The 55637-nt window shown below is 54.7% G+C and carries 53 protein-coding genes (1 of these 53 only partly in view); 28 read left to right on the top strand and 25 right to left on the bottom strand.

Going from position 1 to position 55637, the window contains the following annotated elements:
• The 12 genes from ACJ5NV_RS14945 to ACJ5NV_RS15000 form a co-directional block, all read left to right on the top strand.
• Nucleotides 1-1427, top strand: partial view of a VirB4 family type IV secretion/conjugal transfer ATPase gene (locus tag ACJ5NV_RS14945; protein WP_411644959.1) — the 3' portion only. The gene continues 937 nt to the left of window position 1, outside the view; only the last 1427 of its 2364 coding nucleotides appear in the window; the start codon falls outside the window, past its left edge; it ends in the stop codon at nucleotides 1425-1427.
• Entirely contained in the window at nucleotides 1424-1600 is a 177-nt protein-coding gene (locus ACJ5NV_RS14950; protein ID WP_411644961.1) for a hypothetical protein, read from the top strand. Before ACJ5NV_RS14945 ends, ACJ5NV_RS14950 begins: the two co-directional genes overlap by 4 nt.
• A 22-nt stretch (nucleotides 1601-1622) precedes the next feature.
• Nucleotides 1623-2753: a lytic transglycosylase domain-containing protein gene (locus ACJ5NV_RS14955; RefSeq protein ID WP_411645048.1), complete on the top strand. Its 1131-nt coding sequence runs from the start codon at nucleotides 1623-1625 to the stop codon at nucleotides 2751-2753.
• A complete protein-coding gene (locus ACJ5NV_RS14960; protein ID WP_411644963.1) occupies nucleotides 2753-3598 on the top strand; it encodes a type IV secretion system protein in 846 nt (281 codons plus the stop codon). Before ACJ5NV_RS14955 ends, ACJ5NV_RS14960 begins: the two co-directional genes overlap by 1 nt.
• Nucleotides 3599-3616: 18 nt before the next feature.
• Nucleotides 3617-4270 carry a VirB8 family type IV secretion system protein gene (locus ACJ5NV_RS14965; RefSeq protein WP_411644965.1) on the top strand — a complete coding sequence of 218 codons (654 nt, stop codon included), beginning with the start codon at nucleotides 3617-3619 and terminating at the stop codon, nucleotides 4268-4270.
• A 1-nt stretch (nucleotide 4271) separates the two neighbouring features.
• Complete coding sequence (locus tag ACJ5NV_RS14970; protein ID WP_411644966.1) at nucleotides 4272-4964, top strand: TrbG/VirB9 family P-type conjugative transfer protein; 693 nt, start codon at nucleotides 4272-4274, stop codon at nucleotides 4962-4964.
• The gene (locus ACJ5NV_RS14975) at nucleotides 4961-6355 is read left to right on the top strand and encodes a TraB/TrbI/VirB10 family type IV secretion system protein (protein WP_411644967.1); all 1395 of its coding nucleotides are present in this window, start codon (nucleotides 4961-4963) and stop codon (nucleotides 6353-6355) included. Before ACJ5NV_RS14970 ends, ACJ5NV_RS14975 begins: the two co-directional genes overlap by 4 nt.
• Before the next feature lie 4 nt (nucleotides 6356-6359).
• On the top strand, nucleotides 6360-7346 hold the full coding sequence (locus tag ACJ5NV_RS14980; protein WP_411644969.1) for an ATPase, T2SS/T4P/T4SS family: 987 nt from the start codon (nucleotides 6360-6362) through the stop codon (nucleotides 7344-7346).
• On the top strand, nucleotides 7343-7567 hold the full coding sequence (locus tag ACJ5NV_RS14985; protein WP_411644970.1) for a hypothetical protein: 225 nt from the start codon (nucleotides 7343-7345) through the stop codon (nucleotides 7565-7567). The genes ACJ5NV_RS14980 and ACJ5NV_RS14985 overlap by 4 nt, the downstream gene beginning before the upstream one ends.
• A complete protein-coding gene (locus tag ACJ5NV_RS14990) occupies nucleotides 7564-7965 on the top strand; it encodes a hypothetical protein (RefSeq protein WP_411644972.1) in 402 nt (133 codons plus the stop codon). Before ACJ5NV_RS14985 ends, ACJ5NV_RS14990 begins: the two co-directional genes overlap by 4 nt.
• A 14-nt stretch (nucleotides 7966-7979) precedes the next feature.
• Nucleotides 7980-9074, top strand: a complete 1095-nt coding sequence (locus ACJ5NV_RS14995) for a TrbL/VirB6 family protein (RefSeq protein WP_411644974.1) — start codon at nucleotides 7980-7982, stop codon at nucleotides 9072-9074.
• Nucleotides 9075-9137: 63 nt separating this feature from the next.
• The gene (locus tag ACJ5NV_RS15000) at nucleotides 9138-9413 is read left to right on the top strand and encodes a hypothetical protein (RefSeq protein WP_411644976.1); all 276 of its coding nucleotides are present in this window, start codon (nucleotides 9138-9140) and stop codon (nucleotides 9411-9413) included.
• Between the two features lie 17 nt (nucleotides 9414-9430).
• Here ACJ5NV_RS15000 and ACJ5NV_RS15005 read toward each other — a convergent pair whose 3' ends face one another.
• Genes ACJ5NV_RS15005 through ACJ5NV_RS15015 form a run of 3 tightly spaced genes read right to left on the bottom strand, consistent with a single transcriptional unit; the run spans nucleotide 9431 to nucleotide 15291 of the window.
• Complete coding sequence (locus tag ACJ5NV_RS15005) at nucleotides 9431-11557, bottom strand: type IV secretory system conjugative DNA transfer family protein (protein WP_411644978.1); 2127 nt, start codon at nucleotides 11555-11557, stop codon at nucleotides 9431-9433.
• Nucleotides 11550-14801, bottom strand: a complete 3252-nt coding sequence (locus tag ACJ5NV_RS15010; protein WP_411644979.1) for a relaxase/mobilization nuclease domain-containing protein — start codon at nucleotides 14799-14801, stop codon at nucleotides 11550-11552. The genes ACJ5NV_RS15005 and ACJ5NV_RS15010 overlap by 8 nt, the downstream gene beginning before the upstream one ends.
• On the bottom strand, nucleotides 14791-15291 hold the full coding sequence (locus tag ACJ5NV_RS15015; RefSeq protein WP_411644980.1) for a ribbon-helix-helix domain-containing protein: 501 nt from the start codon (nucleotides 15289-15291) through the stop codon (nucleotides 14791-14793). Before ACJ5NV_RS15015 ends, ACJ5NV_RS15010 begins: the two co-directional genes overlap by 11 nt.
• Nucleotides 15292-16000: 709 nt before the next feature.
• On the opposite strand from ACJ5NV_RS15015, the gene ACJ5NV_RS15020 reads away from it, so the two are divergent.
• From ACJ5NV_RS15020 to ACJ5NV_RS15030, 3 genes are all read left to right on the top strand, one after another.
• Nucleotides 16001-16714 carry an AAA family ATPase gene (locus ACJ5NV_RS15020; RefSeq protein ID WP_411644981.1) on the top strand — a complete coding sequence of 238 codons (714 nt, stop codon included), beginning with the start codon at nucleotides 16001-16003 and terminating at the stop codon, nucleotides 16712-16714.
• A complete protein-coding gene (locus tag ACJ5NV_RS15025; RefSeq protein WP_411644982.1) occupies nucleotides 16714-17403 on the top strand; it encodes a hypothetical protein in 690 nt (229 codons plus the stop codon). The genes ACJ5NV_RS15020 and ACJ5NV_RS15025 overlap by 1 nt, the downstream gene beginning before the upstream one ends.
• A gap of 337 nt (nucleotides 17404-17740) precedes the next feature.
• Nucleotides 17741-17908 carry a hypothetical protein gene (locus ACJ5NV_RS15030; protein ID WP_411644983.1) on the top strand — a complete coding sequence of 56 codons (168 nt, stop codon included), beginning with the start codon at nucleotides 17741-17743 and terminating at the stop codon, nucleotides 17906-17908.
• Nucleotides 17909-18023: 115 nt separating this feature from the next.
• Here ACJ5NV_RS15030 and ACJ5NV_RS15035 read toward each other — a convergent pair whose 3' ends face one another.
• A complete protein-coding gene (locus ACJ5NV_RS15035) occupies nucleotides 18024-18923 on the bottom strand; it encodes an ArdC family protein (RefSeq protein WP_411644984.1) in 900 nt (299 codons plus the stop codon).
• Nucleotides 18924-20159: 1236 nt separating this feature from the next.
• Entirely contained in the window at nucleotides 20160-20375 is a 216-nt protein-coding gene (locus ACJ5NV_RS15040; RefSeq protein WP_411644985.1) for a hypothetical protein, read from the bottom strand.
• An 885-nt stretch (nucleotides 20376-21260) separates the two neighbouring features.
• Here ACJ5NV_RS15040 and ACJ5NV_RS15045 point away from each other — a divergent pair.
• Both ACJ5NV_RS15045 and ACJ5NV_RS15050 read left to right on the top strand, forming a co-directional pair.
• Entirely contained in the window at nucleotides 21261-21947 is a 687-nt protein-coding gene (locus ACJ5NV_RS15045) for an SOS response-associated peptidase (RefSeq protein WP_411644987.1), read from the top strand.
• Entirely contained in the window at nucleotides 21944-22351 is a 408-nt protein-coding gene (locus ACJ5NV_RS15050) for a thermonuclease family protein (RefSeq protein WP_411644989.1), read from the top strand. The genes ACJ5NV_RS15045 and ACJ5NV_RS15050 overlap by 4 nt, the downstream gene beginning before the upstream one ends.
• A 503-nt stretch (nucleotides 22352-22854) precedes the next feature.
• Here ACJ5NV_RS15050 and ACJ5NV_RS15055 read toward each other — a convergent pair.
• Nucleotides 22855-23175 (bottom strand): DUF736 domain-containing protein, encoded by a 321-nt coding sequence (locus tag ACJ5NV_RS15055; protein WP_411644991.1) that lies wholly within the window; start codon nucleotides 23173-23175, stop codon nucleotides 22855-22857.
• Between the two features lie 592 nt (nucleotides 23176-23767).
• On the opposite strand from ACJ5NV_RS15055, the gene ACJ5NV_RS15060 reads away from it, so the two are divergent.
• On the top strand, nucleotides 23768-24433 hold the full coding sequence (locus ACJ5NV_RS15060) for a hypothetical protein (RefSeq protein WP_411644993.1): 666 nt from the start codon (nucleotides 23768-23770) through the stop codon (nucleotides 24431-24433).
• Here the strand turns inward: ACJ5NV_RS15060 and ACJ5NV_RS15065 are convergent.
• Together ACJ5NV_RS15065 and ACJ5NV_RS15070 are read right to left on the bottom strand one after the other, a co-directional pair.
• Nucleotides 24430-25095 carry a nucleotidyl transferase AbiEii/AbiGii toxin family protein gene (locus tag ACJ5NV_RS15065; protein ID WP_411644994.1) on the bottom strand — a complete coding sequence of 222 codons (666 nt, stop codon included), beginning with the start codon at nucleotides 25093-25095 and terminating at the stop codon, nucleotides 24430-24432. The two genes, ACJ5NV_RS15060 and ACJ5NV_RS15065, sit on opposite strands and share 4 nt — an antisense overlap.
• Nucleotides 25092-25325: a hypothetical protein gene (locus ACJ5NV_RS15070; protein ID WP_411644996.1), complete on the bottom strand. Its 234-nt coding sequence runs from the start codon at nucleotides 25323-25325 to the stop codon at nucleotides 25092-25094. The genes ACJ5NV_RS15065 and ACJ5NV_RS15070 overlap by 4 nt, the downstream gene beginning before the upstream one ends.
• A gap of 503 nt (nucleotides 25326-25828) precedes the next feature.
• On the opposite strand from ACJ5NV_RS15070, the gene ACJ5NV_RS15075 reads away from it, so the two are divergent.
• Together ACJ5NV_RS15075 and ACJ5NV_RS15080 are read left to right on the top strand one after the other, a co-directional pair.
• A complete protein-coding gene (locus tag ACJ5NV_RS15075; protein ID WP_411644998.1) occupies nucleotides 25829-26884 on the top strand; it encodes a replication initiator protein A in 1056 nt (351 codons plus the stop codon).
• A 405-nt stretch (nucleotides 26885-27289) separates the two neighbouring features.
• Nucleotides 27290-29566 (top strand): nSTAND3 domain-containing NTPase, encoded by a 2277-nt coding sequence (locus ACJ5NV_RS15080; RefSeq protein WP_411645000.1) that lies wholly within the window; start codon nucleotides 27290-27292, stop codon nucleotides 29564-29566.
• Nucleotides 29567-29996: 430 nt separating this feature from the next.
• Here ACJ5NV_RS15080 and ACJ5NV_RS15085 read toward each other — a convergent pair whose 3' ends face one another.
• Both ACJ5NV_RS15085 and ACJ5NV_RS15090 read right to left on the bottom strand, forming a co-directional pair.
• Nucleotides 29997-33077, bottom strand: coding sequence for an AAA family ATPase (locus tag ACJ5NV_RS15085; protein ID WP_411645002.1), 3081 nt, complete (start codon nucleotides 33075-33077; stop codon nucleotides 29997-29999).
• A complete protein-coding gene (locus tag ACJ5NV_RS15090; protein ID WP_411645003.1) occupies nucleotides 33074-34210 on the bottom strand; it encodes an exonuclease SbcCD subunit D in 1137 nt (378 codons plus the stop codon). Before ACJ5NV_RS15090 ends, ACJ5NV_RS15085 begins: the two co-directional genes overlap by 4 nt.
• A gap of 71 nt (nucleotides 34211-34281) precedes the next feature.
• On the opposite strand from ACJ5NV_RS15090, the gene ACJ5NV_RS15095 reads away from it, so the two are divergent.
• Genes ACJ5NV_RS15095 through ACJ5NV_RS15105 form a run of 3 tightly spaced genes read left to right on the top strand, consistent with a single transcriptional unit; the run spans nucleotide 34282 to nucleotide 35825 of the window.
• Nucleotides 34282-35100, top strand: a complete 819-nt coding sequence (locus ACJ5NV_RS15095) for a WYL domain-containing protein (RefSeq protein ID WP_411645004.1) — start codon at nucleotides 34282-34284, stop codon at nucleotides 35098-35100.
• On the top strand, nucleotides 35090-35344 hold the full coding sequence (locus tag ACJ5NV_RS15100; protein ID WP_411645005.1) for a WGR domain-containing protein: 255 nt from the start codon (nucleotides 35090-35092) through the stop codon (nucleotides 35342-35344). The genes ACJ5NV_RS15095 and ACJ5NV_RS15100 overlap by 11 nt, the downstream gene beginning before the upstream one ends.
• A 1-nt stretch (nucleotide 35345) precedes the next feature.
• Nucleotides 35346-35825, top strand: a complete 480-nt coding sequence (locus ACJ5NV_RS15105) for a hypothetical protein (RefSeq protein ID WP_411645007.1) — start codon at nucleotides 35346-35348, stop codon at nucleotides 35823-35825.
• Between the two features lie 57 nt (nucleotides 35826-35882).
• On the opposite strand, the gene ACJ5NV_RS15110 is transcribed toward ACJ5NV_RS15105, so the two are convergent.
• The 5 genes from ACJ5NV_RS15110 to ACJ5NV_RS15125 all read right to left on the bottom strand — a co-directional run bounded on the left by ACJ5NV_RS15110 (nucleotide 35883) and on the right by ACJ5NV_RS15125 (nucleotide 41261).
• Nucleotides 35883-37826: an ATP-dependent nuclease gene (locus tag ACJ5NV_RS15110; protein ID WP_411645008.1), complete on the bottom strand. Its 1944-nt coding sequence runs from the start codon at nucleotides 37824-37826 to the stop codon at nucleotides 35883-35885.
• A 607-nt stretch (nucleotides 37827-38433) separates the two neighbouring features.
• Nucleotides 38434-38715 carry a zinc finger domain-containing protein gene (locus ACJ5NV_RS20445; RefSeq protein WP_459167127.1) on the bottom strand — a complete coding sequence of 94 codons (282 nt, stop codon included), beginning with the start codon at nucleotides 38713-38715 and terminating at the stop codon, nucleotides 38434-38436.
• A gap of 60 nt (nucleotides 38716-38775) precedes the next feature.
• Nucleotides 38776-40587: a ParB/RepB/Spo0J family partition protein gene (locus tag ACJ5NV_RS15115; RefSeq protein WP_411645010.1), complete on the bottom strand. Its 1812-nt coding sequence runs from the start codon at nucleotides 40585-40587 to the stop codon at nucleotides 38776-38778.
• A 92-nt stretch (nucleotides 40588-40679) separates the two neighbouring features.
• On the bottom strand, nucleotides 40680-40808 hold the full coding sequence (locus ACJ5NV_RS15120) for a hypothetical protein (RefSeq protein WP_411645012.1): 129 nt from the start codon (nucleotides 40806-40808) through the stop codon (nucleotides 40680-40682).
• A gap of 66 nt (nucleotides 40809-40874) precedes the next feature.
• Complete coding sequence (locus ACJ5NV_RS15125; RefSeq protein WP_411645014.1) at nucleotides 40875-41261, bottom strand: DUF3768 domain-containing protein; 387 nt, start codon at nucleotides 41259-41261, stop codon at nucleotides 40875-40877.
• 607 nt (nucleotides 41262-41868) lie between these two features.
• Here ACJ5NV_RS15125 and ACJ5NV_RS15130 point away from each other — a divergent pair.
• Nucleotides 41869-42069 carry a hypothetical protein gene (locus ACJ5NV_RS15130; RefSeq protein WP_411645016.1) on the top strand — a complete coding sequence of 67 codons (201 nt, stop codon included), beginning with the start codon at nucleotides 41869-41871 and terminating at the stop codon, nucleotides 42067-42069.
• 157 nt (nucleotides 42070-42226) lie between these two features.
• Here ACJ5NV_RS15130 and ACJ5NV_RS15135 read toward each other — a convergent pair whose 3' ends face one another.
• Together ACJ5NV_RS15135 and ACJ5NV_RS15140 are read right to left on the bottom strand one after the other, a co-directional pair.
• A complete protein-coding gene (locus ACJ5NV_RS15135; RefSeq protein ID WP_411645018.1) occupies nucleotides 42227-44746 on the bottom strand; it encodes a S8 family serine peptidase in 2520 nt (839 codons plus the stop codon).
• A 58-nt stretch (nucleotides 44747-44804) separates the two neighbouring features.
• A complete protein-coding gene (locus ACJ5NV_RS15140) occupies nucleotides 44805-45749 on the bottom strand; it encodes an AAA family ATPase (protein ID WP_411645019.1) in 945 nt (314 codons plus the stop codon).
• Between the two features lie 402 nt (nucleotides 45750-46151).
• On the opposite strand from ACJ5NV_RS15140, the gene ACJ5NV_RS15145 reads away from it, so the two are divergent.
• Nucleotides 46152-46415 (top strand): hypothetical protein, encoded by a 264-nt coding sequence (locus ACJ5NV_RS15145; RefSeq protein WP_411645021.1) that lies wholly within the window; start codon nucleotides 46152-46154, stop codon nucleotides 46413-46415.
• Between the two features lie 170 nt (nucleotides 46416-46585).
• Here the strand turns inward: ACJ5NV_RS15145 and ACJ5NV_RS15150 are convergent, their stop codons facing one another.
• The 3 genes from ACJ5NV_RS15150 to ACJ5NV_RS15160 all read right to left on the bottom strand — a co-directional run bounded on the left by ACJ5NV_RS15150 (nucleotide 46586) and on the right by ACJ5NV_RS15160 (nucleotide 50202).
• The gene (locus tag ACJ5NV_RS15150; protein ID WP_411645022.1) at nucleotides 46586-47230 is read right to left on the bottom strand and encodes a hypothetical protein; all 645 of its coding nucleotides are present in this window, start codon (nucleotides 47228-47230) and stop codon (nucleotides 46586-46588) included.
• A gap of 142 nt (nucleotides 47231-47372) precedes the next feature.
• Nucleotides 47373-48566 carry a replication initiation protein RepC gene (gene repC, locus ACJ5NV_RS15155; protein WP_411645023.1) on the bottom strand — a complete coding sequence of 398 codons (1194 nt, stop codon included), beginning with the start codon at nucleotides 48564-48566 and terminating at the stop codon, nucleotides 47373-47375.
• 856 nt (nucleotides 48567-49422) lie between these two features.
• Nucleotides 49423-50202 (bottom strand): hypothetical protein, encoded by a 780-nt coding sequence (locus ACJ5NV_RS15160; protein WP_411645050.1) that lies wholly within the window; start codon nucleotides 50200-50202, stop codon nucleotides 49423-49425.
• 527 nt (nucleotides 50203-50729) lie between these two features.
• On the opposite strand from ACJ5NV_RS15160, the gene ACJ5NV_RS15165 reads away from it, so the two are divergent.
• Nucleotides 50730-51344: a hypothetical protein gene (locus tag ACJ5NV_RS15165; protein ID WP_411645025.1), complete on the top strand. Its 615-nt coding sequence runs from the start codon at nucleotides 50730-50732 to the stop codon at nucleotides 51342-51344.
• A gap of 427 nt (nucleotides 51345-51771) precedes the next feature.
• Here ACJ5NV_RS15165 and ACJ5NV_RS15170 read toward each other — a convergent pair whose 3' ends face one another.
• Complete coding sequence (locus tag ACJ5NV_RS15170; protein ID WP_411645027.1) at nucleotides 51772-52080, bottom strand: DUF2933 domain-containing protein; 309 nt, start codon at nucleotides 52078-52080, stop codon at nucleotides 51772-51774.
• 220 nt (nucleotides 52081-52300) lie between these two features.
• Between ACJ5NV_RS15170 and ACJ5NV_RS15175 the strand changes: the two genes are divergently transcribed.
• On the top strand, nucleotides 52301-53005 hold the full coding sequence (locus ACJ5NV_RS15175; protein WP_411645029.1) for a L,D-transpeptidase: 705 nt from the start codon (nucleotides 52301-52303) through the stop codon (nucleotides 53003-53005).
• Nucleotides 53006-53032: 27 nt separating this feature from the next.
• On the opposite strand, the gene ACJ5NV_RS15180 is transcribed toward ACJ5NV_RS15175, so the two are convergent.
• Together ACJ5NV_RS15180 and ACJ5NV_RS15185 are read right to left on the bottom strand one after the other, a co-directional pair.
• The gene (locus ACJ5NV_RS15180) at nucleotides 53033-53323 is read right to left on the bottom strand and encodes a hypothetical protein (protein WP_411645031.1); all 291 of its coding nucleotides are present in this window, start codon (nucleotides 53321-53323) and stop codon (nucleotides 53033-53035) included.
• 152 nt (nucleotides 53324-53475) lie between these two features.
• Entirely contained in the window at nucleotides 53476-54015 is a 540-nt protein-coding gene (locus ACJ5NV_RS15185) for a hypothetical protein (RefSeq protein ID WP_411645033.1), read from the bottom strand.
• Nucleotides 54016-54085: 70 nt separating this feature from the next.
• Between ACJ5NV_RS15185 and ACJ5NV_RS15190 the strand changes: the two genes are divergently transcribed.
• Entirely contained in the window at nucleotides 54086-54655 is a 570-nt protein-coding gene (locus tag ACJ5NV_RS15190) for a Crp/Fnr family transcriptional regulator (protein ID WP_411645035.1), read from the top strand.
• Nucleotides 54656-54662: 7 nt separating this feature from the next.
• Here the strand turns inward: ACJ5NV_RS15190 and ACJ5NV_RS15195 are convergent, their stop codons facing one another.
• Together ACJ5NV_RS15195 and ACJ5NV_RS15200 are read right to left on the bottom strand one after the other, a co-directional pair.
• Nucleotides 54663-55193 (bottom strand): hypothetical protein, encoded by a 531-nt coding sequence (locus ACJ5NV_RS15195; protein WP_411645037.1) that lies wholly within the window; start codon nucleotides 55191-55193, stop codon nucleotides 54663-54665.
• A gap of 118 nt (nucleotides 55194-55311) precedes the next feature.
• Nucleotides 55312-55637: DUF411 domain-containing protein (locus ACJ5NV_RS15200; protein WP_411645039.1), on the bottom strand; the 326-nt coding region annotated here is incomplete at its 5' end.

Consider the following 55637-nt stretch of genomic DNA (forward strand, 5'->3'; position numbering starts at 1 on the left):
CCTCAAAACGGGCGAGCATGGGTGACCACCATATGGTCGTCACCGTGTTTTCGGACACCCTAGAAGGGCTCGAAACTCTGGGTGCTGAGATTGTGAACGCCGCAGCCTCCGAAGGTGTGACAATGATCAGCGATCGGTTGGGCGCAAACACACATTACTTCAGCCAGCATCCCGGCAATCAACCCAAGAGGTTACGCGCCAGCACCGTGACGAACGTCAATTTCGCGGATTTTGCACCGTTTCACCGGACCCAACTTGGAAAGCAGGCTCAAGAAGTCCCTTGGGGAAGCATTATCTCTATGTTCCCAACCCCTGAAAGAAGCGCTTATCGCTTCTCTTATCACGAGGCGGGATCGCCCGAGAAAGAACCCACCAGCGGCCACACCTTGATTATGGGCCGTCCCGGGTCTGGTAAGTCGGTTTTCTCAGCCTTCCTAATGACACAAGCGGTTCGCGCGAACGCCCGCGTTTTCGTCTTCGACTATCGGCAGGGTATGGAAATGGCCGTGCGGGCCAATGGAGGCAGCTACACTACGATACAAGGCGGGATGCCCACAGGGCTCAATCCGCTGTGGACCGAAGTGGACAAGCGCGGGATCGCATGGCTCTCCGACTGGTTCGGTTCCTTGCTTTACCGCGAAGACAAGCCGCTCACACCTGCACAGACCAACAGGATCGTTCAATGCGTTCGTCAGAACGCTCAGGCCACCGATCCGGGCCTACGGGATTGGCAGAACTTCGCATCACTCTTCATGTCGATGGATGATGACGGTGACTTGAACCAGCGCGTTCTTGAATGGGCTGACAAAGGCCGTTTCGGCTGGATTTTCGGCCATAGCCTTGAAGATACCTTTTCGCTGGATGGGGATTTGGTTGGCTTCGATCTGACCGGAATCCTAGACAGCGAAAGCGACAAGGAACGGATGGCTGTTCTCAGCTATTTGTTCCGCCGAATTGAGCGAAAGATCGAGGACCGCCGCCCCACAATCATCATCATTGATGAGGCATGGAAGGCGCTCGACAACGAGTATTTTGCTGAACGCTTATCACAATGGCTGGTGACAGCTCGGAAGCAGAACACCGTGGCTGTAATGATGACGCAGTATGCGAGCCAGCTTGAACGGACGCGTACCGGCAAAACCATAGTTGAGGCGGTGCCGACGCAGGTTCTTCTCCCGAACATTCGTGCCAATGCATCGGACTATCAGATGCTCAATCTCTACGGAAAAGAGCTGGATACCCTTCTCAGCACAGGCACAAACTCGCGCTTGGCACTCATTCGAGATGACCAAGGCTCGGTCGTCGTAGACGCAGACCTTAGCGCGCTTGGCGACAACCTTACCATCCTTGGCGGGATGGAAGCTGGTGAAAAACTCGTCGGTTCCGATTACCGGGATCGGCCTGACTTTTGGAGGCTCCAACAATGAAGAAATTGATCTGTTTCCTGATGCTGTGTGTGATCGCGGGTTGCTCGAACTATCAAGAGCCGCAAGCCAACTGCTTTAGCTTCGTGTCGCGCGGTCCTGCGCCCATGGACTGCAATTTCGAAGCACTTGGCGGTGATGATCTGCTCGATTTGGAAGACATTGCCAATGAGTAAGCACACCGTCGCAACACTGTTGATGCTCGGCGTCTCGACCAGCGCGTTTGCCCAGGGCGTGCCGGTTGTCGATTCTGGGCTGACAGCACGCGACATCATCGAAACAGCGGATCGGGAAACCGATCTGGCCGTCCAGGGTGACACACTCGCGGTTGAAGAGGCCATATCCGAGATTCAGCGCGAACAGCTTTCAGTTCTGGACGCCATTCTGGACGCACAAACGAGTTTTGAAGCTGGTGGCGTTGCAATTTCCGGAATGGTCACTGGCCTAGAAGATGGCGTTGGAGATGGCGACAGAACAGTCGAAGCCGTCTATGGGACCGCCGATTTCGACCCCAATCCCGCTAGTGATCAGATGTTTGGCGATGCGGCAGAGAACATCGAACAGCTCATCATTCGCGTGGCGCAAGAAACCCATAGTCGCCTTGGCGTCTCGGCGGCTGGTCTTTCAGTGGTCCAGTGGCGAGCGTTGATCCAAGCACTGATTTGGCAAGAAAGCCGATTCGTGATCCGCGCAGAGAGCCCTATCGGTGCCTATGGTCTGACACAGATCATGCCCGGAACCGCTGGGGATCTCGGCATCAATCCCGCATACCGAACCAGCCCGTATCTACAGGTAGAGGGCGGCGCACGTTATCTGGCACAACAGCTCAACCGGTTTGATGGCAACATCATCTTTGCGCTGGCCGCCTACAATGCAGGTCCGGGCCGCGTGATCGAATATAGCGGTGTGCCACCTTTCATAGAAACACAGCACTACGTCACCGTCATTCCGCAGAAATACAACGAGTATCTGGCGCGGATCGGCGGGATCGAGGCTCTCGGCACGATCGACCCTGCCCTACTGGCGAACTCGAACCTGTCGATGATGGGTACGGGTGCAGCCATCTATGGAAGCAGTTCCCCTACTGCGATTCGTCAGGCCGCCCTTCGCGTGCGGGATATCGTGACCCGCATTGGCTCCACCGCCGATGTACAGGAGTCCATAGCGTTGAACACCTACGCAAGAGCCGAACTGGTCCGCCTCATTGCAGCAAGAACAAGATTGCAAGCCGCTCGGACCCAACCCCTAAGCGCTGAGCAACTGCGTCTCGCGGCAGCTCGGATGCAAGAACAAGAATTCATGAACTTCACTATAGAGGACCTAGACTAATGCGCGCACTAACGCTTCACATCACCTACGTCCGCAACACCGTTCGGGCATTCGCTATTACCGCCCTTCTATCGTTCGGTCTGGCTGCACCAACAACCTTGATCACTACCCCTGCCTTTGCGCAAGGCGTGCCCGTCGTAGACACTCAGAACATCGCCCAGAACATCCAGCAACTACGCCAGATGATCGAAGATGAGTTGCTCCAAAATGAGCAGCTTTTGCAGCTTCGAGAACAACTCTCCACACTCACAGATCAATTGGCGCAGCTCCAAGAAACCTATGCTGCACTCACCCGATTGGCTGAACTCCCAGAAGTGGTCGCGACCGAGATGGAAGCCGAGTTGAACGGCATTCTCGATCAAGAGTTTGGTGATATCCAAGCGACGATCCAAGCAATTCGAACAGGTGACTTTTCAGGCCTCAGCGGTTCCGGCGCAGGCCAAATCCAAACCCAGATGGGTCGCGTTCTTGCAGACCTCGGTTTTGATGAAGACACGCTCAACGAAATGGCAACGAGCGGTAACGCTGGAGCTGAACGTATCGCAACGCAAGCGACCACCGGCGCCCTCGTCTCGTCTGCAGCGCAGAACAGCTACGAGGATGCGGGCCAATCGCTTGAGCGCGTCGACCGCCTTGTTGGCCTGATTGATGACATGGACGAACTCAAAGAAAGCGTCGACCTGAATACGCGTGTAACGGCTGAACTGGCCATTGCACTCGTCGCGATGTGGCAGCTCGAAGCCGTTCAAACCGTAGGCGACGGCACCGGTGGTGTCATCGATGCAGCCACCATCGCTGAAGAGCAAAACTTCATGGAATTTACCATTCCAGACCTCGGCGATTAACATTGAGGGATTGAGATATTGCACAACGAGAAAGAGATAATTGAGGAAGAGCTGGTCTACGGTGCGCTGCGCCGTGAACGCCTCTGGCAGAAGCTCGGGCTAGCCGGACTAACCTTTGGTCTTCTCGGATGCCTGGGTGCCGTCGCTGTCGCCATCCTCGATGTGGACCCACCCCCGGTGGTCGTGCCCTACGATCCCGAAACGGGGTTTGCGTTGCCTGAAGTCTCTGTTGGCGCAAGCGCGGTCACTGGCAATCAGGCAGTGATCGAAGCTGAAATCTTCCGCTATGTAACTGATCGTGAGGTCTACAATCAGCTGGACAACGACGTCCGGATCAACAGTGTTTTGCAGCGTTCAGATGGCCGCGCCGAAGCCTCTGTGCGCGCCCAATGGAACAGCGCGAACGCCCAGTACCCGCCAACCGTCTACGGCAGCAACTCTACGCTGGACGTCGAAATTCTCAGCGTAAACTTGATTGGAGAGAACCGCGCGACCGTCCGGTTGCGAAAGCGGCTCACCTCCATTCAAGGCGTACAAGCTGGCCTGTTCACTGCGACCATGCTTTTCGAGTTCCGGCCCGAAGAAGCCCGTACGATTGATCAGGTTTGGACGAACCCCTTTGGCTTCACAGTGATCGAATACTCGATCCGTTCAGACAGATTGGAGAACTGATATGCGCAGTCTCGGAATAGCCCTGCTGGCATTGATGTTCACGGCATCGACAGCTCTTGCTGAAGCCACGCCGCGCCGCGGCCCCAACGACGCGCGAGTGCGAATTGCCACCTATCAAGACGGCCAGGTTTTCCGCCTGAATGTCTCGCTCACGCATGTGACCACTGTTGAATTTGGAGACGGTGAAACTATTCGCTCGATCCTATCCGGTGACACCGAGGGATTTGAACTTGATGGCGTACCTGGCGGGCAGGCATTCGCGATTAAGCCGGTGGCGCGCGGCGTCCACACCAATGTGACCGTCTACACCAACCGCCGCAGTTACTATTTCAACGTGAAAGAAGTGTCCTCACCCACCTTCTATGTGGTCCAGTTCCGCTATCCTGATGAACAAAGACGACCTCAGAATGCCGTCGCTGCACAGGCACCGAACTACAACTACGGCGCCAGCTCACGATCAGAGATCACACCAACGCGTATCTGGGATGACGGTACGTTCACATACTTCCAATTCGCTCGGAATGCGCCTGTTCCCGCAATCTTCCGTTACTCAATCGGCCGTGAGCGCACCGTCAACTCACAACAGACAGATCCTCGCGTGATCCGCGTATCTGGCGTGAACTCTCAATGGGTGCTGCGCCTTGGCGAAACCGTGGTCTGCATTCAAGCAAATGCAACGGGGGGCACATCATGAGCGATGATCCGAACCAAGCAGAAGTTAACCAACGTCTTGCGCGTCTCGAAGCCGGTGCTGCGGGCGCGCCAATTGCATCGCAACGCCGCTCGCCTGTAATTGCTATTCTCGTTGCCGCTTTGATCGGAATGGCGGGTGCATTCTTCTACATGTTGAACCAGCCCGAGGAAGAAGTCGTGTTGACGACCGCGACACCTGACGAATTCCAACCAGAGGGCGATGGCTTCGGTGCAATCGAGCCATTCGTGCCCCCTGCCCCACCCGAACCTGAAATTGTCGAGGTCCCAGCAACCAATCCTGAGTCCAATGCCGAACTCCTTGCTCAGATCGCATCACTTCAAGCTCAGATTGAGGCGATACAAAATGCCCCTGAACCTGTTGTGGAAGAGGACACATCAGCTGCAGACGCGATGAATGCGCTGACCGCACAATTGGCAGAGTTGCAGGCTGCTTCGGAAGCGGCACAGGAACAGTTTGCCGCCTCAATGGCGGAGCGCGATCGTGAGCTTCAGGAGCTCCGCATGGACCTCGATCTAGCGCGATTGGAAGCAAATGCCCCCGCCCCTGCACCTGCTGGCCCAACCGAAGACGAACAGCGTTTCCGGGAAGAAGAGCGACTGCGCCGCGAAGAAGAAGCTCGGCGTTTGGCGGAATTACAGCGCCGCGCGGACGAGGAACGCGCTTTCCAAGAAGCCCGCATACAATCACCAACCATCGCCTTTGGCGGAGCAACAAGTGGCAGTCCAGGGACCGAACTGGCAGAACGGACATTCGGAGATGTCACTGACTTCGTTCTCAACGGTGCCCTCCCATCTCAAGTGACCCAATCCGAAGTTATCGCAAATCCCTCAAATACGGTCATTCAGGGCACAGTCATTCAGGCAGCTTTGGAAACCGCTATTTCTAGCGAGCTTGCGGGCCAAGTAAGAGCGATCACATCTGAGAACGTCTACAGCTATGACGGGTCACGCCTCCTTATCCCAGCTGGATCACGGCTCATTGGCCGTTATCGTTCCGGTGCGGAGATTGCTCAAAGCCGTGTAACCGTTGCCTGGGACCGCATCATCCTACCGACCAATCAATCCGTTCAGATCAGCTCCTTTGGAGCCGATGAACTTGGACGCTCTGGAACAACTGGTTTCGTTGACTCACGCTTTACCGAGCGCTTCGGCTCCGCAGCGCTAATCTCTCTGATATCCGCGACGCCAACCGTTGCCGCAAACCAAACCGAAGATGAACTTGCCGAAGATGTGCTTGCAGACGTTGGCGACGACCTCGCCGACGCAGCAGGCAGTATCATCGGTGAATACCTTTCAATCAAACCTGTGATCTACGTCGACCAAGGAGCGCGTATCACCGTCATGGTTGATCGTGACTTGGAGATTTTCTGATCCTATGTCGCTGAGTTACCTTCAATCCTCGATTGATCGGCTAGAGGACGCCAAACGGGAAGATGTGATCGAAGTCTGCATCAACCCGGATGGCTCTTGCTGGGGAGAGTTCCAAGGCGACCATTTCATGTCTCGCCTTTCACAAACTCTGACAGAGGATCAAGTCAAAGACCTCGGCAACCAGATCGCGTCTGACGCCGGAACGCCACTTTCCAAGGACAAGCCCATCGTCTCGGTCTCAATCAGCTATCGTGACCGCCCGATCCGCGCACAGGTCATCACACCTCCCGCCGTAAATCGGGGCATGTCGATCAGTTTGAGGTTCTTTTCCAGCTTGCCCCTCGATTCAATCAAATTGGGCTTCCTCTATGGAAAAGAACGTAAGCTGGAAGAGCGGCGCCAAGAAAAGAACCGACAGCTTCGCCAAGTCGTGGCTAGCGGTGACATCGACGCGGCCATCCGTCATTGCGTTGAAAACAAGCTCAACATGATCGTCTCTGGCGGAACGTCTACAGGGAAGACAGTGGCGGCACGGAAAATCCTTTCTTACGTCGATGACCTTGAAAGGATTTTGACCATTGAAGAAGCGGCAGAGCTGCTGCCAACGCAACCGAATTCGGTCACGTTGATTTCAAACCGCGACGCGCCACACCAGACGGCCGATATCTTGCTGACTTCCACCCTCCGGATGCGCCCTGACAGGATTATTCTGGGTGAGGTACGCGGTAAAGAGGCCATGACGTTCCTTGAGGCCATCAACACTGGCCACGGCGGATCGATGACCACCCTACACGCGGAAACGCCTCAACTGGCAGTCCAGCGCCTAGCAATCGCAGCGTTAAAGACAGAAGTCCCAATACCTTATAGGGATATGGTAGACTACATCGAAAGCTCAATTGACGTGATCATTCAGGCGGGCCGTGAAGACGGCAAGCGTGGGATTACCGAATTCTATTTGCCTGGCACAGAACTAGGAAAGGAGGCCCCATGATGAGCAATGGAAAAAGCTTCATACCGAAAATTCTTACATTTGTTCAGGACAAAAAATTCAAACATGAAGACATGGAACAAGCAATTGCCTCGTACACAATCAATGGTTGGAAGATCATCTCGATGACGCACATGCAAGGGATGCAGGGGCTCTACACCGTGTTGCTCCAATACGAGTTTTCGGAAGAAGAGATGCAAGGTGAAAAGGAGAAACGAGCATGAAGACATTCAGCCTACTGCTCGCGGCTGCCGTCTGCTTGTCGCCGTCGCTCACATCAGCTGAGGGATTAGTGCCAACGATGGAGCGCAATTACGAGTTTTGTCAGGAACGTCCGCCTGAACCAGAATGGATGCGAAACTTGCATGTCCGCGAAAGTAGCAAGCGACTCTTGATACAGTCGATCTACCGGTTGGAAGGATATGAGCGCGTTTCGGAAGCAGGAGATTGTGAATGCGAAACCCTGTATCCTTCGTGGGACAACGCCGTTCAGCGATTCAACGACAATTATCTACACGTCGAAGGGTTTGAATTGATGCAAACCCGGCGTGAATTCCAAGACCAGGGCACTGCTGTGCGCATTTCCGTCAAAGCGCTGTGTGAAGCCGTCGGCAACTGGTAATGTAGGAGAAAAACATGAGTGTCGTTTCGTACCTTGTCGATACGTCTCAGGGCTTTCTGGACGACGCCGCAGAAACGCAATTTGGTGCAGTGGCAGCAACAGTCGGCACAATGACGACCGTCGGCGTGACCTTCGTTCTGATCCTCGTTTGCATCAATATGGTTTTCCAATACCGAGCTATGGACGGGAAATCAGCATTTTGGCTGGGTGCGAAGATCGTCTTAATAGGGATATTTGCTCAAAACTGGACACAGTTTAACTTGTTGAGCTCGGCCATCTTGAGCGGCATTGACAGTATCGCCGGATCACTGATTGCAGCCGTTGGCGGCGGCACACCAGGTCCTTCGGGCACCTACGCAGAACAATTTGACCTAATGATCGCCGATTTTGGCAACTACCTTAACGCCGCAGGAGAAGAACTGAACTGGATGGCTGGGGCCATCCTTTCCAACCTTGGTGTATTCCTGCTCTCTCTCTTGGGCGCACTCGCTGCGTTTCTTATGGTCGCGTCCCGCCTCATGATCTCCCTTCTCCTTGGCCTTGCGCCTATTATGATTTTTCTTACTCTTTTCGATGTTACAAAAGACTACTTCGCGAGATGGCTAACAGCAGCTGTGTCTTTTGCCATATACCCCATCATAATCGCAGGTGTCTTTTCAACGATCACAGGTGTCTCAACTTCTCTACTTGGCGAACTTGGTGACCCTACAGCAGCACCAAACATTGGTGCTCTTGTCCCGTTTTTCATGATGGTACTCATGGCTAAGGGCTTCATCATAGCGACGCCGTTCATTGTGCGTGCTATATCAGGCAACATAATGATGCCTGCGATGACTGGCGGGCTCGGCGGCGGCTATGACTTTGGTCGCGGTTTCTTTGGTTCGCAACAAGCTCGCAACGCATATCTCATGGGCAATGCCTCAGGTTCTACAGCAGCAGGTCTTCAGACAAGAGCCATGATGGGAAGGGAACCAATGCCCACTCGACCAGGATACGGTCTTCCTTTGCAACAACAACCCGCAAACACACAGCCGTCGACCAACCCCAACGCAGGGCAAGCGCCAAACTACCAAGCGCAAATAGACCGCAACAAGCGTATTGGGCGCTAGCATTCAACATCCCCTAGACGGCTCGCATCGCGGGCCGTCTTCGCATTAACAAGTCGGATGCCCATGGAACAAATCGTTGTTGATCAAAAGCTCATCATGCTCGATGGGACACCGCTCTCTCTGATCACTTTATCAGGTATCTCGGAATGGGAGAGCGCCGGGATTACTTACACCTGTCGCTACGATGAAATTACCGACGAAGGCGATCACAAGGGTAAGTATCGCTGCCTATATGAGAAAGAGGGATCACACGAAATATTCCTGCTCGTTACACCGCCTTCCGATCCAGAAGGATTCCGCGTAATCCTATTCGATCATCCTCCGCGGACGCTGCATTGAAGCGCCCCACTGCCCTCTTAAACAGCTTTCGCAGTTAGCCCCCGCGTAACGTCCGCCTCCTCAGGCAAGCTATCTCTGAAGTCTTCCAGATCACCCATGGCCTTTTGCAGCTCGGCTACATCCGCATCAGTCGGCACTTCTAAGATCAACTCGGTTTGCATCGCTAGGTTCAATTCGATTTGACGCTGCTGATCCGCATCAACTGCCACCACACCCTTGGCCTTCTTTCTCTTAGACGTGCGCAGTGTCTCACGTTGTTTGGTAGCCATAGCCATTTGAATAGACTCGCGCCGCGGAGCTGGACGATCAACAGGTTCAATTGGCAACTTGCCTTGCGCTGGCGGTGGTGTCGGCGTCGCCGCAGGCAACTGGGCCGCCGCGTCAGTCGGTGGACTTACTGTTGGCTCTGGTGAAGGCGTTTCAACCCCGGCCTCGACTGTCAAATCCTCTTCCTCGACTTCTTCTTCGGCTGTGGCGATAGAAGTGGAAACCTCATTATCTGGGAAAGGAAGATCCCCTTTTTGCGCAGCATGGATGCCCGTGAAGAATGGATCGTTGAAGTACTCGATACGCTTTGCTCGGATAGGCATTTGCGCGTCGATCACCATAACGATTTCATCAAGCGGCAAGCGCCTGGCTTCGTCCTCCGGAAGCAATGAGACTTCCTCCGTCCTCACCGACTGACTGCGACCCTCAAAAGGCATTTTGCCGATTGCCCGCGACTGCGTGACAACCTTTTTTGTCGTCTTTCCGACAGCCTTAGTCAGCTCTTCGACCGTCTTTTCATCCGATGGGGTAAGGTAGAGCTTTACCCCAGCGTTCCCTTGTAAAGCGCGTCGGGTGTTTTCCCCATAGATTTCATCAAGCGCCGGGATCGTTTGGGTGACGATTGCCAGATGCCCGCGATACGCTCGCAGCGTCTCGATGCTTTTCGTCACAATGGGCATTTTTCCAAGCCGGTTGAACTCATCGAGCATAATCATGACCGGCCAAGGCTCGTCCGGACCTGGTTCCTTGTCCTGCATCGACGCCAGAAGGTCAGAAAAGAACAGCCGGATCAGTGGCGCCATTGGTTCGACCATCAGAGGCTGAACAATTAGGTAGACGCTGAATGGCTCCTTTCGAATTTTCCGGAAATCGAAGTCTGACTCCTGTGTTGCAGCGTCAATGGCCGGGTTCTGCCATTGGTCCAAGCCCGAAGTCATTAACAGCGACACATAGGAAGTCAGCGTTTCGTTGTTGGTCGAGGCGAGCCGCGTGAAAATCAGCTTCGCAGCTTCGTTCTCCACCTCCACGCCGCGCGCCATATATTCCTTCTGCTTGTTCCCGCCAGATGCCGCGATGCGGTAGATTTCTCCAAGCGTGGGCTTCTTGCGCTCGAATGCCAAGAGACCTGCGGCGACGAATAGATCGATCCCACCTTTCAAGAGACCTTGAACGCGGTCGTTCTCATTCTGCAGAAACAGTGTTGCGAGTAGTTGCAGCTCCATCTGTTGCTGCGCCGGGTCCTTCAATTCGGAAATGCGAAGCAAAGGGTTATAGCGATGCGTTCTGCGATCCTCAAAATCGGTCGGCGCAAAGCGGAAGATCTTATCTCCCTGTTTGCAACGATGTCGTGCGGTCGCCTCAAAGTTCTCCCCCTTCACATCCAGGACAACGGCAGAGCCTTCCCACGTTAGAAGATTGGGTATGACGAAACCGGTCGTCTTGCCTCGACCGGTCGGCGCAACAATGAGCGCGTGCGGGAAGGTCTTAGCAACCAGGTATTTGCCTTTGCGTTTTGGCTTCGCCAGCTTACCGAGAATGAAACCTGTTCCGGGCTTTCCAAAAAACCCATTCTTCGCCAGCTCCCCGCTCTTCTGCCAATGCGTGAGGCCGAACTTGGTCAGCGCCGAACCGGACACGGCAACGCTCATCATCAAACCAGCAATGCCGATCCCAGCCATGATGAGGTTCACAAGCCGGTAGTCTTCAGGCCTGTACTGGCGAAGATATAAGTAGTTCTCCGCGAGATAGAAAAAGTCGATATCGGCCTGAAAACCTAAGTCCTTGAACGTTAAGACAGCAGAAGAAACGACATAGCCGATGGCGAGTGCCAACAGCGTAAGAATGAGGACGCCAAATGCAATGCGACCCTTACCCATGGACCGGCCCTCCTTCGCGTTCAGAGTCGACTAGCCGGTCTCGTTGCAACTCATACTGCTCTTCGGCGATCTGTTCCACGACCTCGCGATAGGCTTCAGAGTTCGCCGTTGCTGCATCCGATTGTAGATAGGCTTTCGCAGCGTAGAGACGGTCTAGCCTGTCGTTAGACATGTTCTCCAAGGCGTCGCTGTCACCTTCCCGCAACCGCTCGATCTGCTCATCGTCAAGCTCTTTCTCGACCTGCTCGCGATAGCTGAGACGCTGCTCGTCCGTTGCCAGCGACGGCGACACGTCGTCAGACCTCTCATGCTCAACCACGCGCCGGATTTCTTCGTTCTCGATGCGGGTTTCTTCATAATCACGAATAGCTTCCCTATCGCGCGCCTCACTTGCGACCTCATACGTCCGGCCAAGGCCACGGGCCAAATGGTTCGGCATGTCTGGATAACGGGCGCGGAAATCATCGGCGACGGCTGTTGAAACCTCTCCGCGATTGTCACGATCAGCCATAACCCGGTCCACTTCGCGACTGATCTGATCGACGCGCTCGCGGTCCTCGATCTTCGCGCCAAAAGGAAGATCCGAGTATGGAAGGACCCGCTCTGCGGCAAGCTCCGGTCTTTGACTGAGGTATTCTTCACGCTCTTGCAGAATGCGGGCCCGAGCCGTATGTTCGATGGCCCCGCTCGCAGCCATGGCTTCCGCACGCTCATAGCGTTGATCGAAACTCTCGGTTTCAGCATTTTCAGCCATGATTTCATCACGCACCCGCGAACTCATACGATCAAGACTGGTTTGGTCTATCTCCATCGCGCGAATGTTGCGGATCTCTTGAGCGGCTATGCCTTCTTGCTCGGCACGTTCAATTCCCGAATTTTGCAGCCACTCCAATTGGATGTCATCATTTCGATCATCTTCAATCGCACGCTCCATCTCCTCCAGAGTGATTGGTCTTCCCATCAACTCCCATTCTTCAGCGCGTTCCAGAATTGGCTCTCGGTTCTCCTGCCTCAGATATCCCTCTGGCCCTCGCATAATATCCGTTGCGCGATCCCATGCACTCGAAGCCATAGCTGCGTGTAGTGGCGACCTCGCCGCAAACGAGCGAAATGCATCTGACGCCCGTTGCGTTTGTTCGCGCCCTACATCACGCGCGTTCGGGTCATCCGAATAGGGATAATTGAAATCTGTGAGCGCAAACTGACGTTCGAGTTCATCGAACTCACGCCTATCAGCTGACGAGATACCATCGGCTTCAGTCTGCGCGATCCCATTGTCATTCCGGTTCGCTTCAAGCGCGGCTTCTCGTGCAGTCTCAACATCGGCGGCTTCAAGCTCTGCCTCGCGCAACTCCTGCTCATTATTCAAACGGAAGCTCGTCTCGTAGGTATCGCCCAAGCCTCGTGCAACGTGATCGGGCATGTCGGGGTAGCGATCCTTGAAATCGGATGCGACGGCCTCGGAAATGCTCTGATTGGCGGGCGAACGGTCAAGGATGACGTCAATCTCCCGATCAAGCCGATCCGCTAGCTCCCGATCTGTGATCCGCCCCCTACCCTCTTCGTCTGTGCGGTAGACAGCCCCTGGATCAGAAAGAATTTCAGGCCGCGTTGCGAGATAGTCCCGCTGCTCTGCCTCAACCCGGTCAAACGCCCGGTTTTCAATCTCAATGGCACGGGCGTCAAGCTGCGCTTCATTGACCCCCTGCCCTCTCAATTCTTGGCGCACCGCCCGCGTGGTATCGTCCAGACGCTCCTGATCAAAGTGGAAGCGAATTTCGCGAGTTTCTTCAATCACGCCGTCATCGCGCAGCACCTCTGCCCGCTCAAGGGCCGTGCCCAACTCTACATGCACTTGGTTCAAGCGCTCTCGTGCAACCTCAAGATCGTCCTTGCGCTCCAGGTCTAAACCCTGTGCCTCGGCAACTTTTGCAAGATCGTCAGCAACCCATTGACGCTCTAGCGCCGCGTTTGGTGCGCCGGTCGCGATGCGGTTGACGACGGTATCAGCGCTGATCCCGGTCCCTCGCAAAGCGTAGTCAATCTGGGCGCGCGTGCTTGCATCCTGCAATCGCCCAACAAGTTCGCTGTTGATATTCGTCTCAGAATAAATCCCGCCCTCTGAAGGCTTTTGCTCAAGCGTCACAGATCGCAGACCAAGCGGCTGCATCCGACGGAGGCCGACTTGGATGTCGTTCAGCCTTCGTTCATTGGCCGCCCGTTCACCTTCAGGAAGCCGTGCGATGCGGGCCTGCACTTCCTCAACAGTATCGGCATACTGCCCCTTTAGATCGTCAAAGTCCTCGGCGGCTCCCATGTAAATGTCTCCATCATGCTGAATGGTTGTTCCCTTGCCCAAAAGCTCTGCCGCTTTCAGAAGGGCCTCGGATATTTCTTCTCGGCTGTCGGCTGAGGCCTCCGCAGCGAGCGAGTGATAAACGAGTCTCGTGCTGGCAATTTCAGCCAGCGTCCGTGCAAGATCGCGCCCTACCCGCTCTCTCTGCTCGGGTTCACGCACCACACCGTTTTCAGCGTCTTGCTTGACCGCGTAGATTTCTCGGGTCCTAGGCGGATAGTGAACAACGCCGCGATCAACCCGGCGCGTCGCTTCCAACTTCACGCCGTATTTCTCGGCCTCTTCCACCATCGCGAGCCGGAAATCGTCATAATTGAATCGATGATCACGACCCAGATAAAAGAACTCTCCCTCCTGGGACCGTCTATTCAAGACGATATGAGCATGCGGGTGATCCCTATCCTTGTGAACGGCAATCACATAGTCAAAGTGCCCTTTATCGGTTTCAAAGAACCGCTCGCATACGTCAGATGCGATGTCTCTCACGTCCTCCGACTTCGTACCTTTCGGGAATGACATGAGCATGTGCGTGGTATTGCCCATCTTTGGGCGAAATCCACTGTCCCAACGCTCGGCAAACCGATCCGTGATCTTCTTAATGTCTTTGTCTTCGAACTTGGTCTTCCCATCGAAGGTCCCGCGACTATCCACGAAATGCGCCAGCTTATGATCGCGCGTGATATAGGAAAGCTGATTGCTGAGTTGGCCCTTCGTGTGCGTCCCGCCGTTCTTGATGGCCTTGAACACCGCCGAACGATGACCGCGTGCGGCGCGATAGAGTTGTCCGTGCTTCTTACTGTTGAGACCTTGCATAGAACCGCGAACACGGTCCCATCCCTCCCGGAACACCTCACCTGTGACAGCCTCGACGGCGCTATTACGTGCCAAGAGCAAACTCCCTCAACACCTCGTTCACCGTCACCGTCATGGCATCCTTGCGCCGTTTGATGAGTAAATCAGCTTGATCCCCCATCTCCAAAATCAGACCTGCGAGCGCCCTGATTTCCTCGTACTGCCTGTCCGACCACGGCGCAGGCATACCGCGCTTTTTTGCTTCGTTCATCCGCCTCGCAATCTGGGTGATGTTGTTACCAACACGATTTAGGGCGGCACGGAACCCGGCCAGCTCGCCAGACAGGTGATCATCGGGGACGAAAATGCCATTCGTCGCCTGTATCAGCGCCCGCAATGCGTCTGCCCGACTGCCAAATCCATGTTTTGAAATCGCCAGATCAAACGCGTCCATCTCGTCTGGTGTCACCGTTACGCTTGCGGCGGCAGTTCTTATCCCAGTGTCCCGACGCCGATCTTTTTCGCGCTTGATTGTATAGTGGATCGTTCGCCGCGTGACCCCAAATCGCAGGGCAAGCCCTTTCACGTCAGCACCTTTCGACGCCTCACGCACTATCACCAGGCGCTCGTTTGGTGTTAGAATTCGTCCTTTAGGCATACGAACAAAGAACCCCTATTTCCTGCCATCCTCATACATACCGAAAGAATACAAAAATGCAGTATTGTGTCAATACTGCTGTTTTGGGTCAATTGAGGTATGTATTCCGTTTCGCGCCGAAGTTTGCAAAACCGAGGTCACAGATGTAAAAACTCGCAAGCTATGTCAGCTCGTGTGATCCTCAGCTTTGAAAATCGCCCCCTGCAGGGCCAAAACAGCCCGAGCGCTACCCGGACTACATATTTTCGCGAAGTGGCGCTGTAGCCCCCCTCTCCGTGGCGCTACGCGGTCGTTTGAGTCCGCACGGTTGGCCCATCTCCACCCGACTGATCTTAAATGCACCTTCTGGACCCTGTTCGACAACAAACACGCGACACGCGACACGCGGCCTTGATCACGCGTTAAGCGTACACAGACACGCGATAATGTGCACGCGTAACGCGAAACGTATTTTTATCCACGCAACACGCAATGCGTGACGCGCGACACGCGCCGAGCGAAACTGAAAACGGACACGCGATAGGCGACAAGCGATAATTGACACGCGACACGCTGCATGAGACAAGCAGAATGCGAATAAGTACAAATCCCAAGCGACACGCGAAAAGCGACACGCAACACGCGAGAGAGCAGAAGAATGCAGAATGATGATATGAAAGTCGTCACAGTGATGACGCGAAAAGGCGGCGCAGGAAAAACAACGCTAATGCAGGCAATCACCAGCGCTGCCGTCAAAGACGGCAAACGCTGTCTCGTGCTCGACGCCGACCCACAGCAAGCATTGTACCGGTGGTTTCACCGAGTCGAGATCGATGACCCATTGGTAAAAGTACAGCAACTTGAATTTTCCAGTGACCTAGAAAAGGTGATTGAAGAAGCCTGGCAATCTGGCGAAACCGACATAGTTTTCGTCGACACACAGGGCGCAGCCGGAGCCTGGGCAGATGATCTGGCAGCAAGTAGCGATTTCCTCGTCGTGCCTATGAAGCTCTCAGAGAAAGACCTCTCAATTACGAAAGACACTTTCAATTGGTATGTCGGGCTTCGTGAACGCACTGACGACCCGACAGCACTGCCTAGCTTACGTATCATCTTCGCCGACGTGCCCAACAAACCCACTATGGCCCAAAAGAAGATAGAGGACGAAGCTCTACGTCTTTTCCCCATCATGGAAAACTACTTCATGCACCGCAACCAGCACATGGATGCCGACGCAGACGGCTTCCTCCATGACATCGCCGAAAAAAGACGCACTTCACGGTATGCTCTTCTTCGGACACACGCCAAGCACTTTGACGAAGCCGTCGAAGAGGCCCAAGACATTCTCTCAGAAATCTTGGGGGCTGAATAATGGTACGCCGCAAGAAACCGAAGATTACTGGTGCCGATCCAAACTATTCACATACGTTCGAGCGCTTCCGCGCGGTTGAAAGCGACATGCCGCCAGACGTCAAAATCCCCGGGGTTAACGAACAATCGGCAAATCCCAGCAAAGACGCGACAACCACCAATGAGGAAGCTGCTGTTGTTGAGCCAAAAGTATCTGCAGCAGAGACCAAAACTCCAGCACCAAAGGCAAAGAAACCTGTCGCCAAGCCCAAAGCACCAAAGGCAAAGAAGATTGCAGCAAGACCGAAACCAAAACCGGCAGAAGAACCGAATGCTTCCAATTCACCACGCGATGACAGGCAAATCACTCTAGATGCTGCTGTTAGGATCGACCAAGCTCATGCCATGCAGCCGTTGATTGAAAAGGGGCTGCAGCAGCGAGACATAGTGATGCTTGCTGGGCGACGTGCAACGGAGAAATTCGTTCTTTCACCGACGTTTGTCCCCAAACCCGATGCAGACCGACTTCCGATGCAAGACGGATATCACACATCAAAACGCCTCGACGGCGCGATCCTAGATGCCATGCGCGATGAACATGACCCACTGCGAGTGCGCTCCGATCCCGCCATGGTACGGGGACAGTTCGAAACGCTCTTTTGGGAAATGCTGGATGATGTGATCGCTGAGCTGATCAAAAAGTACACCTAGCTGAACTCCGACGCATTGAGACCAGAGAAATCCCGCAACAGGCGGGATTGATTGGAGCAAGGGACGACGCCCCCTCCGCTTCGCTCTAGGCGCGTCGGCATTGATCTGCTTTACGATCCGCCTGCCATCCAGCCACGGCTTTCAACAGGGGTTGTGATGCCGCGCGAACGCGCCAGCCTCCACGCAGAAAATCGGCACCCCCACGCTGCGCGCGGTCCCCCCAATTTTCAGCCCTCCGGCCCCCTGTCTTCAATCCGGTTCCGGCCGCAGGACGGGCTGCGCCCTCGCTGCTGGCGGAGTCAGGGCCCCTCTGAGACGCCTCGTAGAGGGACACAGGATGGCACGAAAACGAAAGAAAGAAGGGAAAGCAATTGCCCGCATCCGCGATGCCGAGACCGGCGAGATTGTTGGCTATCTTTTTGAATGGAACACCGGAGAAATCGACCCAAAGTGGTACGATGATATCCCACGCGACGAAATGGACGTAGTTTATGAATATGCCTGATCTCTACTCGATGCAGAGCGAAGACGAAAAACTTGATCTGGGCATCGTATTTGCCTCAGTCGCCTTTTCTTGCATCTAAATTGCAAATTGCATCCAACGACAGTGGGGCAGGGGCCTACGCGGCCTCTGCAACCTCTCCTGATTTCGACATGAGATAATCGGCTGAGCGCTGTGCAGCTGCTGCCGCTTTAACAATGGCACGCTTGTCATCCCGCAAGACCGTCAGCCATGATTGAACATAGGACGCGCTGTCTTCAATGTGACCGGGTTGAAAACCAAGCTGCGCCCCCATCATTGCTGCCGATATCTCGGCCACAAGCTCTTCCATCGCGTAGACGGCGTTCCCAAACTTCGACCCAGCTTTTTCCTTCGTCCGATCGCATCGACGCTTGTGACCAGTCGCATGGGACAACTCGTGAAACAGGGTTGAATAGAACAACTCCGCGCCCTTGAATTTCGACAACTCAGGCATGTGAACCTTATCCAAAGACGGAACATAGCACGCGCGGTCCCCGCCTTCCTCGTAGCCGACACCCATATTCTCGATCACGTCCGCCGCGATGTGCGAAAGCTGTTCGATAGGCCGCGTTGCCAAAGGCTTGGCCTCATCAGGCGTCGGAAACTGTTCCTTTAGTCCGTCAATTTGCTGCACGTTGAACACGCGATAGGCTTTCAGATATCCCCGCATCTTGGCGTCGGCCTCACCTTCCGGTGCTTCCTCCTTTGCTTCGAACGTGCCATACTTCACGACAAGCGATGACTTCTCGCCTTTGCGTACCATCCCGCCCAAATCCTTTGCTTGTTTGAACGTCATCCACACTGGATTCCGATACCCTTGCGCCCATGCTTTGAGGTTCAGAAGAATATGATTGATCCCCCGATAGCTTTCTCCTGTGACACGCAATGGAAGGGCTGCCGCGTTTCTCTGCCACGGGCATTCCCACGGTTTCACGCCTTGTTCTAGTGCTGCGATGATCTGATTTGTCACTTCTTCATAGACATCAATTTTTGCCATGACGGGTCTCCTTTGTGGTGTCGCTTGGGTCTGCCACCCAATGGGTCGGGGTTGAGGGACAGCGCGAATGCGCCTGATCCTGAAACCTCGAATGCGATGAAAGACAGGATTGGGAGACGGCGAGCCAAATCGACATGACTGGCGCGGGCAGGCGGAGTAACCGCCAACACGGGAATGTCTATTTTGCTGGCTGTCGGCGGCATCCCTGCCGCAAACGTCCCGTAGTGGCGTTCGGCTTGTCCGAATCCCAAGGGACCAGGAAATTACTGATCGCAGATGGCCTCACCCTCTGGATCAGCCAGATGTGTTCTGCTTATGTTCTCATTCATGGGCAGCAAGTCACCACATCGCTACGAAATCATGGACCGGGAATTCCCGGTTCGTATCAGTGTGCGCGCTGACCCCGCTACAAACGAGCTGACCCGACAGTGGCTGCAACGGCATGTCGGCACGGGCAACTATGCCAGCAGGCCACATACTCTTTGGTCCACGAACAAAGCACACTGCATCTACTTTCGCTCACTTCATGCAGCGACGAGTTTCGTTTTGGGGTGCCCACACATACAGCTTGTCGGGGAACCGTACCGCGGGCCGCATAGGTAGCAGGGGGCTGTCGGCCCCCACGCCCTACGGGCGTTCCCCCGAGGATGTTTTTGGCAAGATGAATGACGGATGCGATCTTGATCGTCATGAGGCGGACTCCTCGATCCGGAGGCCGAGGCAAGCTACCGTCTGGCCAAACTTCCGCGCGAACAGCGCAACGTCTGTCCTGGGTTAGGCCACAGCGCCGAAGCCAGGACGGACTACCAAAGAGGGCAGGGGACACGCACGGACCCTCCGCCGATGGGCTACGCCTCGGCTCTTTTTTCGTCCGAATACGCATGTATTCGGCGGAACAAGTGGTGAGGGCGAAGCCCGACCCACGGCCTGAACGGGGACTGTCACGGGGGCGCAAGCGTCTCTGGCGCGGCCCGCAGCCGCAGCCGAGGACACGGGAGACGCCAAAGCCGACGCGCTTGTCGCGGCGCTTGCCCCTTGACCGGCCACGGACGGGATGTTGGTCGGATATAGAAACTGGATAGTGCCGGGCGGGCGGGAGCGCTGCGGACGCCGGCCCGACCGTCTCTCAATCGTGAAAGGCCCCTGAGGAGGCCTTTCTCAATGCTGTCTTGGCGCAGCCATTCTTGGAACAAGAAAAGGGGCGGCATTGCTGCCGCCCCAAGGTCTGGGAGGACCTTATTCTGTGACGTCGCCATCATCGCCATCTGCTTTTGGTGGGAAGGCGACCAGCTCAGTGACCGCTACTGGGAAGTCGAGCTTGATGGAGAGGAACGGTTCGCCGTTGTCGCGGGTGTTTTCGAAGACGGCGCCGACGCGGCGGAAGCTGGTTTGGTCTTTGCCATCTTTTTTGAAAGTGACGGGAACGGTGAGGGTAAACATTTTGTTAGACATTTTCGATCTCCTTGTTTCGATGAGGGTTACTCAGCGGATCGGTTAAGGAGGATCGCGCAAGTGGAAATGCGGAGGGTCCGCCCTTGGGTGGAAACCGTATTTCTGCTTGCCGAAGCGAAGCGCAGGGAACGTGATCGGCCGAGATCTGCAACCCATTCATCGACAAGAAACAAGGCGGCTCGAAACGGCGACGACCAAATCATCCACACCGGAACCTCCTGTCAGTTTTTCAAAACGGCAAAGACATGACAGCTCGCGCGATCGGTGAAGCGATCACATCGCAACGATCCAACGGACCGCACCTCTTCAGTCAACCCACTGCCGATTATTCACTGCGTTCGATGGGCCTGGCCACAGCCGGCGCAAGTGTTGGCTGTCCATGACATGAGCCGCCCAAAATGGCGGAGGCAGTGCTGTTCCAATCCAATGGAGAAGATGGCAACGCCTGTTCGGCCCGCTGCAAGCGGACATGCCCAAAGGATCGTGACCCGTATGGGCGAAGACAGCAAAGCTGGCTTCGGGCGCAGCCTAGAGCCTGATCAGCTTAGCTGAAGGGCCAAACACCATTTGAACGAATGTTCTTATTATGTTCTGTATTGCGAATGTCGCCGAACCCTAAAATCAAAGCCTGTCCCCGTGTTTGCGACTTGTCGCAAAAGACCATCGTGTTGGTTTGCTGGGACTGTCAGCGCATCGGTGTCTACTCACACAAGCGGTATTGCGACCTCGTTGGTTGGGACAGCTACGCACCTGATGCCAGAACTGTAATTGCCAGGGAAGTGTGCCCAAAGGCAGCTGATCCCAATGCCATGCTGTTCGACATGTGCAAAATTCAGTATTATCGGCCAAATTTCCAAAGTACGCCGCATAGCAGGACTGACATCGATGTGTAACTTGTACTCAAATACAACCGCGGTCGAAGCCATGCGACAGCTGTTCAAAGTCCAGCCGTTGCAAGATCGGCTAGGAAATGCGGAACCGCTCAGCGCGATCTATCCCAAGTATGACGCTCCGGTCGTTCGCCTTGATGAAGACGGCGCGCGCGAACTGGTCAGCTTAAGCTGGGGATTCCGGAGCACCAAGAAATCAAAGAAGACGGGAAATATCATCTCACCAAGTGTCTGGAACAACGCCCGATCAGACAAGGTAGCCACGTCGGGGTTCTGGAAGTTCGCATTCAAAGACAGACGCTGCCTTGTGCCTGCCAGCTCGTATTGTGAATGGCCTCCGGGCGGCAATCCACAGGTCTTTCATTGGTTTGCGCTCCATGGCGATGAGCCGCGCCCCCCCTTTGCTTTCGCAGGCCTTTGGCAAACATCGAAATATGAGACAAAAGATGGGCCCGAGAGCTGTGAAACGCACACGTTTCTGACAACAACCGGGAACGCCCTGACGGAAACAGTCCATCCAGAGCGAATGCCGGTCATTTTGCGACCTGAACACTACGATCAGTGGCTGCATGGCAGCACTGACGACGCGCTTGCGTTACTGGAGCCGTTTTCAGCTGAAGAGATGCTGATTGTAAGGAAGGGCACCGAACATGGTTCAGACGCAATTGAGCCATCAGCTTGAGAGCTCAGAATGTCATCGTGCTGTTCGCCCTTGTGCTGGGTGGGATCTACTGGCTGAGCGAACAGCCACAGCCCAAGATGCTCTCCGCAAGCCAGATTTATGTCATCGACGGCGATACCATTGATGTAGACGGGGAACGCTACCGATTGACCGGGTTTGATACGCCGGAAACTTACCGCGCCGAATGCGAAAGCGAAAAGCTGCGCGGGGATCAGGCGACAGCACGGATGCGCGCCCTGGTGCGTGCTGCAACAGAGATCAGCTTCGCCGCACAGCCTAGCCGCGACAAATACGGGCGTGGCCTCGGCACACTTTCTGTCGATGGCCAGAATGTCGGCGATATTCTGATCCGTGAGGATCTCGTGCGACGGTATTCAGGCGGACAGCGATCCTCTTGGTGCTGAAGGGTAGGGTCCCAAAAGGTGTCCACTAAAAGCAAAAAAAGCGGTGCCTCGGGAGGGAGGACACCGCTCGTTTGTGAAAGGGCCGCCGCGGGAGGAGATGCAACAACCAATTCTGGACGCAATGGCCTCTCGGGAGGAGGATGAAAGTCCATTGCTGCGATGTCAGGTTCTCTGGGAGGAGAAAGAGCTGACATCAATTTCTGGACCTATCTTACGCAAAATGCTGCGCTGCAACAAATGATAATGCTGCATTGCAGCTATGTGTGACTTGCAAGCACAAAAAACTGCCAGTCCTATTCGCTCTGCACACAACTTGGGCGTCTCATGAAAAGACAATGCACCGCTGTTCAGACAACCGCTGCATCTTGGCAGCACGGTTTGAACTGAGGGGGTGCCTTCGTCGGTGATTGAAGGCGGAAATTGTCGGGATGACTTCAGGCTTGATGAACCTACCGCTCTCTGCCGGATGCAAGGGGCGACTGTCGCCGCCCCTTGCTTTGCCGTTAGCCTGCCAGCGGAACCAGGCGATATTCGCCATCGTCACTGCCTTCGCCTTGCAGGGCGTTGACGCGAACCTTGGTGCCGTTCACATCAAAGGCCAGCGAGAGATAGTCGTTGCCCGCTTGGCTGGTCTGCTCCCAGGCCGATCCGATACGGATCAGGCGGTTGCGAGGGGTGCGCGTGGTGATCTCGAAGTCTGGGTGCGTTTCTTTTTTCTTGTGAGGGTTCTTCGTAAGAACGATGTCTACGTCGAAGGTGAGTGATGCGATCCAGCCAGTGAATGCGTCGTCGTCAGTGCGAGTGATTTTTCCATCGATTGCCATTGGTCTATCTCCTTGTTTCGATGGGGATAAGCAGGAAGGGTGCGCGGGACGTTTGCAGGCTGAAAAACGGAGGGTCCTCCGGAAACCGTTTTTCTGCTTGCTGAAGCTCCAAAGGGAAAGATTGATCCGCGCCAGAGGCGGGGATCACGATAGACGAGCTGAAGGTACATGCGTTCGGCGTTCCTTTCATCCCCATCTAAGAGAAACCAGGTGGTAGGCCAGTGGTGATCTGACAAATCATGCTGACGGACCAGCGCTTTCACGGAGATCGCAGACCCGCCGCTACGACTTTGAGATCGATCGTTGATCCCCCCATGAAAAATGACTTTGCACACTCTTTGGACACCACGGCCCAGGTGACCTGCAGTCTGTGTCAGGCTAAGACCGGAGCTGACGGCCAAACTGGTGATCGGCAAGAGCATGGCTTTGATCAAACAGGTCCAGTAGCAAGTAACTGCAATGGAGCAGAAAAGACGAGGACAGCGTTTTTGGACCCTTCGGCAAGGTGATATGAAGCTTGGGTCGTCACATCAGCCAATGCTGAACTGGAAGATGTGTCAGTTCCCTGTGCAGGGGTCAGTGAGCAGGTAAGATGACAAAACAGCAGGTTCTATGGGAAGATGATGAGTTCGTTTACGTGCCCGAAGAGCTCTTTCAGCATTTGCCGAAAGAGTATCGGGAGGCCGCGGAAGCCCGTAAGCAGCAAGGTGAAGACGTTCTGAGGATAGTGGATAAGGACATTCAAGGCCTTGTGCGCTTGATGAATGCAATCCCAACCTCATCGAGCCTAAGCTATATCTATCACCGTCCGCGCACCACGAAGTTCGAACTGACTGCCGATGCAATGATGGAGCAAGAGGTTCTCACGACAGCGTTTATCGTGACCTATGCCCGACTGTTCGCAAGTGGGAAGGGCGCTAGCAACGTCCAAAGAACAAGCATTCCGATGCATCTCAGATCTGTTCACGACGACATCATCAGTCTTCGAAACAAAAGATATGCACATAATGACGGTCATGAGACTGTCGAGAGTGGTGTTACAGTAGATTTTGACGACGGCGGGTTCCGCGTTGGCGTGCAACTGAGCATGGGGTTTTTCGTCGGTGGCCGAGACGAGTGGGAAGAGCTGATCAGGTTCATTGACGCCCATATGCATGAGCGTTTGACTAAAATTCTCGCCCGTCTAGCTGAGAAATCTGGCTATGAATGGTCATTTCCAGTCGGACCGGCACCGGATTGGGTGGGCAAATACGACTAGACCTTCTTGAGCAGAGCCAAGGTTGTGTCAAAAGCCGTCTCCACCAGATCACGGGTCTCGTCTCTGAGGACCAGTTGAGAAATGTTGGTCGATACAAATTCCGTGGAAAGCCCTTCGATGCGCTGGATTGTGGCTGCGACATATTCAGGGATTTCTGAAAGAACAGCGATGATCTCGGCTTCTTGGTCAGCTTTGACTGCAGCCGCGATATCGAAAATGTCGCGCGGCTGGATACGCGACCCGCGATAGCGGATCTTTTTGCCTATGATCTCTGGAACAGTTTCGAGGTGAACCGACCGACCCTGGATCTCATGTAGGCTCGTAGGGTGGTCCGAGACGTGACCAGTCACAATAAAATCGATTTCCCCAATCCCGTCGAAAGCGACCTTGAGATGGCCGGTCCCATCACCGTTGTACGTGGCTTCACCAAGAGCGAATTGCATCTCTGCAACGGCGGCTTCGACATAGGGGAGGAGTTGAGGATCATCGAGAAACAAATCGACATCGTGACTTTCACGATGGTCGATTTGGATCATCATTGCTGTTCCGCCACCAAAGGTCCATTCGGTTAGAAGGTCATGGTCCGTGTTGACGTGATCGATGATGTCGAACGCCGCCTCCAGCAGCTCCTGCCACCGCGATGCAATTTGTGGGGCGCTCACGCCGCTAGGGCAACAGACTGGCCGGACCAGTTTGAAAAGTTGGTCGCAGTTTCGACCAAGGTTGCAGTAGAAATCCCATGCGCCGCAGCAAATGCCTGCTGAGATTCAACAGCTGTCTCTGTGTAAAATGACGAAACTTGGCCAAGTGTGATCTCACCAGCGCAAATTGCGCACGCGAGAGCTTCCGCATCCAGATAAGTCTGGAACGGTGCGTTCACTGTGGTCAGCATGGCTGTTTGCATCGTGTGGGTCATAGCTGGATCAATATACGGAATCGGCCGTTAATTTCAAGTTCTGCGTATCTTATCCATCGTACTGTGGCTTAACTATGGACAATTCCAGATCACATTCTCAGCAAAATTCAAAGCACTGCCATCTTAAGACTGACGTCTGCCGTCATAGGTGCCGAAGCAGTGTGTGTTATATATGAGTTAAAATAATGGGTTACGATTCAAAAAGTTGGGATTCAGCCCACAATATCAGACCCTTACGAATTGGCTGGTGGGTGATAAGCCAGAAAGCGGTGTGCAATAAGCCACCCATTGGTGTGTCGCAAGCCAGTGTGCTAAATTTATTGAGTTTCTTGATTCACTCATAATTCGAGTGGGTGATAAGCCAGCAAAACTTGACCAAAAGGTGGGTGATAAGCCAACGGATTGACTCGGTGTGTGATAAGCCAGTAGTGTGTGATAAGCCAGTAAGGAAGAGAATCGGTGGGTAATAGGCCAGCAACATGACGATGGTGGGTGATAAGCCAGTGAAGCGACTAGCGAACCCGCTTCTGCCAGATCGGTTTCAACAACCGGATCTGTTTATCTGCGACATCTTTGATGCCGCTCCCAAAAGTGACATGGCCGGGATGGAGCATCCTGTGTTCTCGATCTCAAAGAAGCCCGACCATCAGACACGGCGATACGAGAACGGCGACAACTACATCGAAATCTCACCATCTGCGAAGGGCATGGCGACGGTCTTCGACCGCGACATTCTGATCTTTTGCATCTCTCAGCTGATTGCAGCCCTGAACGAGAAAAAAGACATCTCAAAGACGGTGAGCTTCAAGATCAGCGACTACATCGTTGCAACTGGTAAGCCCGCAGGCGGCAGTGCCTATAATCGTGCCGAAGATGCACTGGAACGCCTACGCGGGACATCGATCAAAACAAACATCCACACAGGTGAGGAACGCCAGTGGCAGGTCTTTGGCCTTGTTGAAAGCGCCAAGACGATCCGCCGAGACAATGACGGTGTGCTTCAGGAAGTGCAGGTTACCCTGTCGGACTGGGTGTTTAACGCGATCCAAGCCAAGGAAGTCCTGACGATCAGCCGCGATTACTTCCGCTTAAAAAAGCCGCTTGAGCGACGGATGTATGAGATTGCACGCAAACATTGCGGCAAGTCTTCAGAATGGCGCATCGGGCTTGAGAAGCTGCGTTTGAAATGCGGTTCACATTCTTCGCCAAAAGAGTTCAAGCGTCTGATCGGCAACATCATCGCAGACAGTGACCAGCATGATCACTTTCCAGACTACGACCCGTCCCTGGAGGGCAACATTGTTGTCTTCCGCAGCAAAGGCACTGTGCCAATGCCAGTCGTCGAGGTCTATGAGGGCAGGCTCGATCCCGAGGCTTACCATGATGCCCGAACCGCTGCCCCCGGATGGGATGTGCGCATGATCGAGCAAGAATGGCGCGCATGGTGCGGCAAGGAAGAAATTGAACCCAAGCACCCAGAGAGGCATTTCATCAAGTTCTGCCAAAGCTGGTTTGAAAAGCGCGGCAAACCGTAAGCGGTTGGCAGATGCTCTACATGCTGGGACGTCCGTAGTTGATCGGCCCTTCGCTGCTGGCTATCCTCTGGTCTTCAGCGCAGAGTCAAACATGTAGAATTCATGATCTGCGGATTTGAATGGCATTCCATCTTCCAAGAAGAGCAATAGTTCCGGCCGTCGGGTAAGCTTCTAGGAGCCAACATTACGCGCTTTGCGACAGCAGCGAAAAACAGAAGGGGCGGAAAGCCGTCATTCGCTGCGATGGCAGAATCCCGGTCTATTCTTTGCTAGAGCAGACGTTCGCGAGAAGTTGAAATGATGTTCGGAAATGCTCACCAGCCCAATGGACTACGGCGAACTTTTCGTACAAATGCTCGACTGATAATGTGAACTCTTTGGTGAGTTTGTAGGCAGGAGAGTTAAATGAAGAGGCTTGGCAATCTGTCACCTCCGGACTTTGAGGACTTGTGTCGTGATATCCTGCAAGCTGAAACCGGTCAGCGGTTTTCTGCGTTTGGCGCGGGAGCTGATGGCGGTGTTGATGGCAGGCATTCCAAGGGTCCTAAGTCGACCATTATTCAGTGCAAGCATTATCTGAATTCAACGTTTTCTCAGTTGAAGTCGGCTTTGAAAAAGGAAGTGCCGAAGATCGATCTTCTGAAACCAAGTCGTTACATTTTCTTGACGTCTCAATCGTTGACACGTGCACGCAGCGACGAACTGGCAGATGTGCTAGGTGATCGCCTCAAACATCCGGAAGACATTTGGGGTGCGGAAGATATTGAGGCCGCGCTGAAGCGTCACCCCGACGTCGAAAAGGCAAATCTGAAACTCTGGATGACCAGTACGGCAGTTTTGGAGAAGGTGCTGCAGTCAGGCCTCGAGGCCCACACCGCAGCGACCAAAGCCGAAATTTTGGACGAGTTGCGAGTTTATGTTCGTAACCCAAGTTTTGAGGCCGCGTTTGAAAAGCTCGAACGACATCGCGTCCTCGTTGTGTCTGGCCCGCCAGGGGTGGGGAAGACCACGTTGGCCAAAATGCTCACCTATCACTATCTCAATGACGATTGGCAATTTTGCGCGATAAGATCTCTCGACGATGGCTTTGCCAGACTCGATGAGGAAAAACGAACCATCTTCTTCTTTGACGATTTTCTCGGTCAGATTGAGCTCGATCGGCAAGCGCTTGTTCAACGGGATGGGCAACTTGCGAGATTTGTGAAACGCGTTAGAGCTTCCCAAAACTCTCGTTTCATTCTTACCACGCGCGCACACATTTTTGAGGAAGCACGACGGCTTTCGGATCATATGGATGAGGGCCGCTTCCAGCTTTCAAAGTTTTTACTGGATGTCGGCCAATATACTCGCTCAATCAAAGCGCGTATCTTGTTCAACCACCTTGCCGCATCAGATTTGAATCGTGACCATATAGAAGCTCTGCTTCAGGATGATTGGCTCAAGAAGATCGTTGACCACCCAAACTACAATCCGCGCTTGATTGCGCATGTTGCAGCGGAATTTCCTGAGGACTTGGAACCATCCGCCTATCCAAAATTTGCCTTTAGGACCCTAGAAAATCCTGCGCTGATCTGGGCCAAGGCATACCGCAGTCTCAGTATGCGCTGCCAGAATCTGCTTGTGGCTCTCTACTTTGGCAATCAGTATCGCCAATCCATCAAGGTTCTGCGGGAAAACTTCAACGCGATACACAATAAGATCTGCGAACACTATTCACAGCCGTCAAAGCCAGACGACTTCGAAGAGGCTCTAAAATCACTCGAGTCTGGTTTTGTTGCTATCTCCGGGAACCAGGTACGGTTTGTGAACCCATCAGTCCGCGACTTTCTAAAAGAGCATCTATCTGATGGAGACTTTCTGGGCCTGCTCCCGCCTCTTTGTGTTCGAGCGGAATGGGCTCAGAGCCTGTGGAGCCACCTTAAACAAACGTTCCAGACCGATCCCGAAAAACTGAAAGAGCTGGCGCAAAAATTCTGCGAGTTCGCGAACAATCTGGACCAAATCCCCAACTTCGCAAAGGTGAAGTCGGAGCAATACCATTATTGGTACAGCGAACTCGATGATCTTTCTATCGCTGAGCGCAGTTCGCTTCTACTTGACCTGTTTGAGCACTCTGGCGACCGTGGCTTTCTAGATGCAGCAATTTCAGTATTGAAGAGCGATATCCTTTGGGTGGATGCGTCACGAGATTCCAGAGAGTTACCAGAACTTCATTGGAGAATCTCCAGCTTTGTCGATGATGATGTTGACGGGAAAAAAGACCTGCAAGTGTCCGTTGAAACTGCCCTGGTAAGGTCAATCGAAGCTGGCGTTCCAATGGATGAGTTGGTTGCCGTGAAAGACGCCATAGATGAGTACCTAAACGAAGCTATTGATCTCGAGCCCATCGAACAGGCGATCAACTCTGCGATTGACTATGAGTTTGATGAGGTTTCACAGGCAATCTCTGATCTTTCATCCGAAAGCGAGCTGAACGAGCACTTAGAGCTGCTGGATTTCATTGCAAAGCACACCGGGCGCAGCGCCGAAGCTGCGAGAAACGTGGTGCTTGAGAAGATCAGCGAAATAGAGGTTCCTGACTATGATGACTACCGGCCAAGCTCTCGAGGACGAAGTAGTCACGCCGATTCAGAGTTTTCTGACAATGACCTCGTGAGCTTGTTCTCGACACTTTCAAAATAGTTTCTTTTTAGAAAAGTCTGGTAGTTTCAAAAGGGGACGGGTCACGACCTCGTTGGCGTTGTAACAGACCTGAGTTCCAAGCGCTGACATTTCGAGCACCACGTCAACAAACTATAAGCCTGGTGGCTCTTTCAGGACGGGCCAAAAAGATCTGGCGTGTTCTCATCACGCCGCGCGCTCAAGCCTTCGCCAAGATGTAGACATGGATGTTTAACGCGTGTGAGCCCATTACGTCCCTCGAAGTGGACCCACCCACCTCTTGGCATGCCAACGCTTAGGATCGGGGCACCGCAGATTGGACAAGCCCGCTTAAATGATGCGCCCTTGCTGCTTCTTTGGCTGCCCCGGAGCACCCAACCGCCACGGACAGAGATCGTACGCCCCGTCGACAGCCGCCGAGTGTGAGACTTTCGAAAGTACCACCGTTCCGTCACCCTAGTCCCCTTCTTTCCTCGACCCGGCTGCCGCTTGGTGTCGAGCGCACGTAGAAGCCTTGTGGAATAGCCTCCTGCACTAGCCCGACGTGCGAGATCAGGCCCACAGCCCGGCTGCCCTCTGTCAGCGCAGCAAGAACTTGGATCACTTGATCCAGCGTGCCCGCCCCATTCTCGGTGTCGAGGCTCCCGAAGCCTTCGTCGATAAAGATTGTGTCCATCCGAATCTTGCCCGAAAGGCTCTCGACCACATCAGCTAGCCCAAGCGCGAGGGCCAGTGCCGCGATAAAGGTCTCGCCACCTGACAGCGTGGCTGTCGGGCGCGCCTTGCCGGTGTTGATGTCGAAGACTTCGATTTCGAGCCCACGCTTGCCGCGACCGCCAGATGCCTCGAGCCCGCGCGTCAGCCGGTAGCGACCACGCGTCATAGGGCCGAGCCTCATATTCGCCGCCTCGAGAACCTGGTCGAACATTGCACCTATCGCGAAGGTCTCAAGTGTCATCTTGAAATCGTTCTTGCCGTTGGCCAAATCAGCCAGCCCCCGGAGCGGACCGGTCTCGGTTTCAAGCCGCTCGGTTTCGGCCATGGCCGCGGCAAGCGATTTCTTGAATTCGGTCAGTGACGATGCATTCGTTCTCGCCGTGGCGAGTGCAGCGTTGGCCGCGTTCAAGTTCTGAGTGGCTTCTGCCAACGCCAGCTGAAGCGGGGAAAGGTCCGGGCGTTCACGATCTGCGCAAGCGGCGGTGGCGTTCTGCAATGTCGTGCGAGCAGCGATCAAGCCATCGCGGTGATCGGTTATCTTCTTGCGGTCGGCGTCGAGAGTCAGGAAATGCGCCTTGCAAGCATCATATCCTGCTTTGTCCAGCCCGACCTCGGCAAGCCGAGCAGCAAAATCACCTTGCGCCTTTATTTCGCGCTGCTTCTGCGTGCCGTGCGCCCGCTTCGCTGCGTCAAGTTGCTCTTGCGCACGGGTTAGCGCTTCACTGGCGGCTCGGTCCTGCTGCGTCGCCACTTCCAGTGCCTCGGACAGTTGCTTTTGCTCTCTCTGCGATGCCTCCCGTCGAGCGACAACCGCCCCGGGCGAGCGCAGACCTTCCGGCAGGGCCTCGATCACTGCATCCAGCTTGGCGCGCGCGCCGGCAAGAGCGGTCCCGGCCTTGCCCGCAGCGGTTCGCGCTGTAGCCTCCGCAGTTTCTGCCTCGGTCACTTTCCGCTTGAGTTCGGCCAACTGCTCCACCATCGCGTCTAGATCGACTGCTTCTCCAAGCGCGGCGACATCGCCTTCAAGCCGTACGATTTCAGCTTCGAGTTCCGCCATCGTGCGCTCGGGTCGTTCCTGTTCGTCCAGCGTCTGCTTCTTTTCATCCAGCCACGTTCGGCAATTGCCGAGTTCGGTTTCCGCCCGCACCCGGGCTTCGGCTGCAGTTCTCGCTTCAGACTGTGCTTTGCGAAACGCTTCGGTCAAACCAGATTGCTCGGGCGTGCCATGAGCCGGCGCAGGATGATCGTGGGAACCGCAGACAGGGCAGGGCGCTCCTTCAGTCAACTTTTCGGCCAGAATGATCGCCTGCGTGCGCGAAAGCCGTACCTCGGCATCGCTCAAGGTCTCCTCGGCGGCCTGTGCCGCATGGGCTCTAGTGGTCAGTTCACTCGTTGCCGCTTCGACCTTTCGTGCGGCATCGGCGACAGCTCCCTGCGCCTTTGCATACGCCGCTGCCTTCACCCGTTCCCGGTTGACCTCGGCGATCTCACCGTTCAGCTTGCCTCGCATCGCTCCGGTCTTTCGCGCCTGTTCAAGCACCATATCGGTCGCATCACGCTGAGACTGGAGCCTTTCGCGGGCCTCTATGGCCTCAGTCAGCGCCTTCTTTGCTGAGGCTTCGTCCGTGACAGCCTTATCAAATGTATTCTGTAACTCTGAAGCCTGCTCGACCTGTTTCTCAATGGCCTCCAACTTCGTCAGGTCGGCCTGAACCTGCTTCCGTCGCTCCCCGTCAGATTGCGCCTCGACCATCTTTTGCGCGGCATCTTCCTTCGCCCCATTGGCGGTATTGAGCTCCGCTTCAGCGTTGGAAACGGCATCCACCGCAAGTCGTGCGTCGTGCTCCGCATTGTGCCAAGCCGTCTCAAGATCACGGGCTTTCAAGGCATTGCTGACAGCCTCTACCCGCCTAGCCAGAGCATCAACCTCATCATTATTCGCTTCAAGGCCGTCAAGCGCCTGCTGCGCAGTGTCGACGGCAGCAAAAGCCTTCTCGATCTGTTCGCCTTCGACCAGCGTCTTGCGCGCGGCTTCGTTCACTGCCTCTGTGATCTGCTGATCTCGCTGTTTTTCCTCGACCTTGGCTTCCGCTGCAGAAATTCCTAGCTCCAGTGCCTCAGCGCTCTCGAAGCCGCGTTCCTCAAGCCGCGCTACATAGAGTGCACGTTGGTCGCGCAGCGCTCGCTCTGCCTCCGAGGCTTCTTCCTTCAGCCGAGCGGCGAGATTGCGATAGATCTTCACGTCGAAGAGATCTCGTAATATGTCGACTCGCGCATCGGTTTTTGCGGTAAGGAACGTTTCGAACTTGCCTTGAGGTAGGAGTACGATCTGCCGAAACTGATCCGCTCCGTAGCCAAGCAGAGCCTCGACCTCTCTCCCAACTACCGAGACCTTCTTTTCTTCAATTACGCGACCGGATTGGCTCGGGCCAAGCGTATCCACCGGGATCCCGGTTACGTCGAATAGGGAGGCTTCCGCTGCGTCATCTGTTGTCCCTTCGCCGCGCGCCTTCGGACGCTCTTGCGCCGGACGACGACGGATCAGGTAGGTTTTAGTGCCGAGCTCAAAAACAAATTCGACTTCAGTAGGTAAATCAGGCGCAGAGTGATCCGAACGCAGCGACCGTGGCTCCTGATCGGTCTTGGTTGGTGCGCCAAAAAGCGCGAAGGACATCGCCGAAAACAGTGTCGACTTTCCCGCCCCCGTCTGACCGTAAATTCCGAACAACCCTGTTTCCAACGCAGAGCGGAAATCTACCACCTCGGTTGTCGCGAACGGCCCGAAGGCCTGAAGCGATAGGCGAATTGGTCTCATGTCTGTTCGTCCCAGGAGGCTACCACGTGGAGCTTGTCTGCTACGATCGCGACTTCGGAGGCATTTGGTTCTCGGCCGCGCACAACCTTCATGAAGTTGCCGACCATCTCGATCGGCGTGACTGCGGCGCGTCCGTTGCCGAGCGCCTTTGTCTCCGGAGCGCGTGCCTGACGGTCGTAGGCCAGATGGCAGGCATTGGGGTAGGTCGCGCGCAACCGTTTCATCGGATCAATCAGAGGGTTTTCATCCGTCAGATTGGCCTGGATGAAGTCTTCAGACGGCGTTCCTGCCAGAAGATCCGAGAATGCTCCGGTCAGCGAGCGCACTTGCCGGATCGGACGGAACGCTACGGTACGGATCTCGACCCCTTCAGCTTTGAGATCGACGATAGTCATGGATTTTTCACTTCCCGCCTCGTCAAAACCGAACGCGAGCGGTGCGCCGGAATACCGAATATGGCTCGCGCCTACCTCCTGCGGCTTGTGTAAATGCCCCAGTGCCACATAATCCGCCCCGTCGAAGACATCAGAGGGCACAGTTTCAATCCCGCCGACCCGTGTCAGGGCGCGCTCGGTCTCACCGACTGCGCCGCCTGCAACGAAGGCATGAGCCACTACGACCCAACGCGCTCCTTCGGGCACCTGACCCCTCGCTGCGGAGATCTGGGCCGCGATGACATCTGCTGGCGTGCTGATACCCTCATCCTCGAACACTTCCCGAGCTGCGTATTCATAGGAAAAGGGCAGCGCAGAAAAGGCGATCTCGCCATGCTCGTCACTAAGCAAAAGCGGAGCCTCGACCGCATCGGCGATTCCGCGTACCAGCACCCTCGACGCGGTGGAGAAGACAGACATTGCCTCGATCCGGTCACCGGAATCGTGGTTTCCCGAAATCATCACTACGGCGGCTTCGGTCTCGTCTGCCACGCGCTTGAGGAAGTGGTTGAACTGCCGGATTGACGAATTGGGCGGCGAAGCACGATCAAAAACGTCTCCTGCAATCACAAGAACTTCTGCCCGTTCTGCCAAAAGCGTCTCGAGTATCTGGCCTAGTATGACTTCATGATCCTCCTCGAGGCTCAACCCCATGAACTGACGCCCTAGGTGCAGATCTGCAGTATGAAGTATTCTCATGTCGCACCATCAATTATTACACATGTAAAAACTATATGGACAGCGGTGAAGAGTCAAGGTATCCTTGCCCCATGCCCTTCGAAGACCTCAAACATGCCCAGCGTGCGCGCCTAGAATACCTCGACAGACTGTTTTTCTGGGACGGTGCAGCAACTCGTGCTTCCTTGATCAAGCGTTTTGGTATTTCTAATGCGCAGGCCGCTCTCGATTTTCGGACTTACCTCGCCGAAGCGCCGAAAGACGCACTGCACTATGATGCCTCGTCGCGCCAATACCTTGCCGATCACAGCTTTGAACGGCTCACTGGCAAGTCGTCTTCGATGGAGCTGGAGCAACTCTTAGTCGGCACTCCATCTCCAGCATTCGATAGATTGCCAGATTTGCAACGCACTCAGGACCTGCGCGTCTTACGGCCGCTCTACCGTGCCTTCAGGGCGAATGAGGCAACAAGGATCGTTTATCAATCGATGCGAGATCCAGAACCGATGACTCGCTGGATTGCACCTGTTCGGTTCGCTTCTGATGGCGTTAGGCTTCACGTACGAGCCTGGTGTTTTGAACGTAATGGTTTTCGTGACTTCCATCCTGCACGCATTGACCCTGATCGGTCGTTCGCAAAAACCAAGCCGGCTGGTGCGGTACCCCGAGATAACGATTGGTTCACCTGGGCTATCCTGAAACTCAAACCGCATTCAAGATTGACTGAGGCGCAGCAACGAGTGGTCCGCATTGAATTTGGGTTCACTTCAGACGTGCTTGAGTCAAGAACCCGGAAAGCACTTGAGTTCTACACGAAACGCCGATGGGGTCTTGAGCAAAAAGAGCCTCGTCTAGAACGTGTCTCTATCGACTATATTCCGATGACCGAGGAGGAGATTGATGCAAATTGATATGCGCCGCATAGACCCCTCCCTCAACATGAACCGGTTCTATTCGGTGGGGCTGACCAAAGACCTGTTTGGCCAACACGGCGTCCACCGACAGTGGGGCCGCTTTGGTACTTGGGGGCGGCATTGCCACGATTGGTACCGGACACAAACCGAGGCTGAGACTGCCCTTTCTGACTTAGTCAAACAAAAGCTGGGGCGCGGCTACATGATCAAACTGCCTGCGTCAGAGGGCCAGGGGATTTGAAATGCCATCGTTTGGGAAATGGTCGCAACATGGTGTTCCTAAGAAGGGCTGGACATGCATCGGATTTGAGGATCTTGGTGAACCTTCCAGCCAATGTGAAATGTGCGAAAACCAAGACATCCGGTATGTCCACCAGATGCAGCATCCTGACTATCCGCACATTCTAGAGTGCGGTTGTGTTTGCGCCGGCAAGATGGAGGAGGACTACGCGGCCGCTTCAAAACGGGAATCTGATAGCAAGAACTTAGCCCAGCGTCGCGCACGTTGGCTGACACGAAAATGGAAGGTCTCGCAGAGCGGAAATGACTACTTGAAAACCGACGGCTTCCACATTGTCGTCTTTCCGAAGAACAGCGGATGGAGCGGACAGATCACCCGACTTAGCACTGGGGTCGCAACTCAAGCCCGTCGCCTCTACGACACCCAGGACAAGGCGAAGCTTGGCGCCTTTGACGGCATGATCTGGCTAAAAAACCAGTGAATTGTTGGTGGTTAGCAAGACAACCGAGTACTACACAGCACTCTTCGAAGCCCTGGTTCAATCTCCAAGGCGGAAGGAGTCCTCCCAATTTTGCGTAGCTGACCTTTTACGGAGCTGCTCCAAGATGCCAGTGACAAAAGCATCGGCGTCGCTTGCCTTGACTTGTCCTATCTCATATCGCTCCGGGTTCTTTAGTTTCTGCAATACTCCCTGTACGTCCTTTTTGAGCCCTTCACTCTGCTTGATGGCAAGATAAGCTTCGAATGGCTTGCTGCTAGCTCCACGCGGCAAGCCAATATGCCGTTCAAAATCTGGTATACTTACTTCATGAGCTACGCCGATACCGGCTGATCTAGCTTCGTGAACAAGTTTGCGAATTTCTTTATTGTGCGCCCAAGAGGGAGACTTCTTGAGCGTCCCTTGCTTGTTTTTGGCCGTGCCGTGGGGCCAATCGCAATCATGCAGCACCCCGAAGTCTTTACGGAAGTGGATCAGCATTTTCATTACGGCGCGTATCTGCGGCTTTCCTCGGGCTTTTATAATTGTAACCTGATCGATGAGCTCGTGCCCCGCTTCGACCACCGCTGCAATGAAGGCTGCATGTTCGGTGTCGCCCTCTACGACGATGGGATACGTGCCGAAGAAGACCTCGCAGAACGTTGGATCCATCTCCTGGATTGCCTTTAGTGTTTCCTTCTCATCGCCAGTGAAACCAGCCTCGTCAGTGCGAAAGGTCTTGGGACCAACTAAGTCGTCAGCACCTTCGCGTTCGAGCCGAAGAATCGTGGTATGGTCCATAGCCGGATTGACGAAAAGTGGAGAATGAGTGGTCATCATCACCTGCCACTCAGGCTGACCGGCAAGTTCGTACAGCTGCCGCTGGGCCGCGCGAGCCGCGAGCGGGTGAAGGGCATTTTCCGGCTCATCAATTAGCAAGATGTATCCGGGCAATGCGGGATCGCTGGCATCGTCCGGCAAAGCGCCGCCTGCTAGGATCGCTTCGATTTGAGCTTGGATCTCTTGTGTTCTTATTGGATCTTTCTTTGCTTTCGTCAGTTCTTTCTTCAGCGCCTTAACTGCATCTTCGCGAAGTTTTTTGTCGCTAACGAGGCGATTACGAACCTGTAGCATCGTCCAGAAAAGTGCTCGCTGTGCGCCCGCCCCCTGTTGAGACAATTGAACTTCTGCCCCATTATCCGTGACGCGTAGACCCGAACCGTCAGCGATGAGCTTGGCTGCGTCAAATCTTGGTGGGGCAGCCTTCACGTCCAAGGTGACTGATAAGCCAGGGAACACACCGGTAAAGCCTTGTTCTACTTGCGAAACCGCCTCTGAAAACTGAGATTTCTGTTCCTGGACAATACCTGTGACGCCTTTTTGGAGCTGCGACATTGCGAGAGAGAGGGCGGAATCAGCATCTGCAGCGGCATTTGAAAGGGCTGTGCCGACTGGTTCGAGAACCAGTTTCATAAGTGCCTTCTCGGCCTCGGCAGGGTCTCCGCGCGAGCCAATTCGAACTGGCTGCGGCAAGCGAGAATTGAACACGTTGTCGGCACCACCAGCTTTGCCATCTAAGGCATAGCCCCCATTTTCCTCTTCGGCTTGGCTGGGCAGGCGGGTCTGCCGGAGCGGCGAGACCTTGCCGTCCTCAACTTGTTCTGGCCACCATTGCCAGCGGCTGGTGAGGATGCGTAGATCTTCTCGTTCTTCCTTCCATTCTTCGCTAATATTGCCGATACCCTTGGGAATATGGACTTCGAGGATCACTTCGGATGGTTGGTCTTCCGGAGCTTGCGCACAACGATCGCGAATCCAATCGAACTTTTCGCTACCCTGAGCGAGCTCATAGGCCCGGAGAAGGGTTGATTTCCCGGAGTTATTGCGCCCTACAACGCAAACAACATCATCCAGCGCAACACTAATGCCGTCAGGCCCAATGCAACCGATGTTTCGAACGATCATGCGAACTAGCTTTGATCTTTTTTCGACCATCTTCATCATCCTGTAGCCATTAAGAAATTCTCAACCGTTGGTTAAATGCTGATCTCCAAATCAATCCTAAATCGCAACCTAGTGTATAGCTGCGCTGAAATTCAATTTTTTTGACGCGAATTGCGAAGCTTAGCGCACACGCAAATTGTCTAGCTGTGCACTGCCTGCACCGCCGCAAGGCTGGCTTCGCTTTCTAGCGCGTATCTTGTGTAACGGTGACCTGGAGACGAACATGCCATGAACATCCGCATAGTGTCTCGATTGTGGTTTTGGATGACCCTAGGTTTTGCACTCGCAGCGAATGACTAGAATACGGGCTGCAGCTGCGGCGTCTCATTATCATGATAAAGTCGGCTTTGGGCCGTCGACAACTTTGTCAAAGTCGACTTTCTGCAAGTCTAAGCCCTTCGTGCCGACAGCAGCATTTGCAATTTAGGCTTTATTTGCTCTTTCGCCGCTCCCCAGCCAAAGGGCCTCTTTGCCTAAAGGCTGAGTTCTGGAGACTGAAAAACCAAATTATGTAGCCATTCACAAAAAAGGCCCCGCCGAAGCGGAGCCAAGTTGATCCTCACCACAAGGATTAGAGTGTTTGCGCGCAGTCGGGCGCACGTCCTCTTCACGTGAACAGCTCCCCCTGAACCTTGGTTGCAGCTTCGAGCCGGTTTCGTTCAACGCGTCCAGCTGGATCGATGACCCAACCATCGCCATCTCGCTGGATACTGGCGTCTGGCCCATGGAAAGCGACGACCAAGCAATCCGCCGCAATGCGGCGCGATTTATGAAGTTCGGCGGCCTTGTGACCGCTTGGACGTATGCACCAAACGCCAGCAGTCCTCTTGCAGTCCGGACAGGCGACAGCGAGGACAGGGTGTTTGTAAGCTGTAAAGTCTGGCTGCATCGTCAATCTCCACTTCGTCCATCAGTAGAAGGGGCAGGGCGCTAGCGGCCTGCCGAATTTTCATTTCATGCCTTCGGGAAGCCAGTTGGCGATGCGGGTTGTTGCGGCATCATCCAGACCATGAGCATCGCGGGTCTCTGGATCACCAAAGAGGTCTTCCAGTTTGCCCGCCTTCTCAGCCTTTTTGAGCTTCGAGAAGGTTGTAACGGTCGGATGATCGGCTTCTAATCCAAGAAGCTCCTGCCACTGGGCCACCATGTAAGGACCACCCACGCGGCCAAAGAAGTTCTCGGCGTTTGGCGTGAAGTTGTCCCGAATGTTGGTCTCAACGGCTTTGTCCACCACATCGGCCATGTCGCTATCAAGGGTCATCAACGCGGCAAGATGCCGGATGATTTCCTCCATGATAAACTCCGTCCCTTTGGCTTTGTAGGCGCGGAACACACGGGCCATGTCACTGCCAAATTTGGCAGGTTTGGTTGGCGTCGTCAGACGGTCGTCCATGCTGTAGCCCGCAAATTCCGTAGTCGGCAGGTTTGGCACTTCATCTTGGCGCAAGCCAAAGGGGCGGGTGTAACCGGACTTGCCCGAAAGCTGGAAAGCAAAGAGCGCAAGAATGAGGTCTGGATCGCGGAGCGCGGCAGACTGACGTGCGCCCCGTGCGATCCGTTCGAGATCGGAGGCCAGCTTTTGCGAGATCGGTGACTTTGCGGCTGTGCTACCGCCATGGTTGGACTTGGCAAGAATACCGGCTTCGATGGCCGCTTTCTTGTCCTCACCACGGATCAAGCCTTGCTCGATCTGCAACTGTCCGCTGTGATCGACAAAGACCAAAACACCCGCGTGGGCCTTTTGCTCGTCCGTAAAGTCGCCATCCAACACGCTCTGCAAGGCATCCAGCCGTGCTTGGCCTTCCTCGCTCAGGACATCTCCCTCGGCCAATTCCGCAAGGTTGTCGTATTCCTCGCTCAGATCGTCAGACAGAACGCCACCTTCGGCGTAGATACGGGCCAGCTTCATCTGCTCGATCTGGTAGTAACCGACATAGCTGTCGTCGATGGTGTCGGCCCATTTCCAGCCCTCAACAACCAACGAAGCAGCCGCCGTTTCCAACTTCTTTGCAAAGAGGTCGGCAAGCAGGTCTGGGTCGTCAAAAAGGGTTTCCTCGGCAAATAGATCGCCACCAACGCGACCACCGGCTTGCTTGTAGGCGTCAATGCCAACATAGATCGCGCGGCGGTCGCTATCCTTGACCGCATCAGGCTTAAGCATCTTTTTGATCCGGTGATCGCTTTCGCCTTCCCCGCGCACATGCTCCAACACTTCCAGCGTCAGCGTTTCATCATCGCTGATGGTGAAGGCAGCGGCGTTGGAGAGACTGATTTCGCCATCCCGCAGGGCGTTGATGACGGGATCGGGCAGACCTGCCAGAGCAAGGCGGCGATAGACGTGGGCCTCAGTCGCGCCGTAGGCCATTGCGATATCGCCCACGCTTGCCCCGCGCTTTTCCATGGCGCGGAAGTCGCAAATCTCGTCGGCTGGATGCAGGGCTTCGCGCTGCGCGTTTTCGCTTGTCGCCCAAAACTCGGCGGTTGCCTGATCGGGTGCGATCTTGACTGTCACGGTTTGGAAGCGCGGATCGTCTTGCAACAAAGCAAGGGCGCGATAGCGACGGCCACCCACCACAATACCGATGCCGTCCTTTTCGGGGTAGCCCGCGATGTTCTGGATCAGACCATAGGTGCGGATGTTTTCGGCAAGCGTTGCGATACTGGCTTCATTGACGACAGAACGCGGGTTCAGCTCCGAGATATGAAGATCAGCGAAAGGGATTTCTTGGATGATTGGGTTGATTTCTGTTTGGTCGTTCATTGGGACGTTCCTTGTTTCATGGTGAAAATTTTGGTAGGGGTGCCCCACCCCGAAAGGGGTGAGGCGAGGCCGCTTAGGCGGCCTCTGTCGGTTCACTCGAACCGGTGGCGTTCACCGCCAAATTGTTTCAGAAAGGCGAGGCCGATCTTGGCGGAGAGACCTCCCTTTCTCACAAGCGCGATTGCTTCGCGTTTGCGCTGCGCGATAATTGCTCTAGTCATGTGTTCACCTCCTTTCCGACGCTGGCAGCGCCTATGGCGCGCCCCGCCTGCACGGGGTGACCAATTTCAGTATTCACAGGGCAACATGACCGTGAGAACGCGCACGGTTTGCGCGGGATCAGCGGGGTCTTCTGACCCTCCGTCCATCGTCAGATTGTAGTAATCGAACTTGAAATAGACTTTGGTGCCTTCGACTTCGAGCGCTGCAAAATCCCGTTCTTGATAGGGATCGTCATCAGTCTCGAATGCATCGAATGCGGCGATAGCCTTGGCCAAAGGCTTGATCTTGCCCGTCAGCAGGAACGCCTCATTGATCCCCGGCGTCCAAACCAGTTTGAATGCGATGCCTTGTGCATTGACTTGCTTAAACGCCTTGGGGTCCGCGAGTGCGGCCCGAACCAAATCGTTCTGTTCTGCAATAACCGCATTGCGGTCGTTCACGTCCGTAGCCATGTCTGGCCTCCTTGTGGTGATGCGGTCGGGTCTTTTGACCTCTTTCCGCCGATGGGATGCGCCTCTGCCAATCTGATCTGACCGGAAACGCATGTTTCCGGACGGAACAGAGTGGGAGAGGGCGTAGCCCGACCCACGGGGCTGGAATGAACTGTCAATTGGTCGTGGGGCAGGGGTGGTGCGGCCCGCAGGCGCAGCCGAGGACACGGCCCTGCCATGCGACGACCGGCTTTAGTCGGGCGCTTGCCAATTGACTGGGCAGGCCAGGTCTGTTGGGCGGACAACACCAATGGAAAAGTCGTCGTCGTGCCTAGAGCGGAGCGGAAGGCGCGACGTCCCCATCATCCTCGATCCCGCGCCACCTGCGGGATCACCGATGTCTCTTCTTGCCGATGTCGAACTTGGGCAGAGACCGGCGTATAGGAGCCTTGGGTTTTTCTCTCCTTGTTTCTGGAAAGATGGAGGTGACGCATCGCGGGTTTGGCGTACCCGTGGCAGTGCCCCGGCAAGCAGAAAAACGGTTTCCGGGGGAGCCTCCGATTTTCAGCCTGCGCCGCACCCTCATCCGATGCGTTTGTTCACCTTCATCGAAACAAGGAGAAACCCAATGACACATTACACGCTCACCGTTCCTGTAAAGTACGACGACAACGGCACTGAAAAGACAACTTACCGCCGGGTTGGCGCAGTGTTCGAGAACACAAAACGGGACACAGGCGAGACCTTCCTCACCCTGAAGCTCGATTTTCCCGTTGGTGTCACCGAACTGGTGGCCTTCCAGCCAAACAAGGGCGAAGTCACCGAATAAGGCAGAAGGGCCGCCAACAGGCGGCCCATTTGCAGCGCTGCCGGGGCTTTCTGCCCCCGCGCCCTTCGGGCACTCCCCGGAGGATATTTTTGGCAAGATGAATCGGAAGGCGTGCTTCTTGCGCCATTTTAGCTCTGGATGGCTTGCAAAAGGAAGTTTAACCCTCCTGGCGCACACCAACCCGAAGCGCCGTTTCAAGCTCTTCACGAATATCGTAGTTGGTCTCAGCCTCCAGCTCCATAGAGATTGCCAAAGCAAAACGAATGTCATCGTCGGGACTCAACCCGCCGCCAGAGCTGTCGCGGCATTGAACGCGGACAGGGAGCCGTAAGTCTGTCGTAAAGTTCGGAACAATTGGGTTGCTGTGCGTCAGCCGTCGAGACCAGACGGTTCCTCGCTTGATAAGATTGGCGTCCAACTGCCCACTCTTCATGGCGAGTGCCCATCCGTCATCCTCGGTGAACTCTCCGAAGAGATCGTAGCCATGTGGAACGGCATCTAGTGCTGCTAAACGGTAGCGTGCCCGTGTGACCCGGATGGGGGTAAACCAGGCAACGGTCACCACCATTGAGCGCCCAATTCTTTCGCCACTCAGCGACGGTGGAAGCGGAACATCGAAAATGGCAGCACGATCTTTGCGCAATGTGCCAAGTCCGACAAGTGTTGCCCCTTGGGCCGGGGCCTCTCGCATGCGCTGATCGTTCAAGAGCCCGTGGCCATAGTAGCGACAGACTTCTTCTCTGGCCTGCGCGTGCCGTCTTGGGTTTGGGGCGAACTCTGCTGTGAATTTCTCAACGGCCGCAGTCGGCCATGAGGACGCATTTACACAAAGAGCCTTAGTCAGCAACGCTTTGTCACGGGGTGAGAGGGGCTGTTCGGCAAATGGTCCATCAGCATCAGTCAAGGCGGCAAGAGAAAACAGCGCCGACCGTGAGGAAAGTGCGTTTGCGCAGCTGGTGCCGCGGGTTTTGTAGGTGTTGGCGGCACCACGCTGTACCGTCGCAACGTTTAAACCCGAGCGCTGCGTCCGGTCCACGACCCGCAGTCTTACGCCGTCGGCGGAGGATGACGCGCGCAATTCGTGCTCACCGGCAGGAGCAATGAAGTCGGGTTTGATGGAACGAAAAGCGCCAAGACCTATCGCAGATGAAACGGCTGGGTAGGGGTCATCGGCATCGTTGAGGATGATTGATCCCGTTGGTGGACCTATCCTCGGTGCGCTCAAGTCCTGAGAGGATGCACCAACTGTCAGGACGTTCATTGCCTCGCCGGGTGCCATAAGGGTGCGGAACTGCCTAGATTCCTTTTGAGCGCTTTCAACCAGTCTTCGACGCTCAGTTTGATCAGCGTCATCAAATGCGGTGAAGGTTGTACCCGCGACGTTCAAGTCGTCGCTGACATTGCCGGCGGCAACCATGAACAGGATGCCATGGCGTTCGGACCACCAGTCCAGGAGCCGCGCGAGCGAACCGATGCGTCCAGCAAAATGGCCTTGCCGGATCCCCACTGAAAAATTCACCAAATGGGCCTCGGGTGCCAATGCGTCTTCACCCAGGAAGGCGCGGGCAAGAGCGACATGAACGAGATCAACAAAAAGCCGGTCATTGGGGGAAGATGCACCGTGGGCATCGTCGATGAGGATCGGGATAGACAACAGCCGTGCGTCTGGAACTGGGTCCCCGTCAGCTTGTAAATCTCCTCGCAAAATGAGCGAAGCCATCGCCGTGGCATGGCGTCTGTGCTCCACTTGTGACAGCCGCACAAGGTCGTGAACGTCTTCGATGACCACGCCGTTGTTGAGAGCTGGATGGCCGGCAATGGGGGTTCCGTCGAGCAGGACGGCACGTATGGGTGCGTCTTCGGAGAACGATTCCAAAGCGTCCTCGAGCGGTTGCGCCGCATCACTGTCATCAGGCAGCGATTGGGCAACCATTTGTGGCAAAATGAACTGTAGGCCATCGAGATTGGCGACGCCTTCAGGCGCCATAGGGTTGGCAAGCATTTCCCGCACAGCGTCGGCAGGCATCTCCGCCAGAACAGCTTGATAGACGAAATCGGTTTCGTCTATCTCACTTGATGCGAGAATGCGCCCGCCTAAAGCTTCAATCTTTGCACGGCTATCCCTGAGCCACCTGCGGCGCAACGTGGCGTTGGCCGTAGGCCAAATTTCGAGTTCCAGGCGAAGAGGTTGGTCATCACCTTGGTTGAGACGGTAGGCAAGTTCGGCGCGGACTTCGGGCGTCAATCTGTCTTGCGGTCCCCAAACCCGGATGTCTGACAACATGGAAAAGAGCGTCCACCAAGGTGCCAAACCGCGTTCGGCGTCTTCTTGGGCCTGATAGGAACGCCACAGCGACAAAAGCCTCTGCAGGTCGCTTGTCGACGGCATCGTTGCATAAAGTGTAGGGGAAGCTGCGTCGACATAATCGTCGACCATTTCTTCGGGAATGTCATAATCATCGCCCAAGGGATCTTCGATAAGAAGCTCAAAACCTGCGTTTGCAGCCGCATTTTGAAAGCGCGTGATTGATACGACCGTTTCAAAAACCAGTGCGCGTTCTGGCGCGATGCCAGACGGGTCCTGCCGTAGCAAGACTTCGGCGTTTTCGCCTCTAAACGCAGCGTCCAGTCGTTCAAACGCTTCGCCTAGGCGCGCGGATTGGCCTTGCCGTCCCAAGCCTTGGGGGCGCCGTCGTCTGTCGGGCGTTCCCGGCAACCTGACGTCGGGTCGTGGCTCAGGCAGCCGTAGGATCGGCCGATCTGTCATCTCCGATTATCCTTCCGTGCTGCATAGCCCATGCTTTGACGCGATCTTTGACCAGTGTACGGAAGGTGACATTGCCTTGAGCCAAGGCGAGGCGACGATGAATATCCATAAAAAAGTCTTCTGCTTCTGAATAATTGAGTGGTGCAACAGCGCTGCGCAATCGTTTTGCGGTGTAGCCGAAGTTGTCTGAAAATTCCTTCATGCGCGCGGCGAAATATTCGGTCATGACCTCATCACTGGGCCGTGCAAGCTCGAGTTTGATTTCAAACCGGCGCCAGGTTGCGCGATCAAGCAGCTCTGGATGGTTGGTGGCGCCTACCAGAACGCAATAAGTGGGTAGGTCGTCAAGCTGCATAAGAAGTGTGGTGACGACGCGTTTGATCTCACCCGTTTCGTGTGTATCACCGCGCTCTTTGCCAATCGCGTCGAATTCATCGAAAAAAAGCACACATGGCTCGGTTCGAACAAAGTCAAACATGCGCCTCAGCCGTGTTGCGGTATCACCAAGATAGCTGGTTATGATCGCATCGTAGCGCACAATGAACAGCGGCAGCGCCAGTTCGTAGGCCAATGCTTCTGCAAGGGACGTTTTGCCATTGCCGGGTGGACCCGTGAGCAGCATGCGATGCCGTGGTTCGAGACCATGGGCACGCAAGACGTCACCTCGGTGTTGCTCTTCAACTAGCTCTTGGCACGCAGTTCGGACCCCTTTGTCCAGAAACAGTTGATCCATGGAGCGGTGCGGTTCGCGACGTTGGATCGAGCCACTCCCGTCGCGTAATCTTGTTCCGTTGGAGACAGGACGGTCATTTGAGGCAGATTTTGGCGTTATGGTCAGAGCACGCGCAATCCTGTCCGCGACCCCAGTGTGTTTTTTGGCTCGCTCATCCGCTGCGATCGCCTCTGCGGTCATGCGTACGGATGCTTGATCACCAGTTACTCCGGCCTTTACTAGATCAACGACCAGATCACTTCGCGCCACTTTCAATCACTTTCAATGCTGTTCCCTATCCTTTGAATCATAGACAGATATCGCAAAATGTCACCCGATAATTCAAATTTCGCGCTGATTTGATCGTTTGGGAAGCCAAACAATGGTTTGAGGCGAAGTTCCGCTGTGTATCTTGGTTTTGTACGCTTATTTTTGATCTGCGACCCAGCTGACCAACGAGGTTGATGGTTGTAAAAATTACAATAATACGGTATTGAAAAATCAGGAAACAGCCGGGGACGGCGATGATCCTGCAAGGTGAAAACGCAAGTTTCACTGGAAGCCGGGGCCGTCAGGCTCCGGTTTTCGCACAGAAGGGGTTCAATGATGAGAATTCTGCTGATCATCGTTGTGTTCAATTTCGAGACGGGATCGGAATTGGAGATGAGACAGGACTTCACGAATGAACCTGATTGCCATGCGGCAGCGCTGTCGTCGTTTCAGGAACTTGATGAAGCCGTCCAAATACGCGCAATGGACATTCCGGACGGGCAGGAAATGCTCGAGGGAACGATGATTGCCTACGGGGCAGGGGGTGGCGAGATCGGCATGTATGCTTGCAACACGTTGCGCTCGAGTTCAGGTTGAGATGCTCACTAGGTCTTTGCTCCTGACTTAGATCCCTCTGTTCACGTCAATGCCTAAAGGGAGCGGTGTCGCCCGGGGCCAAGATCGTGACCCGACTGGGCGGAGACCTCGGGCTCCGGTCGGTTTACCGACTAGAGCTGATCCCGAAGGGGAGGCCCCCATACACCTCGTCACACGGATCGTTTCAGCGGTTTCCATTGCAAAATCATCTGCGACAAATGGGTGGCACAGGCATCAATGAAGTCCAAAACCTCGCGGCCTTCTGGGAGTTCGACGACGACCGTGCGATGTGCAAGATCAGATTTTCTCTTGTCTTTTTCCTTTCCCGAAAGACGATCCCAACTCCGCAGAAATTCGCTGTCGACAACAACTGGATCAGGCTCCAAAACATCACGAAGGTCAGCAAGGCAACGATGTGCAAAAACGTAGTCCTTTGGGTGCTTGATGAAGCCTGCCCAGGCCCGAATGCTCTTGTCTGTTTCGGTCTCAATGTAGCGATCGGGCGGAGAAGCGGCGCGGATGTACTCCCGTAAGATGTCAAGCTGAACCAGGAAAATCTCCGACAGATCCTCGCAAGCAACGTTGGATCGAGGCAAAGATAGGATCCGCGCCGTTGATGTCACAAGATCGGCGATGTTGCAGGCTTCGGCAATATGGAAATCCGTTACCAGCACTTTGCCGTCAACGACCGAGATGGTCTCGGGCGCGGGGACACAATCGTACAATGCACACGACATTGGTTCACCGGTCTCCAGTTTGAGTTTTTCATCGAACGCAGCCCTAAACGCCGCGAAATCCTTTAGCGTATACGTCATCGCCCCACCTCAAAGCTACTGAAGTTCAAAAGTCTTGCACCTATGGTCGATCCCGTGGCCAGCAGGGCGCGCCAATGACAGCGAACGGAACGAGAGAGAGTGCCATTCGGCTGAAAAAGATCTAAAAACTCTGAAAATCCCATTACAACCCTCGCCTCCGGTGCAGGCCGATCAAGCTGCCGATGATATTGAGCTTGCCGCGATTGTGAGCCTTGATCATCCCGCGCAAAGCCCCGCCAGGATTGAGGACCGGTCTGACGGCGTGATCACGATTGGCATCCAGCAGAAGAACACAAATCGCCGCTTTCGTGCGACCCATTCGATCGCAGGCCGCGGCCCAGGCTGTGAGATTGATGCCCAGATGAGGAACACGCGCCGCGGCCGCCTCAACCAAAGCGTATTCCGGTCGTTCACCGTTACGTGCTTCCATCTCCATTTGGAACTCGGCACTCGCCAAGGAAACTGCGTGGGATAGGCCATAATAACCTGAGAACAGGCCTTGAAGCGCTTCGGTTTCCGCCTGAAGCTCTTTTTCTCTGCAATCGTCGGGGCTGTCAGGCCCCGACATATTTGAATCGGCGTGCGCGGGCTTGCCCGCGCTCCGCTTGTTCTCGCTTGCGTTACATTTTTCAGAATGAATCTGGTGAATGTCCTTTTGTATATAAGACCGGAAGGTTTCTTCCGGTTCACAAGAGGAATCACTATGGTTTTCTATCCAATCAACCAATCTCGTGCACAGATCTGTCGCGTCATCGAGGTGCTGAGAAAGCCGAGCTTCACCCAATGTGAGGAGCGTGTCAGTACGTGGCCAGGTCGCGCGTTCCTTGATCATCGCTTGCACATCATCTGAAAGCTGATCGGCCTCTGACAGACGCGCCAGCTCATCGCGAAACGTTGCAAGCCGCACACTGCGCTTGGCCTTGAGCTGTTTCATGCGCTCGAACTGAGCCTTGCGGGCTTCGCGAATGTCCAGAAGCTCTGTGAACCGTTCGATGAGTGGTGTCAGGACAAGACCAAGGCCGGCACTGCCATAACGGCTGCCGTTGGCAAGTGTTCGTCGCTCAATGAGTCCGCGCTTCTGCAGTGTCTTCTCGTGCGATCGCAATTGGCGTGTCGAGATCCTCAGGCGCTGCGCAAAGGTCTCCTGGCGCCCATAGAAAATCGGTTCTTTCTCCGGATCAACCCAAGCGTCTTGATCGGTGCTGCCAACCATGCGTGTGAGAATATCGGTCAGTCGCGTGCTGAGGCCGATGTCACGGCCAACGTCAGCAACCAGCGCGATGACATCGCGCCGGGAATAGCCCTGTGGGAGGGCGGGGTGAGGTTCTGTCCTCATTGTTGTCGCTCCTTGTCTCTGCTCATTGGACAAGACGGCGTCAGGCAAATCTTCATTGGTCGCACAAATGCGTTTTTTCTTGCCTGCATGACTCAGGGGGTGTTATGATCTAACTGTATTCAGCGATTTCAGAGTTGGCGCTCTGTGATCATAGCTCCCCCGGAAGGTCACCGCCTTGCGGGGTTTTGCTTTTCTAGGGTTCAGTTTCTCCTTTGGTTTGTCTGGCAAATGATCTTGCCGGTGGTCTTGGGTTTGCACCCAGGGCTGGTCCGTCGTCGTGATTTCCGGACCAATCCAAGATGCAACTTCCTCGTTCACACAGATGCGTTTTTTCTTGCTCGCTGAGGGAGGGAGGTGCTAAACCAGATCAACAGCAATGGTGATCGAGAAGTTGGCGCTTCTTGGTTCTTGACCCCCCGTTTAGGCCTCCGCCTTGCGGGGGTTTTGCTTTTTTGACGTTTCGATCCTCCAAGTCGATTCTGTTTCCACTACAGATTTACCATACAACAGGTCGCGCCCGCTGGGGGAGCTTTGTCTAGATATTGCGTCTGAGGCTAATTCTTGTGGTTTCATCAAGAGCTAGACCGAGATGCAATGAAGCTGTTCGCACAAGTGCGTTTTTTGCTTGCTGTATCGATGTCTTGGGTGATAAAACCGAGCTTAACAGATTGGACCGTTTCGGGATTGCCGTCCCTAGGTTTTATCAAACCCCCCCGCCAGGTTGCCGCCTTGCGGGGGTTTGTTTTTTGGCTGCTCGCTTATTGCCCCCCTTTCGATTCTTATTTGTTGTACTGACCATACTACTCATAGAGGTGTGCGGTAAATGCGGTTTCGACCGCGAGCAAGATCACCACATTTAGTAGTCCACCTGCTCAAATCCGTAATTGCCTTCATAGTCGCGCCACTCAACCAAGACGGAACGATGCCAAACGCTCGGACAATTTGATCCGAAACCTGCGAGGCCCGTGTGAGCTTCGGGCAAGGCGCTAATACTGCTGGGTGTCCAACGATAGTCTCCTTGCGTGCCATAGCTGCCCAGACGGACGCTCGCATAGCTGTTGCAGTCATCGTCACGTCCAGATTCCCATTGGCGCGCTTGCGTTTGGAAAACACGGATGGTGCGGACAAAACTGAACTCAACGCCGCTGATGTCGATATCAGCGCGATCCTGCACGAGCTGAAGTGCAAACCCTTCCGGCAATGGAGCCGCGTCGCCACCGGTCATGCGAACGACAGCGGGTTGCGGCTCCATTGCCTCAGGGAGTGGTGGCATCTGAAATGTCGGGGCAGGGGCATCGGCCAATCGGCCATCAATCCCAGTGATGGGATCATTGCCATCCATTGGGAAAGATTGCAGCGGTGCGGTTTGGTCGAGCTCAAGGAGAATGTCGTAGATCCGCTTGCTGGTCAGCGTTTCAGGATCAACGGTATATGCCGCGCCCATCGGGCAACGCCAGATTTGCAAAGGCGGCTCGACCGGCCAAGGTGTGATGCGGCGGATGAATTCAGCCCGAGCACGTGCGCAAGGCGCTGACGCAGGCCACCCCCCTGATAGGCAAAGGAGAATGGCGCAATCAATTTGATATGTCTGAGCATTAGCGCGCTGCGGGAGAGCGGCAAATGCCGCGGCGGTCATGGCGGCAACGGCCGCTGCTGTGCGTCGTAACGATGTCAGCATGGAACCTCCATGGGTTGTGCGCAATATAGGTAGCGCGTTTCAACAATACCGTATTATTGTCACACATACCGCATGATTGGCAAATCCTTTCTAGCGATGGATGCTGCACATGAGAGTGCGTGCAGTTGTCAGCTGTGCCCAGGCGCATTCACAAGTGGCGTTTGTCCAAGGTATGCAAAATGCTGTGCGGTGAATTTTATGGCGGGTAGAGAACAGCAACGGATGCAGTGCATACATTTCGTGACATATTCCTGCCTGACGCGACGAGGCTTGGCTGATAACTATGGCGAAGCGTAAGGCCCGTTGGGCAAGATCAACACCAAAGAAATGGATACACTTTTGAATGGCTAGTCTTCATTTTATGAAGAGAAAAAGTTTAACCCAGAGATTGGCTTTTGGAAGCCTTCTCCTGGAACGGCACTGCTCCACATTCCGATGATGTTTCTGTTCGCGGCCTTGGTTGCTCTTGACTGATGAGATATGCTTTGGACAGACGGCGTTTCGTGATCGCATTCCCACTGGCCTTGTCTGGTTGCGCGGCACCCATGGTTTGGGCTCCGGATGATGTCGTATCTAAGGCCGTCTATAAAGCAGCCGGGCCAAAACACCTGACGCTTTATACCATGAAGAACACTGGCTCTGACAACGGTGCCCATTCCGCGTTGTTGATTAATGCGAGTCAGCGCGTGATATTCGATCCGGCCGGGTCGTGGCAACAACAGCAAATGCCGGAACGCAATGACGTTTTGTTTGGCGCAAGCCCGGCACTGGAGCAGTATTATGTAAGCTTTCACGCCCGCGTCACTTACTACGTCGTCGGCCAAACGGTTTCTGTCGAAGATGATATCGCTGAGCGGGCATTAGCTCTTGCTTTGGACGCTGGACCTGCTCCGCAAGGAAGCTGCTCACGATTTACCTCTCGACTACTGCGTCAACTGCCTGGATTTGAGGGCATCAGGCAAACGTGGTTTCCAAATAAGCTATCGGATGACTTCGCATCGCTTCCCGGTGTCAGCTATCGAGAATACCGTGAGAACGATGAGGACGACAAAAGCGTTGCGGCACGTCAGATCCGAGCGGCGCTCGAGGCAGAGAAGTAGCGCCCGCTCCGCAGCGGCTTGTCTTCAAACCAGTAGCGATTTGCAGAAGGAAATCTGTCGTTCGTTTTGACAAGGAGAAACTGAAGCATACGCCTCGATCAGACAGATCATTTTTCGCTCAGCTATGTGATTTCTCACAAGAACATAGGGATTCGCACCATGAAACGACCGACGATGAATTCCTTGGAATTGAAGAGATAATTCGAACTCAAGGCGTATTCATTGGAAGGAAAAGCCCGTCCTTCCATCGACACAAGAGACCCTCTGAACCTGACCGTCTATGACCCCCTGCAGTGTACAGCCCAAAGGGAGAGCAGCGTTACGTGCTGCAGGGCTTTGCTCGTAGGGGCACTCGGTTTTCGCGACCGCGCATGCACCAAGACTTAAGAGGATTGCGGTTGCGAGGGACAGCTGGACTGCGTGTCTTTTACTGTCGGGCAACTTCCGGAACCGATGCGTGGGCGTCTTCGAAACTAGCGTCTGCAACCGGGTCCACTTCCTGCTTCTTTTCCGAGCCGTGGCAGGACTTACCCATCATCTTGAACATCAGTACATGGGCACCAATGCAAAGCGCGATTGGCGCAAAAAGCCCAAGGTTGGTCCACATTCCGGCAATTGTCCCCCCCGCCAGCAAGAAGGCGGCGACCGGAGCCAACATGACGGCGCAGCACATCATCATGCCGTAATGCATGAGTTTTGAGGAACCTGTTGTTTCTTGCTGATCACTGTGTGGCATCGTCAATTCTCTCCATAATTGTCGGGACAGAGCCTTGCGGGCTTCCAGTACTAGAGGGTCAAGGATACATTTGGGTAAATATTAGCACTGGCAACCTGAGCGCGTTTGCGTTTCCAGTGGTAGGAATGTGATGTAAACCGCCTACCTTATTGACATCAACGCACAAACAGCGATCGGATTTCGCGCCCGCCACTGTAGAGCTATTCTTTAAGAGAAGAACATGTACCGAACCAATAGACGCCATTTTCTGACGACAACTGCGGCTCTGTTTTCGGCGCCATTGCCAAGCTTTGCGCAGGAAACACCGACACCTGCCAGACGACCCATATCAAAGAGATCCATGTGGGCAACGTGGGATGCCCGTGTCACCCCGCCAAACTATGACCCGGCAACATCAAATCCTTGGGACTTGCATCCCCGTTTCTTGCCCCAGCGGGTTGTTGCAAATGCTGGCTTGGTACCTGGTGACATCCATGTGGATGCCGTCGCCAGATATCTCTACCATATTCAAGATGATGGCACGGCCATGCGATATGGCGTAGCGATCGCGCGGGGTGATCTGTACGAGCCGGGCATCTACAACATCAAGCGCAAAGCAAGATGGCCGATATGGACCCCGACCGCATCGATGATTGAACGCGAACCAAATGTTTATGGGCCTTTTGCCGATGGAATGGATGGCGGGCCGACAAATCCCTTGGGGTCGCGCGCACTCTACCTTTATGAAGGGAGCCGGGATACGTATCTCCGCATTCATGGCACACCGCAACCAAGATCAATCGGTAGCCGGGCGAGTTCTGGTTGCGTGCGGATGGTCATGGCTCATATTATTGATTTGCATGCTCAGGTCAGCACAGGCTCAACCGCATACCTTTATCCTCCTGAGAATGCCGTGACCGCGCCCAGTGAATTTGATCTGACCTGATCAATCCAGAGCGCGTTTCTTACCAAGCTAACCCGTCTCACTTTGCTCCGGTAGTCTGGTACAAATAGGGCGGCCGCTGACAGTGCGCAGTGGGAGGAAAGTCGTTTCGACCGGACCAGCGTGCCGATAGACGAAACACCCGTCTGTGGGATCTATCATCACCGCGTTCAGATCTTGAAATGGGGCGGCGATCGCCAAAACATCCTCCGGCAGTTCTCCAATAAAGCCATTTTCAGCTGCCGCTTCCTCGGGAGCGACATTTGCACACGCGGAAAATGCCAACGGCGAAATACAAAGCAACAGAATACGGTGGTTCATCAAGTCATCCTTCAATGCTGAGAAAGCATGACAAAGACCACTAGCAATGGCTAGAGCAATCTTCTAGCGACATTAATCACTCATTTGTATCAACGCCTTTCTACGCTTGTCCGTGCGATAGCCTGTCTGCGGACATGCGCGGGCCTTTCCGCTCAATGGGCACCATCGCCTCGGGCCATCATCAAATGATGCTCCTGATGGTGCGCTCCAATGGTCATCAGGCCGATGAAACCCAAAGCAGCGATCTGTGAGGCATCTCCAGAAACGCGCATGGTGGCACCGCTGCCAGTCTCTTCAACCACAACGTTCCAGCCGGTCTCCGCAGCAAGAAATGGTGCATGAGCGGGGACCATTGCCTTTATTGCTTGTTGCGTGCGCCCGGCTCCGGTGATGACGAAGCTTGCGCCTTGCGGTGTTGGAGAGGCCACAACAATTGCGTCTGTGGCCACCAAATCCATATCAATCAAATGCCGCCGCAGGGCGGCGATGTTGACCTTCGACCAGTCCGTTCCGGGGTCTGCACGCAGGACTTCTGTGACCTCTGCAATCGCTGCGAATGCGCCTTGTCCCGGCTCCGACAAGGCATGCCTCAGGCTGTCATCCATGTTATCGTGGCTTGAGTGCGCGTGTTGGGATACCGCTACTGTTGCCAGTGCAATCCCGGCCAAGACGCTGGCAAATAGAGTCTTCATTTATCTCTCCTTCAATTTCCCTGGATTTCGGATACCAAGTGGCACCGCAAACCAATATGATCCTGATCATATGATACCAACACCCTTCAATCTCTTGCCAGAGGCGGCTGTGACGTCTTTGGACGTGAAGAGGGGAGATCACCTGTTTCACAACGGTGATCGAACCTACGGTCTTTTTGTAGCCCGGGATATAACGGTGCACCTGGTCCGGATCAGTGAAGGCGGCGAAATCATCATGATCCATCGGGCCACGCCTGGAACATGGTTTGCCGAGGCCTCTCTTTTCTCTAAGACATATCATTGTGACGCGATCACCCAACAAGACGGAAGGGTGTTCTGCATCGACAAGACAGCAGTCCTGAGCGGACTTCAGGATCTTGAATTTGCAAAAGCATATTGCGAAAGACTTTCCGTCCAAGTTCACCGGGCGCGACAGCTTCGCGAAATTCTCGCCATTCGATCGGCCAAAGATAGGGTGTATGCTGGCCTCATTGCCGGGCTGCTTGTTGGCACTGTAATCGATTTCGCGGCCACTGTTTCTATGACCCATGAAGCGACGTATCGCGCTCTGCGAGAGTTAGTTGCTGAAGGCAAGGTGCAAAACCCTCAAAGAGGTGTCTACCGACTGCAAGACGTGTGAATAGCTATCAATGCGGGCCGAGTAGTTGCGTCAGTCCCATCGACAGCGCTGTGACCATCAAAACCACACTAAGGCATGCGCCCATGATCAGGATAGTTGGCCTTGCAGAAAAGCGACCATTCTTGTTGCCCTTTGAATTTGGCATCGCTGGCCAGTAGGTGATCACAATACCGGGCAGAAGCGCATAGAGATAAACGCCCGATATGTTCTCGAACAGGTAGGAACGTGCGAGGGTCGGCCCGACCACGCCTAGCGCCGTCCAGCGGTCACCACCAAACGAGCCAAACCAATCTGCGGAAAAGACGTAGATCAGAACATGAAGCGCGACGAATGCACCCGCGCGCGCGAACGTATCCGAAAAGATTTGGGGCAGTGCCGACCGGTTGAACTGCCGCAAAAGTCCCGAGGATACAAAAAAACCGATGTAATTGACGAGGAAGACGACGGGAAAACCATTGGTGACAACCTGCCGCAAAAAGCGACTGAACGCCGTGGGGTTGGTCATCAGGATTGTGGTGAAGTCTGGTGTAAGGGCCACGAATGCAGTCAGAAATGGCAGTATACTGCATATGCTGAGAAGCGCCAGGTTCCAGCAAAACCGACCGAATGGCAGCTGGAGGCTGAAGTGTTTGCGAAAGGTGTTTCGTAGCACCACGTCAGGCGTAGCTTGCAAAAACCTGCGTTGTGCCGTCGTTCAGGACAAGCAAAACCTCGTAGGGATCACCGGTACCAGCTGCACCCATCCCGGGCGAACCCATTGGCATGCCGGGAACAGTCAAACCACGTGCATTTGGCGCTTCAGCAAGCATGCGTTGGATTTCGCGGGCGGGCACGTGCCCTTCGACAAAATAGTCGCCAATGAGGGCAGTATGACAACCGGAAAGATCTGACGTGATGCCAAGACCATCCTTCATGGCCCAAAGAACCTCTTGATCGACATCTTCAACTTCGACGGCAAAACCGGCACTTATCATCCGCTCGA

The sequence above is a fragment of the Loktanella agnita genome, assembly GCF_046640325.1.
Classification (GTDB): Bacteria; Pseudomonadota; Alphaproteobacteria; order Rhodobacterales; family Rhodobacteraceae; genus Yoonia; species Yoonia agnita.

Coding starts and splice junctions, on each gene's coding strand:
- ACJ5NV_RS15020 (WP_411644981.1), top strand. CDS start 16,001: ATGCAGAATGATGATATGAAAGTCGTCACAGTGATGACGCGAAAAGGC.
- ACJ5NV_RS15070 (WP_411644996.1), bottom strand. CDS start 25,325: ATGCTGACCACAGTGAACGCACCGTTCCAGACTTATCTGGATGCGGAA.
- ACJ5NV_RS15060 (WP_411644993.1), top strand. CDS start 23,768: ATGACAAAACAGCAGGTTCTATGGGAAGATGATGAGTTCGTTTACGTG.
- ACJ5NV_RS15125 (WP_411645014.1), bottom strand. CDS start 41,261: ATGGCTACGGACGTGAACGACCGCAATGCGGTTATTGCAGAACAGAAC.
- ACJ5NV_RS15055 (WP_411644991.1), bottom strand. CDS start 23,175: ATGGCAATCGATGGAAAAATCACTCGCACTGACGACGACGCATTCACT.
- ACJ5NV_RS14955 (WP_411645048.1), top strand. CDS start 1,623: ATGCTCGGCGTCTCGACCAGCGCGTTTGCCCAGGGCGTGCCGGTTGTC.
- ACJ5NV_RS15185 (WP_411645033.1), bottom strand. CDS start 54,015: ATGAAGACTCTATTTGCCAGCGTCTTGGCCGGGATTGCACTGGCAACA.
- ACJ5NV_RS14975 (WP_411644967.1), top strand. CDS start 4,961: ATGAGCGATGATCCGAACCAAGCAGAAGTTAACCAACGTCTTGCGCGT.
- ACJ5NV_RS15100 (WP_411645005.1), top strand. CDS start 35,090: ATGCAAATTGATATGCGCCGCATAGACCCCTCCCTCAACATGAACCGG.
- ACJ5NV_RS15090 (WP_411645003.1), bottom strand. CDS start 34,210: ATGAGAATACTTCATACTGCAGATCTGCACCTAGGGCGTCAGTTCATG.
- ACJ5NV_RS15095 (WP_411645004.1), top strand. CDS start 34,282: ATGCCCTTCGAAGACCTCAAACATGCCCAGCGTGCGCGCCTAGAATAC.
- ACJ5NV_RS15075 (WP_411644998.1), top strand. CDS start 25,829: ATGACGATGGTGGGTGATAAGCCAGTGAAGCGACTAGCGAACCCGCTT.
- ACJ5NV_RS15110 (WP_411645008.1), bottom strand. CDS start 37,826: ATGATGAAGATGGTCGAAAAAAGATCAAAGCTAGTTCGCATGATCGTT.
- ACJ5NV_RS14990 (WP_411644972.1), top strand. CDS start 7,564: ATGAAGACATTCAGCCTACTGCTCGCGGCTGCCGTCTGCTTGTCGCCG.
- ACJ5NV_RS15130 (WP_411645016.1), top strand. CDS start 41,869: ATGACACATTACACGCTCACCGTTCCTGTAAAGTACGACGACAACGGC.
- ACJ5NV_RS15190 (WP_411645035.1), top strand. CDS start 54,086: ATGATACCAACACCCTTCAATCTCTTGCCAGAGGCGGCTGTGACGTCT.
- ACJ5NV_RS15030 (WP_411644983.1), top strand. CDS start 17,741: ATGGCACGAAAACGAAAGAAAGAAGGGAAAGCAATTGCCCGCATCCGC.
- ACJ5NV_RS14985 (WP_411644970.1), top strand. CDS start 7,343: ATGATGAGCAATGGAAAAAGCTTCATACCGAAAATTCTTACATTTGTT.
- ACJ5NV_RS15040 (WP_411644985.1), bottom strand. CDS start 20,375: ATGTCTAACAAAATGTTTACCCTCACCGTTCCCGTCACTTTCAAAAAA.
- ACJ5NV_RS15140 (WP_411645019.1), bottom strand. CDS start 45,749: ATGACCGCAGAGGCGATCGCAGCGGATGAGCGAGCCAAAAAACACACT.
- ACJ5NV_RS15115 (WP_411645010.1), bottom strand. CDS start 40,587: ATGAACGACCAAACAGAAATCAACCCAATCATCCAAGAAATCCCTTTC.
- ACJ5NV_RS14980 (WP_411644969.1), top strand. CDS start 6,360: ATGTCGCTGAGTTACCTTCAATCCTCGATTGATCGGCTAGAGGACGCC.
- ACJ5NV_RS15025 (WP_411644982.1), top strand. CDS start 16,714: ATGGTACGCCGCAAGAAACCGAAGATTACTGGTGCCGATCCAAACTAT.
- ACJ5NV_RS15120 (WP_411645012.1), bottom strand. CDS start 40,808: ATGACTAGAGCAATTATCGCGCAGCGCAAACGCGAAGCAATCGCGCTT.
- ACJ5NV_RS15180 (WP_411645031.1), bottom strand. CDS start 53,323: ATGAACCACCGTATTCTGTTGCTTTGTATTTCGCCGTTGGCATTTTCC.
- ACJ5NV_RS15150 (WP_411645022.1), bottom strand. CDS start 47,230: ATGACGTATACGCTAAAGGATTTCGCGGCGTTTAGGGCTGCGTTCGAT.
- ACJ5NV_RS15105 (WP_411645007.1), top strand. CDS start 35,346: ATGCCATCGTTTGGGAAATGGTCGCAACATGGTGTTCCTAAGAAGGGC.
- ACJ5NV_RS15085 (WP_411645002.1), bottom strand. CDS start 33,077: ATGAGACCAATTCGCCTATCGCTTCAGGCCTTCGGGCCGTTCGCGACA.
- ACJ5NV_RS15175 (WP_411645029.1), top strand. CDS start 52,301: ATGTACCGAACCAATAGACGCCATTTTCTGACGACAACTGCGGCTCTG.
- ACJ5NV_RS14995 (WP_411644974.1), top strand. CDS start 7,980: ATGAGTGTCGTTTCGTACCTTGTCGATACGTCTCAGGGCTTTCTGGAC.
- ACJ5NV_RS15170 (WP_411645027.1), bottom strand. CDS start 52,080: ATGCCACACAGTGATCAGCAAGAAACAACAGGTTCCTCAAAACTCATG.
- ACJ5NV_RS15080 (WP_411645000.1), top strand. CDS start 27,290: ATGAAGAGGCTTGGCAATCTGTCACCTCCGGACTTTGAGGACTTGTGT.
- ACJ5NV_RS15000 (WP_411644976.1), top strand. CDS start 9,138: ATGGAACAAATCGTTGTTGATCAAAAGCTCATCATGCTCGATGGGACA.
- repC (WP_411645023.1), bottom strand. CDS start 48,566: ATGAGGACAGAACCTCACCCCGCCCTCCCACAGGGCTATTCCCGGCGC.
- ACJ5NV_RS14950 (WP_411644961.1), top strand. CDS start 1,424: ATGAAGAAATTGATCTGTTTCCTGATGCTGTGTGTGATCGCGGGTTGC.
- ACJ5NV_RS14960 (WP_411644963.1), top strand. CDS start 2,753: ATGCGCGCACTAACGCTTCACATCACCTACGTCCGCAACACCGTTCGG.
- ACJ5NV_RS15045 (WP_411644987.1), top strand. CDS start 21,261: ATGTGTAACTTGTACTCAAATACAACCGCGGTCGAAGCCATGCGACAG.
- ACJ5NV_RS15145 (WP_411645021.1), top strand. CDS start 46,152: ATGATGAGAATTCTGCTGATCATCGTTGTGTTCAATTTCGAGACGGGA.
- ACJ5NV_RS15160 (WP_411645050.1), bottom strand. CDS start 50,202: ATGACCGCCGCGGCATTTGCCGCTCTCCCGCAGCGCGCTAATGCTCAG.
- ACJ5NV_RS15035 (WP_411644984.1), bottom strand. CDS start 18,923: ATGGCAAAAATTGATGTCTATGAAGAAGTGACAAATCAGATCATCGCA.
- ACJ5NV_RS14970 (WP_411644966.1), top strand. CDS start 4,272: ATGCGCAGTCTCGGAATAGCCCTGCTGGCATTGATGTTCACGGCATCG.
- ACJ5NV_RS15005 (WP_411644978.1), bottom strand. CDS start 11,557: ATGGGTAAGGGTCGCATTGCATTTGGCGTCCTCATTCTTACGCTGTTG.
- ACJ5NV_RS20445 (WP_459167127.1), bottom strand. CDS start 38,715: ATGCAGCCAGACTTTACAGCTTACAAACACCCTGTCCTCGCTGTCGCC.